General features: G+C 63.0%; 57 protein-coding genes and 2 pseudogenes (2 of these 59 cut by a window edge). 19 read left to right on the top strand and 40 right to left on the bottom strand.

All coding sequences use genetic code 11. From position 1 onward, the window contains the following. The 24 genes from trbK-alt to RLCC275e_RS08585 all read right to left on the bottom strand — a co-directional run. Window positions 1-7 carry the start of a putative entry exclusion protein TrbK-alt gene (gene trbK-alt / locus RLCC275e_RS08475; protein ID WP_033182466.1) on the bottom strand. The gene continues 383 nt to the left of window position 1, outside the view, so the window shows 7 of its 390 coding nt (coding positions 1-7); the start codon lies at window positions 5-7; its stop codon lies beyond the left edge, outside the window. Between the two features lie 10 nt (window positions 8-17). Beyond that, window positions 18-785, bottom strand: coding sequence for a P-type conjugative transfer protein TrbJ (gene trbJ, locus RLCC275e_RS08480; RefSeq protein ID WP_033182467.1), 768 nt, complete (start codon window positions 783-785; stop codon window positions 18-20). Then, window positions 782-3,238 (bottom strand): conjugal transfer protein TrbE, encoded by a 2,457-nt coding sequence (gene trbE, locus RLCC275e_RS08485; protein WP_033182468.1) that lies wholly within the window; start codon window positions 3,236-3,238, stop codon window positions 782-784. The genes trbJ and trbE overlap by 4 nt, the downstream gene beginning before the upstream one ends. A gap of 12 nt (window positions 3,239-3,250) precedes the next feature. Continuing rightward, complete coding sequence (locus RLCC275e_RS08490; protein WP_033182469.1) at window positions 3,251-3,532, bottom strand: VirB3 family type IV secretion system protein; 282 nt, start codon at window positions 3,530-3,532, stop codon at window positions 3,251-3,253. After that, window positions 3,532-3,864 carry a TrbC/VirB2 family type IV secretion system protein gene (locus tag RLCC275e_RS08495; protein ID WP_033182470.1) on the bottom strand — a complete coding sequence of 111 codons (333 nt, stop codon included), beginning with the start codon at window positions 3,862-3,864 and terminating at the stop codon, window positions 3,532-3,534. Before RLCC275e_RS08495 ends, RLCC275e_RS08490 begins: the two co-directional genes overlap by 1 nt. Beyond that, window positions 3,861-4,844 carry a P-type conjugative transfer ATPase TrbB gene (gene trbB, locus RLCC275e_RS08500; protein WP_033182471.1) on the bottom strand — a complete coding sequence of 328 codons (984 nt, stop codon included), beginning with the start codon at window positions 4,842-4,844 and terminating at the stop codon, window positions 3,861-3,863. The genes RLCC275e_RS08495 and trbB overlap by 4 nt, the downstream gene beginning before the upstream one ends. Before the next feature lie 169 nt (window positions 4,845-5,013). Next, entirely contained in the window at window positions 5,014-5,448 is a 435-nt protein-coding gene (locus RLCC275e_RS08505; RefSeq protein WP_033182472.1) for a hypothetical protein, read from the bottom strand. Window positions 5,449-5,456: 8 nt separating this feature from the next. After that, on the bottom strand, window positions 5,457-7,442 hold the full coding sequence (locus tag RLCC275e_RS08510) for a conjugal transfer protein TraG (protein WP_033182473.1): 1,986 nt from the start codon (window positions 7,440-7,442) through the stop codon (window positions 5,457-5,459). Between the two features lie 25 nt (window positions 7,443-7,467). Continuing rightward, a complete protein-coding gene (locus RLCC275e_RS08515; protein WP_033182474.1) occupies window positions 7,468-9,204 on the bottom strand; it encodes a relaxase/mobilization nuclease domain-containing protein in 1,737 nt (578 codons plus the stop codon). Between the two features lie 244 nt (window positions 9,205-9,448). Then, window positions 9,449-10,213: a lytic transglycosylase domain-containing protein gene (locus tag RLCC275e_RS08520; protein WP_033182475.1), complete on the bottom strand. Its 765-nt coding sequence runs from the start codon at window positions 10,211-10,213 to the stop codon at window positions 9,449-9,451. A gap of 3 nt (window positions 10,214-10,216) precedes the next feature. Beyond that, the gene (locus RLCC275e_RS08525) at window positions 10,217-10,555 is read right to left on the bottom strand and encodes a DUF736 domain-containing protein (RefSeq protein WP_033182476.1); all 339 of its coding nucleotides are present in this window, start codon (window positions 10,553-10,555) and stop codon (window positions 10,217-10,219) included. Between the two features lie 45 nt (window positions 10,556-10,600). Then, the gene (locus RLCC275e_RS08530; RefSeq protein ID WP_033182477.1) at window positions 10,601-11,146 is read right to left on the bottom strand and encodes a S26 family signal peptidase; all 546 of its coding nucleotides are present in this window, start codon (window positions 11,144-11,146) and stop codon (window positions 10,601-10,603) included. Next, window positions 11,143-11,661, bottom strand: coding sequence for a DUF2840 domain-containing protein (locus RLCC275e_RS08535; RefSeq protein WP_033182478.1), 519 nt, complete (start codon window positions 11,659-11,661; stop codon window positions 11,143-11,145). The genes RLCC275e_RS08530 and RLCC275e_RS08535 overlap by 4 nt, the downstream gene beginning before the upstream one ends. Then, on the bottom strand, window positions 11,661-11,912 hold the full coding sequence (locus RLCC275e_RS08540; protein ID WP_033182479.1) for a hypothetical protein: 252 nt from the start codon (window positions 11,910-11,912) through the stop codon (window positions 11,661-11,663). Before RLCC275e_RS08540 ends, RLCC275e_RS08535 begins: the two co-directional genes overlap by 1 nt. Then, the gene (gene parA / locus RLCC275e_RS08545) at window positions 11,909-12,547 is read right to left on the bottom strand and encodes a ParA family partition ATPase (protein WP_033182480.1); all 639 of its coding nucleotides are present in this window, start codon (window positions 12,545-12,547) and stop codon (window positions 11,909-11,911) included. Before parA ends, RLCC275e_RS08540 begins: the two co-directional genes overlap by 4 nt. Before the next feature lie 208 nt (window positions 12,548-12,755). Then, complete coding sequence (locus RLCC275e_RS08550) at window positions 12,756-13,643, bottom strand: replication initiator protein A (RefSeq protein WP_033182481.1); 888 nt, start codon at window positions 13,641-13,643, stop codon at window positions 12,756-12,758. Window positions 13,644-13,654: 11 nt separating this feature from the next. Continuing rightward, the gene (locus RLCC275e_RS08555) at window positions 13,655-13,939 is read right to left on the bottom strand and encodes a helix-turn-helix transcriptional regulator (RefSeq protein WP_033182482.1); all 285 of its coding nucleotides are present in this window, start codon (window positions 13,937-13,939) and stop codon (window positions 13,655-13,657) included. A gap of 125 nt (window positions 13,940-14,064) precedes the next feature. Next, the gene (locus RLCC275e_RS08560; protein WP_246723433.1) at window positions 14,065-14,622 is read right to left on the bottom strand and encodes a DUF2285 domain-containing protein; all 558 of its coding nucleotides are present in this window, start codon (window positions 14,620-14,622) and stop codon (window positions 14,065-14,067) included. After that, window positions 14,516-14,944, bottom strand: a complete 429-nt coding sequence (locus RLCC275e_RS34220) for a transcriptional regulator domain-containing protein (RefSeq protein WP_368389619.1) — start codon at window positions 14,942-14,944, stop codon at window positions 14,516-14,518. Before RLCC275e_RS34220 ends, RLCC275e_RS08560 begins: the two co-directional genes overlap by 107 nt. Before the next feature lie 4 nt (window positions 14,945-14,948). Further along, window positions 14,949-15,212, bottom strand: a complete 264-nt coding sequence (locus RLCC275e_RS08565; RefSeq protein WP_082229817.1) for a DNA -binding domain-containing protein — start codon at window positions 15,210-15,212, stop codon at window positions 14,949-14,951. A 120-nt stretch (window positions 15,213-15,332) separates the two neighbouring features. Continuing rightward, window positions 15,333-15,575: a helix-turn-helix domain-containing protein gene (locus tag RLCC275e_RS08570; protein ID WP_033182483.1), complete on the bottom strand. Its 243-nt coding sequence runs from the start codon at window positions 15,573-15,575 to the stop codon at window positions 15,333-15,335. Between the two features lie 184 nt (window positions 15,576-15,759). Beyond that, window positions 15,760-16,083, bottom strand: a complete 324-nt coding sequence (locus tag RLCC275e_RS08575) for a DUF736 domain-containing protein (RefSeq protein ID WP_033182484.1) — start codon at window positions 16,081-16,083, stop codon at window positions 15,760-15,762. 558 nt (window positions 16,084-16,641) lie between these two features. Continuing rightward, the gene (locus RLCC275e_RS08580) at window positions 16,642-17,085 is read right to left on the bottom strand and encodes a hypothetical protein (protein ID WP_033182485.1); all 444 of its coding nucleotides are present in this window, start codon (window positions 17,083-17,085) and stop codon (window positions 16,642-16,644) included. A gap of 139 nt (window positions 17,086-17,224) precedes the next feature. Then, window positions 17,225-17,392, bottom strand: a complete 168-nt coding sequence (locus RLCC275e_RS08585) for a hypothetical protein (protein ID WP_008125146.1) — start codon at window positions 17,390-17,392, stop codon at window positions 17,225-17,227. A gap of 296 nt (window positions 17,393-17,688) precedes the next feature. Between RLCC275e_RS08585 and RLCC275e_RS08590 the strand changes: the two genes are divergently transcribed. Next, window positions 17,689-18,441, top strand: coding sequence for a hypothetical protein (locus RLCC275e_RS08590; RefSeq protein WP_033182486.1), 753 nt, complete (start codon window positions 17,689-17,691; stop codon window positions 18,439-18,441). A 7-nt stretch (window positions 18,442-18,448) separates the two neighbouring features. Here the strand turns inward: RLCC275e_RS08590 and RLCC275e_RS08595 are convergent, their stop codons facing one another. Beyond that, the gene (locus tag RLCC275e_RS08595; RefSeq protein WP_033182487.1) at window positions 18,449-19,372 is read right to left on the bottom strand and encodes a DUF2493 domain-containing protein; all 924 of its coding nucleotides are present in this window, start codon (window positions 19,370-19,372) and stop codon (window positions 18,449-18,451) included. Window positions 19,373-19,722: 350 nt separating this feature from the next. Then, a pseudogene (locus tag RLCC275e_RS08600) lies at window positions 19,723-20,196 on the bottom strand (toprim domain-containing protein); the annotation flags it as partial. 78 nt (window positions 20,197-20,274) lie between these two features. Here RLCC275e_RS08600 and RLCC275e_RS08605 point away from each other — a divergent pair. Next, window positions 20,275-21,306, top strand: a complete 1,032-nt coding sequence (locus RLCC275e_RS08605) for an IS110 family RNA-guided transposase (protein WP_033182488.1) — start codon at window positions 20,275-20,277, stop codon at window positions 21,304-21,306. On the opposite strand, the gene RLCC275e_RS08610 is transcribed toward RLCC275e_RS08605, so the two are convergent. Next, window positions 21,276-22,121, bottom strand: coding sequence for a DUF7146 domain-containing protein (locus tag RLCC275e_RS08610; RefSeq protein ID WP_246723430.1), 846 nt, complete (start codon window positions 22,119-22,121; stop codon window positions 21,276-21,278). The two genes, RLCC275e_RS08605 and RLCC275e_RS08610, sit on opposite strands and share 31 nt — an antisense overlap. Further along, window positions 22,121-26,449, bottom strand: coding sequence for a strawberry notch family protein (locus RLCC275e_RS08615; RefSeq protein WP_033182489.1), 4,329 nt, complete (start codon window positions 26,447-26,449; stop codon window positions 22,121-22,123). Before RLCC275e_RS08615 ends, RLCC275e_RS08610 begins: the two co-directional genes overlap by 1 nt. Before the next feature lie 228 nt (window positions 26,450-26,677). Here RLCC275e_RS08615 and RLCC275e_RS08620 point away from each other — a divergent pair, with 228 nt between their 5' ends. Together RLCC275e_RS08620 and RLCC275e_RS08625 are read left to right on the top strand one after the other, a co-directional pair. Then, window positions 26,678-27,034, top strand: coding sequence for a hypothetical protein (locus tag RLCC275e_RS08620; protein WP_033182491.1), 357 nt, complete (start codon window positions 26,678-26,680; stop codon window positions 27,032-27,034). Window positions 27,035-27,300: 266 nt separating this feature from the next. Then, window positions 27,301-27,639: a hypothetical protein gene (locus RLCC275e_RS08625; RefSeq protein ID WP_033182492.1), complete on the top strand. Its 339-nt coding sequence runs from the start codon at window positions 27,301-27,303 to the stop codon at window positions 27,637-27,639. Between the two features lie 39 nt (window positions 27,640-27,678). On the opposite strand, the gene RLCC275e_RS08630 is transcribed toward RLCC275e_RS08625, so the two are convergent. Both RLCC275e_RS08630 and RLCC275e_RS08635 read right to left on the bottom strand, forming a co-directional pair. Further along, entirely contained in the window at window positions 27,679-29,826 is a 2,148-nt protein-coding gene (locus RLCC275e_RS08630) for a ParB/RepB/Spo0J family partition protein (protein ID WP_033182493.1), read from the bottom strand. 173 nt (window positions 29,827-29,999) lie between these two features. Further along, a complete protein-coding gene (locus RLCC275e_RS08635; RefSeq protein ID WP_033182494.1) occupies window positions 30,000-31,193 on the bottom strand; it encodes a hypothetical protein in 1,194 nt (397 codons plus the stop codon). Between the two features lie 303 nt (window positions 31,194-31,496). Between RLCC275e_RS08635 and RLCC275e_RS08640 the strand changes: the two genes are divergently transcribed. From RLCC275e_RS08640 to RLCC275e_RS08660, 5 genes are read left to right on the top strand one after another with little or no spacing between them, the layout of a single operon-like run. Then, entirely contained in the window at window positions 31,497-31,745 is a 249-nt protein-coding gene (locus tag RLCC275e_RS08640) for a HigA family addiction module antitoxin (RefSeq protein WP_246723431.1), read from the top strand. Further along, window positions 31,732-34,485: a class I SAM-dependent DNA methyltransferase gene (locus RLCC275e_RS08645; protein WP_033182496.1), complete on the top strand. Its 2,754-nt coding sequence runs from the start codon at window positions 31,732-31,734 to the stop codon at window positions 34,483-34,485. The genes RLCC275e_RS08640 and RLCC275e_RS08645 overlap by 14 nt, the downstream gene beginning before the upstream one ends. Beyond that, window positions 34,482-35,258 carry a hypothetical protein gene (locus RLCC275e_RS08650; RefSeq protein WP_033182497.1) on the top strand — a complete coding sequence of 259 codons (777 nt, stop codon included), beginning with the start codon at window positions 34,482-34,484 and terminating at the stop codon, window positions 35,256-35,258. The genes RLCC275e_RS08645 and RLCC275e_RS08650 overlap by 4 nt, the downstream gene beginning before the upstream one ends. After that, window positions 35,255-37,315 carry a DEAD/DEAH box helicase gene (locus tag RLCC275e_RS08655; RefSeq protein ID WP_033182498.1) on the top strand — a complete coding sequence of 687 codons (2,061 nt, stop codon included), beginning with the start codon at window positions 35,255-35,257 and terminating at the stop codon, window positions 37,313-37,315. Before RLCC275e_RS08650 ends, RLCC275e_RS08655 begins: the two co-directional genes overlap by 4 nt. Further along, complete coding sequence (locus RLCC275e_RS08660) at window positions 37,308-38,507, top strand: GIY-YIG nuclease family protein (RefSeq protein ID WP_033182499.1); 1,200 nt, start codon at window positions 37,308-37,310, stop codon at window positions 38,505-38,507. Before RLCC275e_RS08655 ends, RLCC275e_RS08660 begins: the two co-directional genes overlap by 8 nt. Here RLCC275e_RS08660 and RLCC275e_RS08665 read toward each other — a convergent pair. The 7 genes and pseudogenes from RLCC275e_RS08665 to map all read right to left on the bottom strand — a co-directional run bounded on the left by RLCC275e_RS08665 (window position 38,465) and on the right by map (window position 46,277). After that, a complete protein-coding gene (locus RLCC275e_RS08665) occupies window positions 38,465-39,301 on the bottom strand; it encodes a hypothetical protein (protein ID WP_210271249.1) in 837 nt (278 codons plus the stop codon). The genes RLCC275e_RS08660 and RLCC275e_RS08665 overlap by 43 nt on opposite strands. Further along, window positions 39,298-42,336 (bottom strand): HsdM family class I SAM-dependent methyltransferase, encoded by a 3,039-nt coding sequence (locus RLCC275e_RS08670; RefSeq protein ID WP_033182501.1) that lies wholly within the window; start codon window positions 42,334-42,336, stop codon window positions 39,298-39,300. Before RLCC275e_RS08670 ends, RLCC275e_RS08665 begins: the two co-directional genes overlap by 4 nt. A gap of 20 nt (window positions 42,337-42,356) precedes the next feature. Beyond that, window positions 42,357-42,755 carry an XRE family transcriptional regulator gene (locus RLCC275e_RS08675; RefSeq protein WP_050516828.1) on the bottom strand — a complete coding sequence of 133 codons (399 nt, stop codon included), beginning with the start codon at window positions 42,753-42,755 and terminating at the stop codon, window positions 42,357-42,359. 1 nt (window position 42,756) lies between these two features. Further along, the gene (locus tag RLCC275e_RS08680) at window positions 42,757-43,122 is read right to left on the bottom strand and encodes a type II toxin-antitoxin system RelE/ParE family toxin (RefSeq protein ID WP_033182502.1); all 366 of its coding nucleotides are present in this window, start codon (window positions 43,120-43,122) and stop codon (window positions 42,757-42,759) included. A gap of 185 nt (window positions 43,123-43,307) precedes the next feature. Then, window positions 43,308-44,561, bottom strand: coding sequence for a tyrosine-type recombinase/integrase (locus RLCC275e_RS08685; protein WP_033182503.1), 1,254 nt, complete (start codon window positions 44,559-44,561; stop codon window positions 43,308-43,310). 188 nt (window positions 44,562-44,749) lie between these two features. Then, window positions 44,750-45,433 (bottom strand): annotated as a pseudogene (locus tag RLCC275e_RS08690) (JAB domain-containing protein); the annotation flags it as partial. A gap of 7 nt (window positions 45,434-45,440) precedes the next feature. Beyond that, window positions 45,441-46,277 (bottom strand): type I methionyl aminopeptidase, encoded by an 837-nt coding sequence (gene map / locus RLCC275e_RS08695; RefSeq protein WP_012757260.1) that lies wholly within the window; start codon window positions 46,275-46,277, stop codon window positions 45,441-45,443. Window positions 46,278-46,525: 248 nt separating this feature from the next. On the opposite strand from map, the gene RLCC275e_RS08700 reads away from it, so the two are divergent. The 3 genes from RLCC275e_RS08700 (at window position 46,526) to RLCC275e_RS08710 (ending at window position 47,817) form a co-directional block, all read left to right on the top strand. Beyond that, a complete protein-coding gene (locus RLCC275e_RS08700; protein WP_033182504.1) occupies window positions 46,526-47,185 on the top strand; it encodes a TetR/AcrR family transcriptional regulator in 660 nt (219 codons plus the stop codon). Between the two features lie 129 nt (window positions 47,186-47,314). Then, entirely contained in the window at window positions 47,315-47,488 is a 174-nt protein-coding gene (locus RLCC275e_RS08705) for a hypothetical protein (RefSeq protein WP_012757262.1), read from the top strand. After that, complete coding sequence (locus RLCC275e_RS08710; protein ID WP_003558937.1) at window positions 47,485-47,817, top strand: DUF6105 family protein; 333 nt, start codon at window positions 47,485-47,487, stop codon at window positions 47,815-47,817. Before RLCC275e_RS08705 ends, RLCC275e_RS08710 begins: the two co-directional genes overlap by 4 nt. Here the strand turns inward: RLCC275e_RS08710 and ruvX are convergent. Next, on the bottom strand, window positions 47,754-48,248 hold the full coding sequence (gene ruvX / locus RLCC275e_RS08715) for a Holliday junction resolvase RuvX (protein ID WP_033182505.1): 495 nt from the start codon (window positions 48,246-48,248) through the stop codon (window positions 47,754-47,756). The genes RLCC275e_RS08710 and ruvX overlap by 64 nt on opposite strands. A gap of 281 nt (window positions 48,249-48,529) precedes the next feature. On the opposite strand from ruvX, the gene RLCC275e_RS08720 reads away from it, so the two are divergent. The 4 genes from RLCC275e_RS08720 (at window position 48,530) to RLCC275e_RS08735 (ending at window position 51,513) form a co-directional block, all read left to right on the top strand. Continuing rightward, entirely contained in the window at window positions 48,530-49,234 is a 705-nt protein-coding gene (locus RLCC275e_RS08720) for a metal-dependent hydrolase (protein ID WP_003558941.1), read from the top strand. A 69-nt stretch (window positions 49,235-49,303) separates the two neighbouring features. Then, the gene (gatC, locus tag RLCC275e_RS08725; protein ID WP_033182506.1) at window positions 49,304-49,591 is read left to right on the top strand and encodes an Asp-tRNA(Asn)/Glu-tRNA(Gln) amidotransferase subunit GatC; all 288 of its coding nucleotides are present in this window, start codon (window positions 49,304-49,306) and stop codon (window positions 49,589-49,591) included. A 57-nt stretch (window positions 49,592-49,648) separates the two neighbouring features. Then, the gene (gene gatA / locus RLCC275e_RS08730; protein ID WP_033182507.1) at window positions 49,649-51,130 is read left to right on the top strand and encodes an Asp-tRNA(Asn)/Glu-tRNA(Gln) amidotransferase subunit GatA; all 1,482 of its coding nucleotides are present in this window, start codon (window positions 49,649-49,651) and stop codon (window positions 51,128-51,130) included. A 107-nt stretch (window positions 51,131-51,237) separates the two neighbouring features. Next, on the top strand, window positions 51,238-51,513 hold the full coding sequence (locus tag RLCC275e_RS08735; protein WP_033182508.1) for a hypothetical protein: 276 nt from the start codon (window positions 51,238-51,240) through the stop codon (window positions 51,511-51,513). Between the two features lie 54 nt (window positions 51,514-51,567). Here the strand turns inward: RLCC275e_RS08735 and RLCC275e_RS08740 are convergent, their stop codons facing one another. Continuing rightward, entirely contained in the window at window positions 51,568-51,825 is a 258-nt protein-coding gene (locus RLCC275e_RS08740; RefSeq protein WP_012757267.1) for a YjhX family toxin, read from the bottom strand. Window positions 51,826-52,135: 310 nt separating this feature from the next. Here RLCC275e_RS08740 and RLCC275e_RS08745 point away from each other — a divergent pair, with 310 nt between their 5' ends. Further along, complete coding sequence (locus RLCC275e_RS08745; RefSeq protein WP_003558950.1) at window positions 52,136-52,645, top strand: GNAT family N-acetyltransferase; 510 nt, start codon at window positions 52,136-52,138, stop codon at window positions 52,643-52,645. 13 nt (window positions 52,646-52,658) lie between these two features. Here RLCC275e_RS08745 and RLCC275e_RS08750 read toward each other — a convergent pair whose 3' ends face one another. Then, complete coding sequence (locus RLCC275e_RS08750; RefSeq protein WP_033182509.1) at window positions 52,659-52,955, bottom strand: DUF1294 domain-containing protein; 297 nt, start codon at window positions 52,953-52,955, stop codon at window positions 52,659-52,661. 135 nt (window positions 52,956-53,090) lie between these two features. Here RLCC275e_RS08750 and gatB point away from each other — a divergent pair, with 135 nt between their 5' ends. Together gatB and RLCC275e_RS08760 are read left to right on the top strand one after the other, a co-directional pair. Beyond that, window positions 53,091-54,593, top strand: coding sequence for an Asp-tRNA(Asn)/Glu-tRNA(Gln) amidotransferase subunit GatB (gene gatB / locus RLCC275e_RS08755; protein WP_033182510.1), 1,503 nt, complete (start codon window positions 53,091-53,093; stop codon window positions 54,591-54,593). 4 nt (window positions 54,594-54,597) lie between these two features. Further along, window positions 54,598-55,025: the 5' portion of a GNAT family N-acetyltransferase gene (locus tag RLCC275e_RS08760; protein WP_033182511.1), read on the top strand. Its footprint extends 76 nt past the window's final position; the window shows 428 of its 504 coding nt (coding positions 1-428); its start codon is at window positions 54,598-54,600; its stop codon lies beyond the right edge, outside the window.

Raw genomic sequence — 55,025 nt, forward strand, 5'->3', positions numbered from 1 at the left:
CGTCCATGGCCGCGCCCTCAGTTGCCGTTCGGGAACATGCGGGCGTTGCCCGGCTGGTAGCCGCTGCCCGGCGTCAGGAAGCGACGGCGCTGCTCGCGACCTTGCTCGGCCGCGGCTGAGCGCTCCGCTTCGGACAGGCTCTGCGCGCGACCGTTTGCGGCGACCACAGCCGTTAGGTCGGCGAGCTGCTGCGCTTGCAGGGCGAGAAGCTGGTTGCCCGCCTGTGTCGCCTGCAGCGCGCCGGTAGCGCCCTGGCTCTGGCCCACCAGCGCCGACATCTGGGTCCGGTTCGTGTCGATGTTGCCGACGACGCCGGCCTGGACGCGCATCGCATCCTGCAAGCCGCCGACCGTGTTCTGCCAGCGCTCCCGCGCGCCGGCGACGAGCTGCTGGTCCGAGGCGGTCATCGACGCGTTGCCGTAGGTCGTGCGGAACGCCTGGTCGATGTTCTGCACATTGTAGGCGATGTTCTGCGCTTGGGTGAGGAGCTGTTGCGTCCGCTGCACGGACTGCTGAAGCTGCTGCAGTGACGAGTATGGCAAGCTCGCGAGGTTGCGCGCCTGATTGATCAGTGACTGTGCCTGGTTCTGCAGCGAGGTGATCTGGTTGTTGATCTGCTCGAGCGCGCGGGCGGCCTGAAGAACGTTCTGCGCGTAATTGGTGGGATCGTAGACGATGATGGCGTGCGCCGGCGCGGTGAGCAGCGGTGACAGCGCCAAAGGCGCCGCCAGAATGGAGAAGGCGAGCCGAGCGGCGCGTGAGCGGGAACGAACGGAACGAGTCATGGGCGTACCTCCGGATCGGTTTGGGGGATGACGTTGGTGAGGTCGGCGATGAGGTCGGCGGCCCAGGCAAGCCGGTTTTCGGCGAGCCACTCCGCGAGGAATCCGTCCGTGCCGCTGCGGGCGTGAACGTCCGCAATCAGCGCCTGATGTTGCTTCGATGATGCGGCGCAAAGCGCGAGCGCCACGTCCGACAGGCCCAGTTCGAACAGCCGGTTGCCGCGCCGGGATTGGCAGTAATAGTCGCGCTTGGGCATCGCCCGCGCGAGGATCTCGATCTGGCGATCGTTGAGCCCGAAGCGGCGATAGATAGCCGTGATCTGCGGCTCGATCGCGCGCTCGTTCGGGAGCAAGATGCGGGTCTGGCAGCTTTCGATGATGGCCGGCGCGATCGCCGAGCCGTCAATATCCGAGAGCGACTGGGTGGCGAAGATGACGCTGGCGTTCTTCTTGCGGAGCGTCTTCAGCCATTCGCGGAGTTGCCCGGCGAAACCCTCGTCGTCCAGCGCGAGCCAGCCTTCGTCGACGATCAGCAGTGTCGGGCGACCGTCTAGGCGATCCTCGATACGGTGGAAGAGATAGGCGAGCACAGCGGCAGCCGCGCCAGTGCCGATCAGTCCTTCGGTCTCGAAGACCTGAACATTGGCCTCACCCAGATGCTCGGCCTCGGCGTCGAGCAGCCGTCCATAGGGACCGCCAACGCAATAGGGCCGCAGCGCTTGCTTCAGGTCGTTTGACTGAAGCAGGACAGACAGACCCGTCAACGTCCGCTCGGCGATTGGTGCGGAGGCCAGCGAGGAGAGCGCCGACCATAGATGTTCCTTCACCTCGGGCGTGACGGGCACACTCTCGCGTATCAGGATCGCGACTAGCCAATCGGAGGCCCAGGCGCGCTCGGCGACATCCTCGATGCGTGCGAGCGGTTGAAGCGACACGCTGTCGTCCGAGCCTTCGGTGAGGCCACCGCCGAGATCGTGCCAGTCGCCACGCATGGCGAGCGCCGCGGCGCGGATTGATCCGCCGAAGTCGAAGGCGAAGACTTGGCTTTGGGGATAGCGTCGGAATTGCAGCGCCATCAGCGCCAGCAGCACCGACTTGCCGGCGCCGGTCGGACCAACGATCAGAGTATGGCCGACGTCGCCCACATGGATGGAAAGCCGGAATGGGGTCGAGCCTTCGGTCTTGCCGAACAGCAGTGGGGGTGCTGCGAAGTGCTCGTCCCGTTCCGGTCCCGCCCACACCGCCGACAGCGGGATCATGTGGGCGAGATTCAATGTGTTGATCGGGGGTTGGCGGACATTGGCGTAGACATGGCCGGGCAGCGAGCCGAGCCAGGCTTCCACAGCGTTGATCGTCTCGGGCATTGCGGTGAAGTCGCGGCCCTGGATGACTTTCTCGACCATCCGCAACTTCTCGGCGGCGATGCGCGGATCATCGTCCCAGACCGTGATCGTCGCGGTCACATAGGCTTGGCCGGCGTAGTCCGCGCCCAGCTCCTGCAACGCCATGTCAGCATCGGCCGCCTTGTTAGAAGCATCGGTGTCCACGAGGGCGGAGGCCTCGTTCGTCATCACCTCTTTCAAGATGGCGGCGATCGATTTGCGCTTGGCGAACCATTGCCGCCGGATCTTGGTCAGCAGCTTGGTCGCGTCGGTCTTGTCGAGCAGAATGGCGCGCGTCGACCAGCGATAGGGAAAGGCCAGCTGGTTCAGCTCGTCGAGGATGCCGGGCGTGGTCGCGGTCGGGAAGCCGACAATGGTGAGGATGCGGACATGCGCATCGCCCAGGCGCGGCTCTAGCCCGCCGGTGAGTGGTTGATCGGCGAGCAGTGCATCGAGATACATCGGCGTTTCGGGGACGCGGACGCGATGCCGCTTCGTTGAGACCGTCGAATGCAAATAGGTCAGCGTCTCGCCGTCATCGAGCCAGGCGCATTCCGGCATGAAGGCGTCGATGAGCTGGAGGATGCGATCGGTGCGGTCGGCGAAGCCGCGCAGGATCTCGTGCGCGTCGACGCCGGCGTGATCGCGGCCCTCGTAGAGCCAGGTTTCGGCCCGCGCCGCGTCCTCGACCGGCGGCAGATAGAGGAAAGTCAGGAAGTAGCTGGACTCGAAATGCGCGCCGGCTTCCTCGAAATCGGCCTTGCGTTCGGCGTCGACCAAGGCGGAGGCGCTGTCGGCGAACATACTGACGGGATAGGTCGCGGCGCCATGGCGCTGCGCCTCGACGAAGATCGCCCAGCCGGAACCCAGGCGACGGAAGGCGTTGTTGAGACGGCCTGCGACCGCGACCAGCTCGGCCGGCACCGCACTGTCAAGGTCGGGGCCGCGGAAGCGCGCGGTGCGCTGCAGGCTGCCGTCCTTGTTCAGCACGATGCCTTCGCCGACCAGAGCGACCCAGGGCAGGAAGTCCGCGAGTCGGGTGTTGCGGTTGCGATATTCGGCGAGGTTCATCATCGTCGTTCCTCCTCAGACCGACAGGTGGCCGGGGATGCGCAGATGCTTGCGCACGACGTCGACGAATTGCGGATCGCGCTTGGCGGCCCAGACAGCCGCGAAGTGGCCGAGAGCCCAGAGCCCGAGACCGACCAGCCAGAGGCGAAGGCCGAGGCCAAGCGCGGCGGCGAGCGTACCGTTGAGGATGGCGATCGAGCGCGGAGCGCCGCCGAGCAGGATATGCTCGGTCAGCGCCCGATGGACCGGGACCGAGAGGCCCGGCAGCTCACCGCCATTGTCGGCGCCGTCGGCCATCAGACGAGCGCCCCGCCGCCGAAAGAGAAGAACGACAGGAAGAAACTGGACGCGGCGAAGGCAATCGACAGACCGAAGACGATCTGGATCAGTTTGCGTGCGCCGCCCGACGTGTCGCCAAAAGCGAGTGTCAGGCCGGTAATGATAATGATCATGACCGCGATGATCTTGGAGACCGGACCCTCGATCGAATCGAGAATTTTCTGCAGTGGTGCTTCCCACGGCATCGAGGATCCCGTGGCGTGGGCGGCGGGGGCGAGCGCCAGCGTGAGAAAGGTGACTGACACCGCCGTGGCGATGTGGCGGCGGATGCGCAGGGTATGCTGGATCATGACGGGTCTCCTGTGAGGGGCTGGCGTGCGGGGGTGACGCGGTAGTCGCCGTCGGGGCCAAGACCCTCGATACGGGCGAGTTCGGTGAGGCGGCGCGACGCGCCGCGACCGGACAGCACGGCGACCAGGTCAATCGTCTCGGCGATCAGAGCGCGCGGGACGGTGACCACGGCTTCCTGGATCAGCTGCTCCATGCGGCGCAGCGCGCCGATGGCCGTGCCGGCGTGGATCGTTCCGACGCCGCCGGGATGTCCGGTGCCCCAGGCCTTCAGCAGATCGAGTGCCTCAGCGCCGCGCACCTCGCCGATCGGGATGCGATCGGGGCGCAGGCGAAGCGAGGAGCGGACGAGATCGGAGAGCGAGGCGACGCCGTCCTTTGTCCGCATCGCGACCAGATTGGGCGCGGCGCATTGCAGCTCGCGAATGTCCTCGATCAGGACGACCCGGTCCGAGGTCTTCGAGACCTCGGCGAGCAGTGCGTTGGTGAGGGTCGTTTTGCCGGTGGATGTGCCTCCGGCAACGAGGATGTTGCGCCGTCCGGCGACGGCTTGGCGCAGCGTCTCGGCCTGATCCGCCACCATGATCCCGGCGGCGACATAATCGTCGAGCGTAAACACGGCGACGGCAGGCTTGCGAATCGCGAAGGCCGGCGCGGATACCACCGGCGGCAACAATCCCTCGAACCGCTCCCCCGTTTCGGGCAGCTCGGCCGAGACACGCGGGGCGCCGGGATGAACCTCCGCGCCGACATGGTGGGCGACGAGACGGATGATCCGCTCGCCGTCCGAAGGCGATAGCACTTCGCCTGTGTCGGAAAGCCCTTCGGAAAGACGGTCGACCCAGAGCCGCCCATCGGGGTTGAGCATCACCTCGACGATCGCGGGGTCTTCCAGAAACCGGGCGATCGCCGGCCCGAGGGCGGTGCGCAGCATGCGCGCGCCGCGAAGGATCGCCTGCGATTTCTGGTGATTGGCCGCCACGTCGTCCCCGTCCTTTTGCGGGTCCGCGAAGCGCGGCCCTGGATCGGGGATGAGTAGGAGAGGCAGAAATCATGGCTTGACAACAACCATGATGTGGTCGTCGTACTGTGGCGTACAAAGACAAGGAAACGGCGGAATGGCGGAATACTTGCGGCAGACGCAGCCGTGATTATTCCGCGTCATGCGCGGGCGCGATGTCTTCCGAAATCTCTTGCCGAAGCTTCGGCCCGTGAGCGAGTCGGCGGCCGAGCGCGGTGACGAACGCCTCGTAGCGCTCGCCGGCTTTGGCGCGCGCCGCAGTCTGGGCAGGCTCCGGTAGCGGCGGGTTCGTCGTCAGCCAGAAGCGGATGAAGACGGCCAGCGTTTCGACGGCGATGCCAAGGTCGCGCTCCATGCGTGCCATCCGCCGGTCGAGCTGATCGAGCCGCTTCGTCGTCGCCGCCTCCTGCCGTTCGGAGGCGTCAGGCGAGAGGAAAGAGGCGATGCCGGCTTCCGCGATCAGGGAGAGGGATTGATCGCGCCGGGCGGCGTGCGCGGCGAGCGCTTTCATGACGTCCGGTTCGAGATACACGGATAGCCGCTGCTTTTTGGGAGGCTTTGCCATGGTGCCTCCTAAAGCTCGATGCCGTCGTTGGGATCGAGCGAGGCTTGGCGTGCCACCTGGCGCATGGTCTGGCTCATGCGCGAGAGACGTGCGGCATCCTCGTCGGCGTCGTCGCGGGGGTCGATCTCGAATTCGTTTTCGATGGGTTGCTTAGTCTCGACGGGTTTTGAGCGGCTCAGTTCCGGCTGGTGCCGGCGCTCGGAGTCGGTCGTGTCCTCATCTTCCGATCCGCCGCCGCCGGTAGCCGTCGCCACCGCCGGCTTCACCGGAAGGGGCAGCGTGCTCCAGTCGTCCGGTCGGGCGGCTGTTGGCTTCAAAAGGTTTGGCGGCGGCAAGATGCGCTCCTGAAACCGGCGATCCTCATAATATCGCGCCTTCTTCGCGCGGATCGGCGGGGTGCCGGCGACCATGACGATTTCGTCGGATGGCGGAAGCTGCATGATTTCGCCGGGCGTCATCAGTTGCCGGGCCGTTTCCGAGCGCGAGACCATCAAGTGGCCGAGCCAGGGCGACAGGCGATGACCGGCATAGTTCTTCATCGCGCGCATCTCAGTCGCGGTGCCAAGCGCATCCGAGACACGTTTGGCGGTCCGCTCATCGTTGGTCGCGAAGCTGACGCGCACATGGCAGTTGTCGAGGATCGAGTTGTTCGGCCCGTAGGCCTTCTCGATCTGGTTCAGCGACTGGGCGATGAGGAAGGCTTTGAGGCCGTATCCCGCCATGAAGGCGAGCGCACTCTCGAAAAAGTCGAGGCGGCCGAGGGCCGGAAATTCGTCGAGCATCAGGAGAAGACGATGGCGGTTGCCGTTCGCCTTCAGATCCTCCGTGAGCCGCCGGCCGATCTGATTGAGGATCAGGCGGATCAGCGGCTTAGTCCGATTGATGTCCGATGGTGGCACGACGAGGTAGAGCGTCGTTGGATGCTTGCCGCCCACGATATCGACGATGCGCCAGTCGCAGCGGCGTGTGACCTCTGCCACTACGGGATCGCGGTATAGGCCGAGGAACGACATCGCGGTGGACAGCACGCCCGACCGCTCATTGTCTGATTTGTTCAGCAGCTCGCGTGCGGCGCTGGCGATCACCGGATGCGGTCCGGCCTCGCCGAGATGCGCCGTCTTCATCATGGCGGCGAGGGTCGAATCGATCGGCCGCTTTGGATCGGAGAGGAAGGCGGCCACGCCCGCGAGGGTCTTGTCGGCCTCGGCGTAGAGGACGTGCAGAATGGCGCCGACCAGCAACGCGTGGCTAGTCTTCTCCCAATGATTCCGTTTCTCGAGCGAGCCTTCCGGGTCGACCAGGATGTCGGCGATGTTCTGGACGTCGCGGACCTCCCATTCACCGCGGCGCACCTCGAGCAGCGGATTGTAGGCGGCCGACTTTGCGTTGGTCGGATCAAATAGCAGGACGCGGCCGTGCCGGGACCGGAAGCCGGCCGTCAGCGTCCAGTTCTCGCCCTTGATGTCATGGACAATCGCCGAGCCGGGCCAGGTGAGTAGCGAGGGCACGACCAGGCCGACGCCCTTGCCGGATCGCGTGGGCGCAAAGCACAGCACATGCTCGGGACCATCGTGGCGGAGATAGCCGCGCTCGAACTTCCCCAGGATGACGCCATCCGGGCCCAGCAGGCCGGCGGCGCTCACTTCGGGTGCAGCGGCCCATCGGGCGGAGCCGAACGTCTCGGCATTCTTGGCTTCACGTGCTCGCCAGACGGACATGCCGATCGCGACCGCGATCGAGATGAAGCCGCCTGACGCGGCGATGTAGGCGCCCTCGATGAAGATCGGCGGGGCATAGGCATCGTAAAAGTACCACCACCAGAAGAAGGCGGGCGGATAGTAGATCGGCCAGCCGGCCAACTCGAACCACGGGAGTCCGAGCTGCGGCTGGAAGCCGAGTCGGTAGGCCGTCCACTGCGTCGCCGCCCAGGTCGTCATGAGCACGATCAGAAAGACGGTGAGGATCTGGCCCCAGAGGATTTTGGTCGCCGACATGGCGGGCACTCCTTTCTTGATTGGGCTACATGCCGAGACCGCGATTGCGGCCGAAGCTCCAGTCGACGCCACCGGCGCCGCGCGACACGCCGGAGACGTGCTGACCGATCTGGCGTTCGAGGGACGGCGACCAGGGCACGAGCTGGAAGCCGAGGCCGTCGTCGATCATGGCGAAGCGGCCGGAAGCGAGCGTGAAGCGCTGGCGATAGGTGCCCGCCACATACTCGCCCGGTGCGGCCTTGGAGAACTGGCGCCCGGTCTCGTTCGCGAGCTTCTCGCCAAGGGCTTCCACCTCGCGCTGCCGCAACGTGTCGATCAGCCCCGGGGAGAAACTGACGCCGCGCGCTTGCCGCTCGGCGAGGCCCTGACCGACGAGATGATCGGCCCGCCGGACCATCGCCTGGCGAACCTCCGCGCCGAAGCCGCCGCCGAGTGCGACGGGATCGCGGGCGATGGCCTGTCGGTCGAGCCAGGTCGCGCCGGTCGCGTTGACCTGGGCGGAGATGTCGAGATCGGAGCGGACGGCGAGTGCGACTCGCCTACGTCCCTGCGCGTCGTCGAATTTGCGCAGCTCCACGATCGAACCCGGCGCGCTGTCGCCGGCGGCGTCGAGGTCGGGCAGCTTGATGTGATGGGTTCGCCCGTCCGTGCCGTCGACCACGGCATAGGCCGTGCCCTTCAGCTCATCGTCGAGACCGCGATCGACCAGTCGGCCGACGACGGGATCGTTGATGCTCTCGCCGGCGAGGACATATCTCGCCGCGCCGCGTTCGATGCCGCGTTCGGTCAGGCCGCGGTGGATGCGTTTGATGATGTCGCCGCGTTCGCCCAGCTCGCGCAGGGTCGCCTCGGCATTCTCGGACACGGCCCATTGGCCGGGGCCAACCTGATCCGCGAGGCCGAGCGTCTCGAGCTTGCGCAGCCGCCCAACCTTCATCGCGTGGAATTCGTCCGGCTGGCGATCGGGGTGCGGGGCGAGATCGACGACGCCGGTACGGTAGCTGTCCCTGGCAAGCTGCCGGTCGAGATTGGTCCAGCGCTCCGCCTCGATCTGCCGCTCCAGATTGCGGCGGATTTCGTGATCGGTGCGCCGCCCCAACTCCTGGGTGACGAGATCCTGCGCGCGGGCGCGCATGCCTTCCTTGATGTAGTCGCGCGAGATGACGAGGTCCTGGCCGTCATCGGTGCGCCCGCGCAGGATGATATGGACGTGCGGATTGTCCGTATTCCAGTGATCGACGCCGACCCAGTCGAGCTTGGTGCCGAGGTCCTTCTCCATCTGCCCCATCAGGTCGCGGGCATATGTCTTGAGGTCGGACATCTCGGTCGCGTCCTCGGGCGAGACGATGAAGCGGAAATGATGGCGGTCGTCCTGGGTCCGCTCGGCGAAGGCCTTGGGATCGGCGTCCTCGGTCTCCGGACCGAACAGCCGCGCCTTCTCCCCATCGCGGGTGACGCCCTCGCGCCGGAGATAGCTGAGGTGGGCGGAGAGCGGCGCGGCGCGAGCGGTGTGCCGGACGACGCGCGTCTTGATCACCGTATTGCGCGATCGGCTGGTGAGCAGACGATTGGCCTGCACCGTCGCGCGCTGACCGCGACCGAAACGCGAGCGGTTGCCCGAGCTGATCTTGCCGGACCGCGAGACGCTGCCGCCGGCGCGCTGGGCGGCCGCCAGCGCCTGGGCGATGAAGGGCCGCGCCTGCTGTGCGCGGGTCGAGCGAATGCGGCCCGGCCGGATGCGGAAATCGTCCTCGCCGCTCATGGCCGAGGCCCCGCACATCGTGCAAAGCCAAGGAAATCCTTGCAGAAATCGCGATAGCGCAGGCTGCGCCGATCAGGCGCACCTCGCGCAAATGCGCCATAAGTCTCTGAAAACACACGACCGCACCAAGCCGCACATCGCGCGCTTTTATCTCGCCATCGTTCGGTTGTGCTGCCTGCTTTTCCCGCCTCTGACGCCAACTCCACGCCAGAACCCGACAATGCCGCATGGAGTGCGAAGCCACTCATCGCGGCCCCGCAGTATCAGTCCGCGCCACGAATAGGCCGTCCGATCGCGGTGCAGGCAGGTCCGGATCGCGAGCAGACTCCCGCGCAGAGGGTGCGGCCGGATCGCCGTCCCGCTGCCGCTGGACTGCACCCGCGCTGCTGTCGACCTGCACGATGAAGAGTGGCGCACGGGTCCAGGCGAGCGGATCGGCGGTCGCCACCGTGACGGGGGCAGCGAGATCGCCGCCGCCGATGATCGGTGCGAGGGCGGCGACATAGGCGCGTGTTTCGGCTGGCAACGGGCGGCCGGTCGCCCGATATTCCTCGTAGCGGCCGGGACCAGCGTTATAGGCCGCCAGAAAGCCGGGCGAGCCGTAGCGATCGTGCATCTCGCGCAGATACGCCGCGCCCGCCATGATGTTATCGCGCGGGTTGTAGGGGTCGTCGCCGAGACCATGTCGAGCGCGCAAATTCGCCCAGGTCGCGGGCATGATCTGCATCAGGCCCATCGCGCCGGCCGATGAGATGGCGCGCATGTCGCCGGCGCTTTCGACGCGCATGACCGCACGAATCCAATGTTCGGGAACGCCAAATCGTCGCGCAGCCTCGGCGATCAAGACGGCGTAGGGATCGACGCGAGAGAGGCGTTCGCCCGACACGGTCTGTGCATTCGCGTCGGCGCAAAGCGGCGCGGCGGTCAGCAGGCCGGAAAGGAGAAGGAAGGCTGTGCGCCGGACGGTGGAATGCCGGCCGGCGACAGCGGGATGGCGGCGGGCCGACATCGCTCAGTCCCGCTCGCTGCGCCGAGGCGGGCGGTTCCAGTGCAGACCCCAGTCGGACTTGTCGTCGGCCGACTGGAACAGGTTAGCGCGGACAGGCTGGCTGAAGGTCGGATCGTCTATCTGCAACGAAACGTACTCGCCGGCCTTCTCACCGGTGCGCTTCCAGCCCGCTCCAACTTCGGGACCGTCCTCATCCGATCCGAGATGGACGCGGTAGTCGGGCGCGTTCTCCGTGTCGGATTGCTCTACCGGCACGAGCACCAACTCGGCGTCGAGCGTGAGCGTTCTGAGCCGCCCGGCATAGCCCGATTTGGTGCGGCTGAATTGACCGATTAGGGACATGATTGTCTCCATTGATGTGCGGTGAGATTGGGAATGGGCATGTCGTCACCGCGTCGGCGCGCCCCAGACGAAGCGGCCATCGCCGTCCTCGTCGGTGTAGAGAGGGATGGCCCGGCCGATCACGGCGGAGGCGGGAAGCGGGCCGAAGTAGCGGCCGTCGAGGCTGTCGCTGACCTGCCAGTTCATCAGGAACAGCTCGCCCTCGGCGACGACGCGGCAGCCTTGCCAGACGGGCAGCAGATTGCCGCGACGATCGCGATCAAGCGCGTCGCCCATCGGCACGGCGTCGACGGTGATGGCGAGGCCGGTCCTGCAAACGCGTTCACCGGGAAGCGCTACGACGCGCTTCATCAGCGGCACGCCGCGCGGCAGATAGCCGCCCTCGGCGAGGAAGCTCGCGAGCGGCTCGGGCGCACGCACGGCGACCAGATCGGTGACCTCGGGGGACGGGTCTGGCGCGATGGCATAGAGGCCGATCGGCGTGCTGGCCGACGCATTCCAGATCAGCTTCGGCGCGAAGGAAACGATCGATAGGATGCCGAGCAACGACACGGCGCCCGTCGTGGTGACGGCGTAGCCGAGCCGGGTCATGCGCCGATCCTCCGCGCCAGGAGGAAGGCGCGATGGCGCTGCGTCGTGTAGGCGCGCGGCGTCTCGCCGACGGCCAGGCGATTGTGAACGTGCCGCCAGTAATCGGGCGCGACCTCGGCCGGATCGATGCCGATGGCCTCGATCGCGTCGATGAGCTGGAGCATGCGCTCCACCCTCGGCCAGCCGTCGACGCGCAGCAGAATGTCGCCGCCGGGCGTCACGGTCGGGATTGTCTGGCAGGGTTCGCCAGGACCCACCGCGCGCAGAATGTCGAGGCGGGAGAGCATGGTGCCGTGCTCGTTCGCGGCCCAGCGCACCAGCGCGAAGACCGCGCCGGAAGGGAAGAAGAGGATACGTCGGCGACGGTCGAGGACCTGTTCGCGGACCTCGCGGCCGAAACGAATCCAGTGCTCGATTTGCTTCTCGATCCAGACGAGTTCGACTTTGGTGAGATCCGCAGGCGGCGTGGGAGGTGCGCGACCGGCGCGCGCGGATACGGCAGCAAGGCCGGACATCAGTCGTCTCCTTGGGATTGTGGGAATTCGCGTTCGAGCAGCGTGCGGAGCATGTCGGCGACAGTCTGGCCGCGCTGGAAGGCCGCAATCTTGATGCGGCCGCGCATATCGGCGGTGACGTCGATGGTCAGCCGAGCCGAGAAGTCGTCGGCGGATTGCGGTCGCTGTGTCTGGCGATCGGGCGCCTTGATCCAGTTTTCTGGATCGCCTGGCCGAGATGCGAACCCACGCCTGGGAGATCGTTCGCTCATGCGCCGATCCTCAAGATTTCGGCCGCGAGCGCGGTGATCTCGCGCGCGCCCGGACAATCCTGGTCCTGCTCCGCGGCGATCCGGCCGGTCTGCACGACATCGGCGAAGACGATGCGCTGACCGATGGTCGTCGCGAGCAATGGCGGGTCGTGGTCGGCGAGCGTCTCGACGGTTTCGCGGGCGAGCACGGTGCGCGCCGCGCAGCGGTTCAGCACGAAGCGAGCGGCAAGCTCTGGGCGGTAGATACGTGCTTCATTGAGCAGCGCGAGCATCTCGGCCGACGCCCAGCCGTCGAGCGGCGACGGCTGCACTGGGATCAGCACGAGGTCGGCGGCGAGCAGCGCCGAGCGCATCAAACTGGCGACGCGCGGCGGTCCGTCGATGACGACATGGTCAGCGTCACGCGCCAGCTCCGGCGCTTCGCGGTGGAGCGTGTCCCGGGCCAGACCGACAACACCGAACAGCCGCTGCAATCCCTCCCGGCTGCGTTGCTGCGACCAATCCAGCGCAGACCCTTGAGGATCGGCGTCGATTAGCGTGACGCGCTTACCGCTCCGAGCCCATTCACCGGCGAGATGGAGGGCGAGCGTCGTCTTGCCGACGCCGCCCTTCTGGTTGAGGAGCGCGACGATCATGACGGTCTCCCGGCGATCGGGGACTCGTCCACACCGCACGAAAAAGCGGGTTGCGTTAGAAAGATTCCGTAGGAATCTAGGTTAGATAAGTTACGGGGCTCGCAAGCTGCTGATTCAGCGCAATGAATCGGCGATTTAGGTCCCCGATAGCACGAGGGTCCGGTCCCCAATGGCACGATAGCCCCGGTCCCTGATAGCACGAGATGATTCACAGCTTATCCCCAGGTCGAGTTATCGAGCGGCGACGGCGGCGCGGAATGCCGAGTGCGTCGGGATCGGTGGGTACAAAAGACAGGATTTCGGGGCCGCCGAAGCATTGCTCGATGGTCAGGCGATAGCCGGGCAGCGGCTGGCGGCGGACGATCTCGCGCAGGTCGTAGGCGAAGTGTTTGAGCGGCGAGAGGCTGCCGGATTTCGCGTGGAGGTGCGGGAAATCGAAGCTCCAGCCGTGTTCCTGCTTGCCGCCGTGCTTGCGCACCAGGCGATAAAGCCAGCGCTCCAGCCCGCCTGTGAGATCGAAGTATTTGCGGTCGATCGTCAGCACGAGCGCATCGTCAAGGACGGCGCCGTAAAACCAGTCGGGAACGATCAGCTCGAGGCCGAGCGGACGGCCGCGGTGATCGGCGCGCTCCTTCCATTCGTTGATCCAAGAGAAGCGGTGCATCCGCCGCTCGGTCGGCTGGCGGATCGAGGTCGCGACCGTGGTCGACTGCAGCCGGTCGAGCGCGGCCTTCAGGCGGTCGTAGTCGCGTAGCGACACGCCGCGGCCGATGAAGTTCAGAATTTCATAGGGGGTGGTCGCCATCAGGCGCGACGGACGCAAGCCGACATCGCGCGCTTCGACAATCTGGGAGGCTGCCCAGATGAGGACATCGGCGTCCCAAATCGTGGCCATGCCATGTTCGGGGACGGCTTCGACGCGGATCTTCACCGAACCCGCCTTGAAGTCGATCGGTGCCAGGCGCTTCGACTTGGCGAGCGAGAAGAACGGATAAGCCATGAGGTCCTGGGCATCGCGGGGTGCGAGATCGCCGGGCAGCGCCCGGAACAGATCGAGCTGCGCGCGCTCCTCGCGATTGTGGGGGTGGAACGACATGGCCGGTCGTCTCAGCGGGGGAACCGAGCGCCGGCCGTGGCGGGCACGGCGGTCTGGCGTTTGGCTGGCAGCACCGTGCCGCCGCGCGGGTCGGAGGTGGAGGTGACGAGACCGCGATCCGCCCAAGCCTGGAGGTCATCGACGGAATAGACGACGCGGCCGCCGAGCTTGCGATAGGTCGGACCCGTGCCGTAGGTGCGGTGCTTTTCGAGGGTGCGTTCGGACAGGCCGAGGAAGCGCGCCGCCTCCTGCGTTCGCAGGTAGCGTGGCGGTAAATTGGCGGCTTTTTCGGCCATGATCGAACCTCCGTGGTCTCGCGGGTGGCCGCTGCGAATGAGCGGCGGGTTGCGAGCACGGTGGCGCGAAGACGGCGCCCCGGACGATGTCGAAGTAATCCGCTAAAATCGACACCCAAACGGTATCAGCGATCCCGGCGTGGGCGGCGCAGCAATGTCCGGTAGCCGCCGCGAACCAGCTTCATGCCGTCGCGGGCGAGACGGATGGTGATTTCCCGGATCGGGTCGCCGACCCAGGATGCTGCGTCGATTTTGTGTTGGGGGAAGAGCTGCTCGGCAACGACACGGTAGATGGCGCCGGCGTGTCGCGCGTCTATAGCGCGCAGCATCTGCCGGGCCCGCTGGTGTCGTTGCGGCGTCATGCGCGGATCGGCGGACACTGGCCGACCTGTTGCCGCCGCCCAGAATCGTCCCAGCGCGGTCAGGCGGTCGGGTGTGAGTTCGTCGAGAGGGATCACGGCGGCGAGTGCCTTGTCCTCCATCGGGCCCGCAAGCGTGAGGTCGAAGCGCGCGCCGATCATATCCAGCCGAAGTTGCGCGGCCTCTCGCTGAAGGACGGCGTGAATCCGAAGATCGTCAACGGTAAGGTGCGATCCTTCGGCCGGAGCCGGGCCGGTTTGGAGGATGATCGCCGCCGGATCGGTTTGCGGTGTCCAGAAGATCGGCTGGGCGAGAGCCGTGATGCGTGGGTCGGCTGCGAAAACACAACCCCCATTGCTCGGCGAACGATGTCGCCGTTTCATCGCTCAATCGTCCGGAGGACAGTAGTTCTTGAAAGGCGACCCTATAATCCGGGTTGCGCCGCAGGAATTCCCAGGCGAGGTCACTCGTCGTAAGCTGGTCAATATAGTCATAGGCGGCTTCGGACCGCCAACTCTCTTCTTCGGACATCTCCAACGCCTCCGCGAACTTGTTGCTCAACGCGAGTTTTGTGGTCGTCACGATTCCAAGTTGAGTCGGTGCTGGGAAGAACGAAGTCGGGTCAACGTGATGCAGATTCTGCATCACCTCAATGTAGACGGGGGCCGAGAAGCTCGCAGTAGCCGCTTGTCGTCATCCATTTTGCACGGGCGAGATGGGCGGTGTGGACGCGCGCGGCGCGCTCTGGTTCGGATTCGGGACAGATTCCGAACAACGCTTCGACGACCGCTTTCCAGTCCGCACCTTCGGCATCTGCATCAAGAAGGCGCAGGTATAGCTTCAGGTGAGCACGGTCATAGGCCGTGAGTGCTGCGCCGCCAGGCGGCTGGTCCAGAAAGTCTTCTATGGTCACCGCATCCCCCGACAACAGATGTATCCATTTTGAAGGGGATTGTTAACGATGTTTTGAATGAATTGCATCCCGGCAGCGCCGTCGCGTGAAGGCCGAGCGGTGTGGGCATGCGCCCCTATGTCAGGCATCTCTCTTTGCATCGACCAGCATTAACCCCACGCCTTGGTCGGAGTTGAGGAAAACAATCCCGCCACGTTCGAAGGCGCGCCTGACCTCATCCCGCGTGCTCTCATACACCTCAAGCCCGCTTGCGGATTCGAGGCGCTTGAGCGCGGTCAATGATACTCGGGCCTTGTCAGCGAGCGTCTCCTGCGTCCAACCCAGCAACGCGCGTGCGGCCCGCGATTGTCGGGCGGTGATCATGCATGATCACCTCCCACTCAGACCTACGCGCACGCCAGAACTACGACTATTATAGTCGTTCTTGTTTCGTCTGACCACTCAAAAGCTGCTGCTGGGGCATCGCCGGGGCATCTTCGGCAAGAACTGATTCGGTCGCCTCGCGTGCCGAAGGCCCCGGCCTTCCGGCCGGGGCCTTGCGCGGGCCTCAGTCGCCGCGCCGCCCGGTGGGGCGGGACCAGATCAGCGAGAAGCTCTCGTCCTCGTCCTCGAAGAGGTTGGCGTAGATGGGGGCGTTGAAGCTCGGATCGTCCAGTTTGAGGCCCAGGTAGTCGCGGCCTTCGTTGGAGCGCTTCGACCAGGCAGCGCCGATTTCCGCGCGGCCGACCAGGACCCGGTGGCTGGGGGCGTTCTCGCCAGTGGCACGCTGGTCGGGGACGATGCGCACGCCCTTGGCCTGCACGCTGAGGGTGACGATTTCGCCGGTGAATTCGTTCGCGCCGGTCTTCTTGAAGGTGCCGATGGTCGCCATTGTAAGTCTCCGTTTTCCGTTCCCGAGCCCGCACCATTGCGGTCTCGATGGCGATCGGCAGGCCGGAGGCGATCGACGGCGCACCCCGAAGGGGCCTGACAGCTAAGGAGGGCTTTCTTGTCTCGCGAGGAATGGCGGCGCAGCCGGCAGGGGAAGAAAGCTTGACGCGGCTGTTGCGTCATAGGCGATCGAGGCGCAGCCGGCCTTCGGCCAGATCACGCCATTGAAGAGGCCGTTTGGAGCGGTTGAGGCACTGTCAGATAACGGAGAAAATGGTGGCCGTCCCGCACCGGCAGTCGGCGTCGGCAACACTCCCCGGCTTCGTCTCCTCCCGGCGGGCATCGGCGCTGCATCCTGACCCGCACCGCTAATTGAGATCGCCGCGCCGGATCTCCGGTGTGTCGCCGAGACATAGTCTTGCCACGACAGCCGCTCCAACGAAGGCCGCTTCCCGGGCCCAGCGTCTATTCGCAGTGCAAGCTTCAATCCCAACAGCCTCAGACGAGGTGCGGTTGCCGCCTATCGCTGGTCTTGCCCTCGCAACGACGACAATAGCGATCAGGTTCGCGCGAGGTCCCGCCCGGACGGACCCGGGGCCGCTGCCGTTCCTGCGACCCGTATGAAGGCGGTTATGCCGACCGCGATCGCGCCAATGACGGAGAAGGTGATCTGCCATCCCTCGGAAGGCATGAGGTGTCTCGCAATGCCATGCGCGGCGTGGAAACCTGCGATCGCCGCCGGCGCGACGAAGACGATGGCCACGATCAGCTTCAGCCACATCGGCCGGACGAAGGTGATCAGCAGGTGACCGGCCGCCAGTGTGAGGGCGGCGGCGACGGCCCCGACGAGGATCGCACCGGGAATGCCGGCGCCGGTGCCGTGCGCCCAGGCCCCTGCGGTCACGCCGACGAAAGCCGGCAATGCGAAGACGGCCAGCGTGAACAGCAGCCAGCAAAGCAGGCCGATGGCTGCGAGGGATGTAAGTATTGCGAGGATGATCATGGTGGTGTCCTCCGAGAGAAAAGGTCTGACGGTCGCGCCTCCACCACCACCGCGGCGCGCTCTAACTATAGTTGAAAATAGACCGCGCCGGGAGCGGAAATCGCGGGCGACTTCCGCGCGGCGACGCCAATTCGCCCGGTTATGGGGCGAAGGGATCGATCTCATGGACGATCGCGGCCGTGTCGCCGTCGTACTCACTGGCGGGCGTTACCGAGAGGGTGCCGTCACCGGCCTGGAAGATGATGATGGCGGCCATCAGGGTGGTGGCGAGGCTGAAGGCGAAGGCGTGCGCGTCGTTGAGGGACATCGATCCGGCTCCTGTTTGAGCGGAGGACCATCCCCCGCTGACAGGCGCCCGAAGTGTCGGGCTGAACGCTGCAATCACCGCGCAGGCGTAGCCGAAGCGGCGGCATGCTCGCATAGCCGACCCTTTACGGGTTGATGGCGTCAGGCGGTCAGTCTGACCAAGGATCAGCGCAGATAAGCGGGGGTGCGTCTGCCGACTGGAAATGGTAGTCGTGATGCTCTCAACAACAGCCTTGCCGCCAAGACCTCAGCCGGACGTCTCGCGCATACGAGGCGACAACTTCGTCTGGGAGGACCATGGCAAGCGGATTCCATGTGCCGGATGGCAACGAGGCCCTGCGGTCGGATATTCCTGCCATCGTCGAACTAATCGAGCGGACGGCACGTTGGGTACACCCTGACACGTTTCGCGCGCTGCCTGTGTGGGCACCGCATACAGCGCGCGGTCGTCCACTCTTTGATGCCGGATGGACGCGGCGTTACACGAACACGCGGAAGTTGACCGGCGTAACGGCAGAGAAGTTCGAAGGAAATGTGGCCGCGCTCAACGCCCTTATCGCCGCGCTCGACGTAGCGTCCCCAAAGCCGAAAAACTGGACCGTCTGTCACATCTGGGGTTACGACGATCCATCGTTCGCGCAGGGCAGCAGCGTGGTGCAGGATTCGCGCTACTTCTCCTGTGTCGCAAACATGGTGTGGCTGCCCACCTCGTTGAAGGGTTTCACGGACACCCTCCCAGAGATCAAAGCCATGCTGCGGGTATGCTCCTTCCATCTGTACGGATGGGCATGTGAGCACGAGGCGGTCGCTGCCCAGGCTGAGCAGGTGCGGTCCGGATGGACACCGACCGACTATCCGAAGAGTTGGCCCAAGTCGGATCGGCTTGGCGTCCTGCCGCCGGGAACAGCGCCGTTCACGCCGCGTATCGAACGTGAAATCGCAAAGCGGAAGGCGAAAATCCGGTCCAATCTCGCCAACGCCGATTTTCTTCACTATCCGAGGACCGAGGTCGAGGATGTGCTGAAGTTCTGGAAAGTCGATCTGGGATAGGCGGCGCTCACGCGCCGCCGAATTTCCAGACGGAAATGCCGAGCTTCTTGGCTTTGTCGGCGAGGTTGTCGTTGATGCCGGTGCCGGGGAAGTGCATCACGCCCTTGGGCAGGATTTCCAGCATCTCGTCGTTGCGCTTGAAGGGCGCTGCGCGGCCGTGCTTCGTCCAGTCCGGTGCAAAGCCAATCTGCGGCACATTCCGGTTCGTCGCCCAAAGGGATGCGATCTTCTCGGCGCCCTTCGGTGACTTGCCGTGCATCAGCACCATGTCCGGGTGCTTTTCGTGCACCTGGTCGAGCTTGGCCCAGATCAGCCGGTGATCGTTGAAGTCTAGCCCGCCGGTGACGAGGATTTTCGGACCAGGGGGAAGAAGAATCGTCTGCTCGGCACGCCGCTTCGCTGCCAGGAAGTCGCGGCTGTCGATCATCGCCGAGGTGAGATTGCGGTGGTTGACCCTTGACCCGCTGCGCGGAAGCCAAGTCTTGCCGACGTGGCGCTCATAATGTTCGGCCGCCTGGTCGCGCATTAGCTCGAAGGCGTTCTGGCGTTCGATCAGGGTTTGGCCTTCGGCGATGTGGCGCTCGAGTTCGACCGACTTCACCTCGCTGCCGTCCTGTTCACGCTGCCCGCGGCGTTGCGCCTGCTCGTTGTCGTCCAGTTCGCGCGCGATCCGGTCGGTGGCGCGGTGAAAGACGTTGACCGTCGACCACAGGAGATCGTCGAGGTCGGGTTCGAGGCGAGTGTCCTCCAACGTTCCGATCAGAGCGTCGAAGATGTCGGAGATCGCGCCTGCGACAGCATTGCCGTCTGGGAGGAGCCGCTGGTCGGGTTCATCCTCAAAGGGACGATAGCCGTGAAGCTGGAGTTCATTGAGGACATGGTCGGTGGGTGATGAGGCGTGATGCGGTTCGAAGTCGTCGTGCTCGCTCATAGGATGCTCCGTCGGTTGGACCGCGACCGTCGCGGCCTTCATGGCGACGAAAGCCGGCGGGCGGGCCGGCCCTGCACCCGGAGCGAAGCGCAGGGCCGAAGCGTCAGCGGAGGATGGCGGAGGCCGGCGATTTTGCCTCGCGATGGAAAGGCGCGGATCCGGGGTCCCCACGCGGCCTGCCGCGTGGGGTGGTGAGGCGCCGCCGGAAAATCGTCGGCCGCAGCCATTGCTGGGCGGGCCCGTTTGCTGGCCGATCGCCCTCTCGAAGGCTGAGGCGCGGTCCCCCTCCGACGTTGGGGCATCTGCGAGCACGACGACGCACCGTCTCAATGCCGCTCTCGCGTGCCGGTCTATGCCGCCAGCGCCATGAACTTTCCGACGTCCTGGGGTGCGATCTGCATCCGCGACTGCTGTCGGAGATGCTCGATGCCCAAGGTGCGGAGATCTTCGTTGAAGTCGCCGAGCGCTGGCGAGATGACAATCGCCTCGATCCCGACGACGTTCGCCCGTTCGATCAGGCTGTCACGCGCACCGTCACCGGCCGGATCATTGTCGCGCACGATGTAGAGCCGTCGCAGCGCATCGGGGAACAGGATGGCGGCGAGATGTGCTGCGGAGAGCGCCGCCAGCATCGGCATGTCGGGAAGCACCTGTCGGAGCGACAGGACGGTCTCGATGCCTTCGCCGGCCGCCATGACCTCACCGCCGATGCCGAAGCGCACTGCGTTGCCGAGAAGGTCACCCATTGCTCGCCTCGGCGTGTCGATCGGCGCCTTGTCACGCGATCGGGGATCGAGCCAGGTTCGGTGCGCGCCCGTGATCTTGTCGTGATGGGGTGGACGCCCCCCGACGGCATCGATGTGCCATAGTGGAGGTGTTGAACACCACTTGAGGAGGCGTCCGTGTCGGAAGTTACCACAATCGGTTTGGATATCGCCAAGAATGTTTTCCATGCGCATGGCGCGGATGCGAGTGGGCGAGCGCTGTTCAGTCGCAAGATCAGTCGCGCCAAGCTGCTGGAATTCTTTGCGCAGCAGCCGCGGTGCACGGTAGCGCTGGAGGCCTGCGGAGGCGCGCACCACTGGGGCCGCGAGCTCACGCACCTGGGTCATGACGTGAAGCTGATCCCGCCAGCTTACGTGAAGCCGTTCGTGAAGCGGCATAAGAACGATGCGGTGGATGCCGAGGCGATCTGCGAGGCAGCGCAGCGTCCCAACATGCGGTTCGTGGCGATCAAGAGCGAGGAGCAGCAGGCATCCGCCCTGGTGTTCCGCACCCGCGATTTGCTGGTGCGTCAGCGCACCCAGTTGATCAACGCGATCCGCGGTCATCTCACCGAGTATGGCTGGGTAGCACCAAAAGGCCCGTCGCATGTGGCGATGCTCGGCGACCTGCTTGAGGACGAGATCGGCTCGTCGCTTCCTGAGGCAGCCCGGGCAATGTTTCGCACGATGCTCGCCTTGCTGGAGGAGCTGAACGACAGGATTGGAGATCTCGACAAGGAGATCGCACGGCGAGCACGCGAGGATGCGATCGCAAGACGGCTCATGACGATCCCTGGCGTTGGACCGATCACGGCCACCGCGATCGCCGCGCTGGCTCCAGCGGCCGAGACTTTCGCCAAGGGTCGCGACTTTGCGGCCTGGCTCGGCTTGGCACCTCGGCAGCTGTCGACAGGAGGCAAACAGAAGCTGGGCTCGATCACGAAGATGGGCGAGCGAACGCTCAGGCGTTTGCTCATCATTGGCAGTAGCGCGGTCGTGCTGCAGGCGAGCAAACGAGGCGCGCCCGCAGGATCATGGCTCGAGCAAATGCTGGCCCGGAAGCCGCGAATGCTGGTGACCGTCGCGCTTGCCAACAAGACGGCGCGGATCATCTGGGCGCTGCTTACAAAGAACGAGGATTACAAAGCTCCGGTCGCAGCTGCGGCGTAAGCCAAGGCGGACCAGGGGTCGTCGGAAGACGTAGTCGGTCGAAGGAGGGTATGGCACAACAGTCGGCGAGACGGGGCCGGAAGAACCAGGGCTTTCCACCGTGCCGTGAGCACGCTGTCGTGAAGTGGTTCCGGTCCGCGAACTCCCATACGGGCCCGCAGCCTCCGGTGCTGCATCAGAGGCCGGACAGATGGCAGCATCCGACTACGTGCCAATCCCCCAAATACCACTTGCGTCTTTTGGGGCGTCCACAGATGGAGATCGGTGACAGCGGCGATCATCGCCGGCCAGGTCTCGGTCGGCGCGTGCTCGTCGGGCCGATAATAGCAGCGTGGATGGAAGCGAAGGTTTCCGGTTCCGCGTAAATCCGTAATGCCGCGTTCTCGTAAATACGCTTGCACGATTGTGCCCGTTATCGGCTGCGACATGCCGATGAGACGGCGCGCTGCTTCCGGCGAGCCGCTTGGTGCTGGCCGCTGGCGCTCCTGAAATCGTGGCCCCGGCTCGGGCGGCGGCATGCTGAGGAAGGTCCGAGCCTCGTCGGCCACGTCCTTGAAGTCGACCAGGCCGCAGCTTTCCCGGATGACGTCGAGGAGATCGCCGTGTTCGCCGGTGGCGGCGTCGGTCCATTTGCCCGCGACACCTTTGGGCGAATCCTTGAGCCGGACATACATCGAGCGGCCGGGCGTGTTGCGCACGTCGCCGATCAGCCAGTAGCGGCCCTCGCGACGTCCGCTCGACAGGTAGTGGCGGCACACCGCCTCGGCCTGCCGGCCGAGACTGCGCGCGAGATCGGAGGCGTCCTGCCGGGCCATCACGCAGCCTCCCGCTCGGAGATGCGCGCGACGGGGAAGGTGTCGAGCAGCTTGGCGAGAATGGCAGGTCCCGACGTATCGACCGGCACGAAGAAGCGCAGCTTCCACGAGATGATCTCGCTGAACAGGCCATAGGCTCGCAGCCGATCGCGCATCGCGTCGGTGAAGCCCGACAGTTCGATGCGGTTGGTTCCCATCAAACGGGCCCGGCGCAGCTGCATGCCCTCAGTGAGATCGAGGATGGTGGCGCCGTCGATCAGCGCTGTGAACGCGCCTTCCGGCGTCAGGGTGCTAGCTCCCATGGCGCCGGCGTTCGCGGCCCAGGCGGGGGAGACGCGGCGACCGATGATGCGCTCGCCCGCGTCGGTCTGGAGCCGGTAGACCCGCGTCGACTCGTTGGGCAGCCGCTTCCAAATCGGCAGCAGCAGGCCCGCGACGATGTGAATGGTGCTGTCGGAAAACTCCGGCACCTCGGCCAGCTCAGCGTCCCAGGCGGCCCCAAAACTGTCGCGATCGACTTCCTCCCAATGGCTCTCGCCCATCATGCGCAGCGGCGCGTAGTGCTGCTCCATCGGCCGGATCAGGCAGACGCGCCGTTCGATCTCGCCATCGTCGAGCATCATGGATGGTGCCGGGATCTGCACGGCGGCCCGGCCGGATCGGCCGTTGACGACGAGCCGCGCGCGGGGATCGGCGAGATGGTCGATCGCCATGTCCAGCGTGGTCGGCCGGTTGCGCTCGCGCCGCGTGATGTTGAGCAACCGCGTCTCCGCAGCCGTGCCCGGATGGGTATGGATCACTTGGCTGTCGGTGATGATGAAGCTTTCGGCCTGCAGCGTCTCCAACCCGAGATCATAGACACCGCTGCGGATCGCGCCCTCGACCTTGGCGGTCAGCAGCTGTTCGAACGCCGTGAACAGGATGCCCTGCAACTCGATCGTCAGCGCCAGGAGCCTGTTGAGGAAGGTGGTGATCGGCGGCAGCTCGTCCTTGATGCCGGTGTCGTCCATCAGCTTCAGGCCGGTCGCCGACTCGAAGCGGTCGAGCGAGCAGCCGTCGACCTTGCCGCGCACTAGCAGAAGATAGAGCTGCCGGAGCGCATCGCGCCCATAGTGCGATTCCAGATTGTCCTCGGGCCGGAAGAGGCCCTGGCCGCCGGTCTGGCGTTGGCCGCGTGTGATCGCGCCGAGCGTGTCGAGCCGGCGCGCGATCGTCGAGAGGAAGCGCTTCTCGGCCTTCACGTCGGTGGCGATCGGCCGAAACCGGGGCGGCTGTGCCTGGTTCGTCCGGTTGGTGCGACCCAGGCCCTGGATGGCGGCGTCGGCCTTCCAGCCCGGTTCGAGCAGATAGTGGACGCGCAGGCGCTGGTTCCGCGCCGCGAGATCGGCGTGGTAGCTGCGGCCGGTGCCGCCGGCGTCCGAGAAGACGAGCACGCGCTTCTGGTCATCCATGAACGCGGCGGCTTCGGCGAGATTGGCGGAGGCGGCTCGGTTCTCCACGGCAAGGCGGTCGCCCTTGCGCACCACGCGGCGCGAGCGGCCGGTCACCTCGGCCACCGTGTCGGAGCCGAAGCGCTGAACGATCTGGTCGAGCGCGCCGGGTACGGGCGTCATCGACGCGAGCCGCTCGATCAGCTCATCGCGCCGGGCGGCGGCCTCGCGGCTTTCGACGGGCTGGCCGTCGCGAAAGACGGGGCGCGATGACAGATTGCCCTCGTTGTCGGTGAACGGCTCGTAGAGCTGCACCGGGAAGGAATGCGCGAGGTAATCTAGGACATATTCGCGAGGAGTGATGTCCACCCGGACGTCGTTCCACTCCTCGGTCGGGATCTCGGCGAGGCGTCGTTCCATCAGCGCTTCGCCGGTCGAGACGATCTGGATCACAGCCGAATGGCCCTCGGCGAGGTCCTGCTCGATCGAGCGAACCAGCGTCGGCGTCTTCATGCTGGTCAGCAAATGCCCGAAGAAGCGCTGCTTGGCGCTTTCGAACGCCGAGCGTGCGGCCGATTTCGCCTGCCGGTTCAGCGTGCCGCTGTCGCCGGTGATGTTGGCGGCCTGCATCGCCGCGTCGAGATGGTTGTGAATGACGGCGAAGGCGCCGGCATAGGCGTCGTAGATGCGGGTCTGCTCAGGCGTAAGCTGGTGTTCGAGCAATTCATATTCGACGCCGTCGTAGGACAGCGATCGTGATGTGTAGAGGCCGAGGGAGCGCAGATCGCGCGCCAGCACTTCCATGGCCGCGACCCCGCCATTCTCGACCGCCTCGACAAATTCCGCACGGTTCGCGAACGGGAAATCCTCGCCACCCCACAGGCCGAGCCGCTGGGCATAGGCGAGATTGTGGACGGTCGTGGCGCCGGTTGCAGAGACGTACACGACGCGCGCGTTCGGCAGGGCGTGCTGGAGGCGCAAGCCCGCACGGCCCTGCTGCGAGGGGGCGACATCGCCCCGTTCCCCCTTGCCGCCACCGGCGTTCTGCATGGCGTGGCTTTCGTCGAAAATGACCACTCCGTCGAAATCGGAGCCCAACCATTCGACGATCTGCTTGACCCGCGAAAGCTTCTCGCCGCGGTCGTCGGACCGTAGCGTGGCGTAGGTGGTGAAAAGGACGCCTTCGCCGAGACGGATCGGGGTGCCTTGCGGGAAGCGCGACAGCGGCGTGACCAGCAGCCGCTCCATGCCGAGCGCCGACCAGTCGCGCTGGGCGTCCTCGAGCAGCTTGTCGGACTTGGAGATCCAGACCGCCTTGCGCCGGCCCTGGAGCCAGTTGTCGAGGATGATCCCGGCCGACTGGCGGCCTTTGCCGGCGCCGGTGCCGTCGCCGAGCATGAAGCCCTTGCGGAAGCGGACGGCGTTTTTCGCATCGTCGGGCGCGGACGAGACGAGATCGCAGGTCTCGTCCACGGTCCAGGCGCCCGCGAGATATTCGGCATGGGACTCACCGGCATAGATCACCGTCTCGAGCTGAGCGTCGGAGAGCACGCCATCGCTGACGATGTGGGCGGGGAGCAGCGGCCGATAGCTGGGCTTCGGCGGTGCGACCGACGCCATCGCGGCCGATTGCACCAGCTTGGTGGGATGCGGCTGAGCGTCGGGGACGCGGATCGACTGGAGCGCATAGGTCTCGTAGATCGAGTCCGACAGGCGACCACCCTCCGGCGGCTTCCAGTCGATCGTCTCATAATGGAGGAGCACGCCTTCGGGCTGGGCGATTCGGCGCGCGGGCGCTGCGGACGCGGCTTGGGCGAGATAGCCGCGCACGGTGCGGGGAGCGACCGCCGCGTCGGCGTGCGTTGTCGGTAGCAATACCGGCAACCTGGCCGGAACCTGCTGGTCGATCCATGCGAGCAACGTCGCAACATCTGGCGCGAGGCCGGCAGATTCCGGAAAGCATGCGGGATCGTCGGCCGGGGCCTTGTCGATGACGGTCAGGCGCGTCTCGATCGTCGTGCCATGCTTGGCATAGACGGAGCCCGCAACGGCGGCTGTGAACACGACACGCCCGCGCTCCTGCAGGCGGATGAAGCCGTCGCGCCAGGCAGGCGCATCGGGTGAGAGGTTCGCGCCGGTGATCGCGACCAGGCGGCCGCCATCGGCGAGACGTGCCAGCGCCGAGGCGACATGGCGATAGGCGGCGTCAGCGACCCGCCCGGTGACGTTCGCCATCACGGAGAAGGGCGGGTTCATGAGGATGACGCTGGGAACGGCCGTCCGATCGAGATGATCGTCGATCTGGGCGCCATCGAAGCGCGTGACGGGGATGGCCGGAAAGAGGGAGGTGAGGAGATCGGCGCGGGTTTCGGCAAGCTCGTTGAGGATGAGCGCGGAGCCCGTGATCTCAGCCAGGATCGCAAGCAGGCCGGTGCCGGTCGAAGGCTCCAGCACGCGGTCGGCCGGGGTCAGCGATGCTGCGGTCAGGGCGGCTAAACCGAGCGGGACCGGGGTCGAGAATTGCTGGAAAGCCTGCGCTTCCTCGGAGCGACGGGTGTGCGTCGGCAAAAGGCTGACGATCTTGGTCAGCGCGGAAAGGCGTGAAGCCGGCGAAGCGGCTTTGCGGAAAAGCGCCTTCCCGTATTTGCGCAGGAACAGGACGGTCGCGACCTCGCAGGCGTCATAGGCCGTCTTCCAGTCCCATGCGCCGGCAGCGTCGGACGCGCCGAAGGCCGCTTCCATGGCGGTGCGCAGTGACCCTGCGTCGACCGCTCGGCCCTGTTCAAGATGAGGGAGGAGATGCTCGGCGGCGGCCAGCACGGCGGAGGCCGGCGGCGGCGCTGGCGCGAGCGGGAGCGAGACTGCCGGGGCGGCAGCCGGAAGCGGAGCGTGGAGCATGATAGAGACCTCGGAGAGCGGAGACGGGACGAGCCGGCCCGGCGCTCTCTCTCGACCGGACGGGCTCAAACCCGTCCCGGCCATCCTCTCACTCTGGCGCGGGCTGGGCCCGGCTCATCGCGCCGCCTTTCGGCGGCGGCGATCTGACGCTAAACTCTCCCGGGAAAAGAAGCCGCGGCGCCTCAGCTCGCTGGAGTTCGCCGTGCCGGTAAGGAAGAGGCAGGCGAGATGAAGGGAAGCGCGATCGGCATTATTGCGGCGGGTTGCCTGGCGGTCGGGTTTGGCACGGGGTTTGTCCTGCGGCCTGTGATTGCGCCGGTGTCCGCGTCGCCGGCTGTCGCGGCCGGGGTCGCGCTGCCGACGGAGGGTGAGGCGACGGCGGCGGTCCGGCGTCACCGCCTGTTCACGGGACCGCTGACCAATGCGACGCTGAAGCTCGGCGACTGTTCGCCGGGAGGCGTCGGCCCGGGCGTGACCTGCATGACGCAGATCGTGATGGATTCGACGAAGCCAAAAGCGACGCCGCAGAACCGGCCGATCGGCTTCGCCCGCGTCAATGGTCAGTGGGAGGTCGCGGTTTGGTAGACTGCAGAGATGATCTCTAAATCAGACTCGCATGACGCCGAAGCTTGAAACGTCTGCGCGCGAACTCCATATCCCAAGACATTCAGGGTCGCCGCAAATAACGCGGCATTGAGAAGAACCGCCTGCAGCAAGAGCTGTAGTAGCTGAACTGCCCGGTCAACGGGCCGCCGCTGATCTGTCCCGCACTTGCGCGGGCGGGTCTCGGCTGTGCGGTTCACCGATCCCGTAAACACCATTGAACCGCTTCACTAGCGAAGGAGGTTCTGATGGCTCAGATCCTAAAATTTCCATCTAAGAAGATTGAACCGGTCACAATCAGGTCCCGGCTAAAGCATCGCGTCGCTGTCGAAATTCTCGACGACGTGCGGCCAAGGCGCACGCGCTGGATCGTGCAATTCGAGATCCAGGAGGCTGCGGGTTACGACGCCTTGAAGGGGTTCAAGGATGCTGCGGTTGCCGTCGGATATCGTCACCGCTTTTGGGTGAGCGGGACGCATCCCCTGCGGCAGTTCGTGGCGGAGACGGCTGGACTTGTCGCAACTGGGAAGGTCGCCCTCTGGGTGGACGGTGTGCGAGTGCAGCCGCGCATTAAGCGCAGCGCATAAAAAAGGGGCTGGAGCGCGCTCGTCGCTCCAGCCCCTAGCTCACTCGGCCGCTACGAGGTGGTGTTCATCGTCTTCGCCATCGGCTGTGATTTCCTCGTCGTCGTCGGCGAGGAAGTCGGGCAGCTCAGCTCCTTCGTCCTTGCCGCTGGCGTCGGTGTCCGGTGTGGCCGCCTCGGGCTCAGCGACCAGGCGCAACGGCTCCGGCAACCAGCCGGTGTCCGCCAGCAGGCGTTCTGCCTCCTTGGCCATATCACCCTTCTTCATATGGTCGATGAGCTGCGCGGCCTGGTCGCCGGCGCCTTCGCGGACTGCCTGAAGGATGCGGGGCTTGGTGACGCGGCCCAGATAGTTGCCAACCGTCGGACGCCAGCCGACGTCCACCATGTCAAGGCCGGTGGCGCGCGCCAGTCGGTCCGCCTGGCCGAGCCGCATGTCGAGGCCATGCTGCGAGACGCCGTTGCCGCCGTAAGGGTTCGGCTTTTCGTAGAGCGCGTTGACGCCGTAGCTGACGCAATGGGCCAGGAGCGCTATGCGGCTGGCGTCATCGAGCGCCGTCAGCCAGTCCCAGAGCGCGCCGTCCTCTGCGGGAATGTCGCCCGCCCAGGCTTCGTGACGACCGTGCACTGCGCGAGCAGACGGGCTGTCCTTCAACCCATCGTCCTGCACCGGGAAGAAGACGTGGCTGACGGAGGCCTCCATCGCGCCCTTGTACATGCGGTGCTGGAAGGCGTCGGAGACCAGCTTGTGCAGGAGCGCGGTCATGGCGACGTGCGGATTGTCGGCCAGCGCATTGCGCAGCGCCAGCGTGCGATGGGCCGTCAGCTCGGTGACGAGGCGATCGGGCAGCGGCTTGATCGCATCGTCCTCGTCGTCCTCCGGCTCGGCGGGCTGGCCGCCGATCATGATGACGGCCCGCTGCACGGCCGGTTCGGCCGGATCGCCGCCGACTTCCACATCGCCGCCGGCTTCCACGCCAATCTCGCCCTCGGGGAGGATCGGTGCTTCATCCTCGGAACGGACATAGCCGCGATCGATGTCGAGACTGCCGTCATGGGCGATGCTGATGAAGACGCCCGCGCGAGCGATATCATCGGTCTCGTAACGGACCGGTCGCGACTCGAGGGCGACGAGCGCCGTCTCGATCTCACCGAGCCGCTGGTCGACCTCGTCCGGCAGCTCGTCGGCGTCCTGATATTCGGCCTCGAGCTTCTGCTGCTCCCCGGTTAGGGCGTCGATCGTCGCCTGTTCCTCGGTCGTAAGGTCGAGGGCCTCGCCCTGCAGTTCACGCAGGCCGCGGGTCGCGTCATAAGGGAAGCTGACAGCGACCTCGATCCACTTCCAGCCTTCGGCGGCGACCTCGTCGGCGGTGGCCTTCAGCTTCTCAGCGGCCAAGCGGTCGAGCAGCGCCGGATCCTGCAGCCAGCCGCCATCGTCGGACTGGAAGAGATCGCGCATGGTGACACCGCCGGCGGCCTCATAGGCGTCGAGGCCGACAAAGACGGCGCGCTTGTCGGAGGCGCGCACCGTGGTCTCGGTGAGCATGCGACGGATCTGATAGGGCTCCTTCGACCAGGCGTCCTTAATCGCGTCCCAGACCTGTTCCTGGCGGGCGTGGTCGTTCGACACGGTGAAGGCCATGAGCTGCTCCAGCGTCATGCCGTCCTCGGCATAGACGTCGAGCAGCGCGGGCGATGCCGATGCCAGACGCAGCCGCTGTTTCACGACGGCGACCTGCACGAAGAATGCGGCCGCGATTTCCTCCTCGGTCATGCCCTTGTCACGCATGTCTTGGAAGGCGCGGAACTGATCCAGCGGATGCAGTGGGGCGCGCTCGATATTCTCGGCCAGCGACACCTCCTCGGGGAGGATGGCGCCATCGCGCTCCCGGACAATGCAGGGCACGGGCGCGACCTTGGCGAGGCGCTTCTGCTTCACCAGCATCTCAAGCGCACGGAAGCGCCGGCCGCCGGCCGGAACCTCGAACATGCCGGTCTCAGCGCCCACGGCGTCGATCACCGGGAAGACGCTGAGGCTCTGGATCAGGCCGCGTCGGGCGATCGAGGCCGCAAGATCCTCGATCGAGACGCCGGCCTTCACGCGCCGGACGTTGGACTGGCTGAGCACCAGCTTGGTGAAGGGGATGTCGCGCGAGGACGACAGGATGATCTTCTGAACAGCAGTAGCCATCGGGATTTACTCCGCGACGGGCGCCGAGAGCCTCTCTCTCAACCTCCAACCCGTCACAAAGCGAAGCGCCGCCCTCTTCCTCTAAAGGGGGCGGCGCCACGGACCGTGGACCAGAGAAACACGGAAGCGCAAAGCCGGAGGCACGGAAAACCGCTTTCCCGGCTTCGCGGAAATCAGGCGGCTCGATCGAGCAGCTTCTTGGCCTTGGCTTCCATGTCGAGGCGGGCGTCCTGATGCGGCTTGTCGCGGGCGACGGCGGTGATGCCCTGAACGAAGTCGAAGATGCTCTCGGGCGGGCGGCATTCCTCGGCCAGCACCGTGTCGATGATCTTCCCTGCCTCGGCCTTGGAGAAACCGCGACGGCGCAGGAAGTCGGTGCGGTCTTCGTCCGTTTTCGCCACGATCCGCTCGCGCGCCGCCTTGATGCCGTTGACGAAGGGCAGAGGCGAGGAGTTCGCGAAGTTCAACAGTGCCGGGGCCGCCTCATGCGCAAACCGGTTGGCGGCGTATTTGCTGTGGCGGATGGTGATTTCCTCGAAATCCTCCACGCCCCACAAATTCCGATTTTGGCAGACCGCGCGGAGATAGAAGCTCGCCATGCCGAGGGTCTTGGCGCCGACCTCGGAATTCCAGCAATAGAAGCCCCGGAAATAGAGGTCGGGCGATCCGTCAGGTAGGCGACCAGCCTCGATCGGATTCAGGTCGTCGACCAGGAACAGGAAGACGTCGCGATCGGAGGCATAGAGGGTGGTCGTATCCTTGGTGATGTCGACGCGGGGGTTGTAGATCCCGGTCGACCAGTCGAGCACACCCGGCACCTTCCAGCGGGTGTCGCCCGTGCCGTTGCCGGCGATGCGCTGCACGGCTTCCACCAGTTCTGCGTCGAATATCCTCCCATAATCCGGCCCGGTGACGGCGCGCAGTTCCATCCGGCCGTCGTCGGTTTCCAGCGTCTTGATCTGCTCGGCGCGATTGGAAGTCAGGCCATATTGCAGATTGATGGCGGCGAGCGCGGCCGGGAGCTGGCGTAGATAAGCGGCGGGTGCGCCGACCAGGCCGGCGAGTTGGCCGAAGGACCAGTGTGTGGGCGCGATTGCAGCATCCGTGCCCGGCAGGATCAGGGCCAGCCGCTCTGCATCGTTGCGGTTTGCCTCCACATGGATGAGCGCGCTTTCCACCACGCGCGTCTTGCTGCGATCGGCGCGGTCGCGCACCGATCGCGCCAGTTCGGTGAGCGATAGGTAACGTTCGTCAGCCGGACGCGAGAACCACTCAGACGAGACGCGGCCGACCCGCTCGCCGCGCCTGACATCCACCTTGTAACCGCCGGGCGCGGCACGGCGCGTATCGAGAACTTGCATGTTCATGGAACCAATCTCCACGACGGGCGCGGGAGCCTCTCTCCCAGCTACTCACCCGTCACGGAAACCGGTCCGCACTCTCACTCTGAGGGGGCGTTGCGGGTCTCCCGCAGAAGGGGTCGGTCGAGACCGCAGGGCTCGGACGCAGGGGAAGGCTTTCCCCAAAAAGCTGTGGGCTCAATTCTGCGGCAATTGTCGAGTGTCGATTATCACTATAGGGTTCCGCTATAGGGTTTAAAGCGAGTCGATTGGGCGATGCATCCAGGATCAGTGGTTCGGCAGGAATGCCTCGAAAAGCACGGGCTGAGCGTGACCGACGCAGCACGCGTTCTTGGCGTGGATCGGCAGACCCTCAGCAACTTGCTGAACGCGCGATCGGGCATCTCGCCTGAAATGGCGATCCGGCTTGAGAAGGCGTTCGGGTTGCCGGCCCGCGAGTGGTTGATGCGTCAACTCGATCACGAACTGGCCGAGGCGATGCACAAGGCCGACGGCATTGACGTCCAACCGTTCGCTGGCACCCCGCACGACAGACAGGGCGCTCATGAACGCGGTTGAAATCGAAGAAGCCATCTCGGCGCTCGCGGAGCGGCCGTTCGACGCCGACGAGTTTCCCTACGCGTTTCTCGAGGCCTTCGGGAACAAGGAGACCACCCTTAAGCGCCTGCGCAAAGGCGAATCAAACAAGTCCGATCTGGGCGGCGTGCTTCAGACCAACAACATTCACATCGCTACCTGCAAGCCAGGTGAGGTGACGCGCACGCTCATAGCGTTGAAGACCAGCCCGGCTACGGCGCGGGCGAAGGCGCGCTTCGTGTTGGCGACCGACGGCGAGCTGTTCGAAGCCGAAGACCTAACGATCGACGATGCGCCGGTCTCGTGCACCTATGCGGATTTCCCCAACCACTTCGGCTTCTTTCTACCGCTGGCTGGCATCACCACGGTCAAGCAGGTCCGCGAAAGCTCGTTCGACATTCGAGCGACCAGCCGCCTCAACCGGCTCTATGTCGAGCTGCTGAGGGACAACCCCGAATGGGGCACCGCGCAGCGCCGCCACGACATGAACCACTTTATGGCGCGATTGATCTTCTGCTTCTTCGCGGAGGATACCGACATCTTTAACGGCATCGGCGTTTTCACGTCGGCCATCGAGAAGATGAGCGCGAAGGGTTCGTCCAACACCCATGAGGTGATCAGCGAACTGTTCCGCGCTATGAACACGAAGGCAACGGAACGAGTTGCAGCGGGTATCCCGCGCTGGGCCGATGGCTTCCCCTATGTGAACGGCGGGCTGTTTTCCGGCAGCACGGATGTGCCGCGGTTCAGCCGCATCGCTCGGTCCTATCTGCTGCATATAGGCAGCCTGGATTGGAAGAAGATCAACCCGGATATTTTCGGTTCGATGATCCAGGCGGTGGCCGACGATGACGAGCGCGGCGCGCTTGGCATGCACTACACTAGCGTGCCGAACATCCTAAAGGTGCTGAACCCGCTATTCCTCGATGATCTGCGCGAGAAGCTGGCGGAAGCCGGCGACAATGCACGCATGTTGCTCAACCTGCGCAAACGCATGTCGAAGATCCGTGTGTTCGATCCCGCCTGTGGCTCGGGCAATTTCCTTGTCATCGCCTACAAGGAGATGCGGGCTATCGAGGCGGAAATCAACCGCCTCCGTGATGAAGCCGATCAACGCACGGAAATTCCTCTGACCAATTTTCGCGGGATTGAACTGCGCGATTTTCCGGCCGAGATCGCGCGCTTGGCGCTCATTATCGCCGAATACCAGTGCGATGTGCTCTATCGCGGCCAGAAAGAGGCCCTGCGAGATTTCCTGCCGCTTGATGCCCAGAACTGGATCACCTGCGGAAACGCCCTGCGGCTCGATTGGCTGAGCATCTGCCCGCCGACGGGAACGGGAGTGAGGCACCACGCCGACGATTTGTTTCATACGCCGCTCAATCAAGCGCAGATCGATTTCGAGAATGAGGGCGGCGAGACCTACATCTGCGGAAATCCGCCGTACATCGGCGGAAAGAAACAAAGTGCTGAACAGAAAAGCGACCTCGCTGCCATTTTTTCCGGGGGGCAGCATAAGAACTTAGATTACGTATGCGGGTTCGTTGTTAAAGCTTGCAGATTTATAGATTCATTTGACAAGGCTGCATTGGTTACTACTAATTCGATCAATCAGGGCACCCATGTCCCCGTGCTCTGGCCGGAGGTTTTCCGAGCCAATTGCGAGCTTGAGTTTGCATACGCACCGTTCAAATGGGCGAACAACGCAGCGAACAACGCCGGAGTTTCCTGCACAATTTTGGGTTTGAGAGTACGGAAGCCGGGCGCAAAATACATCTATAACGGAAATACGCGGCGCGAAGTGTCCAATATCAGTCCTTATCTCGTCGAGGGACCGGATCGGATCGTGCAGTCGGAAACGAAGCCGATTTCTGGTCTTTCCAAGATGATCACTGGCAATGCGGCATACGACGGCGGTCACCTTTTTCTGGATAGCCATGAGGCCCAAGCACTTAGAGGCAGCTTCCCAGAAATTAGCGGCAACATCCGGCCTGTCCTGGGCACGTCGGAGTTCATTGACGGCATTTTGCGGTTTTGCCTTTGGTTTAACGACGACGAACTCGACTTCGCTGCCTCGCATCCCGCCGTGGCCCCTCGCATTGCATCTGTGCGCTCCTATCGCGAGACCGGTGGCGATGTCGCCAGGACATTAATTTCCCGTCCTCACCAATTCAGGTATCGACACGAAGCAACGCGCTGCCAAATACTTGTGCCGCAGGTATCGTCGGAGCGCAGAGAGTACTTGCCAGTTGGGTATATGAGCGGTGACGCTATAATAACGCATCTCGGACACGCGATTTACGATCCAACGTTAGTCGATCTGTCGGTGCTGAGTTCAAAGCTCCATTTGACGTGGGTCTCGACGATATGTGGGAAGCTGGAAACGCGACTGCGCTACGCTAGCAACCTGGGCTGGAATACGTTTCCGGTACCGATATTGACTGACAAGAACAGAGTGGACCTCATTCGCTGCGCAGAAAATATCCTGCTGGCCCGGGAGGCCCATTTCCCAGCGACGATCGCCGAACTTTATGATCCAGCGACCATGCCCGACGACCTCCGTGCAGCTCACGACCGTAACGACGAGGTGCTCGAGCGCATCTATATCGGCCGTCGATTCAAGAACGACACCGAAAGGCTTGAAAAGTTATTCGACCTTTACATCAAAATGATGACAGGATCGAGCAACGCCACCAAGCGACGTATGGCGGCGACAGCATGAGCGACTATGTGTTGTTCCAGATGTGGGATCCATTTCGGCAGTCTCTGATTGCCGGCCACCTCTTCTATGTCGAGCAAGCGAGAAGGCGCTTGCTCTCGCAGTTTGAAGACATCGAGTCCGAAGCCGACAAGGCTGCCGAAGAATGGCTTCAGCGAAGTAGCGGAAGGTTTGATCCTGATCGGCATGATGCTGGCGACCTCTACGAAGCTGCCAACGACGCCGGTATTGAGTTCTATACTCTTCTCAGTGACATGCGAGACCAGACGCGCTTGAGCGTCGTCGCGGGTATGTTCCATGAATGGGACAAGCAACTGCGCGATTGGCTGGTACGAGAAATTCAGCATTGGCACCGAGGTGACGCCGCCGCGCTCAAAGTGTGGTCGGCTGACTTCGTGCAGATCGCCGAATTGTTGGAAAGCATTGGGTGGGAAGTGCGTAGCACGGACTACTTCAAAACGCTTGATGCGTGCCGTCTTGTTGTTAACGTCTATAAGCACGGTAAGGGGAAGTCACTTGAGGATCTCAAGCAAAAGTATCCTGAATATTTCGATGACCCGTTTCACGGCGCCGCGTTCTCAAGCGTGGAGTATCGCGACCACACGCATCTAAAGGCGAGCGACGAGCAGTTTCAAGCATTTTCAGATGCGATCGTCGCGTTCTGGCAAGCGGTGCCAGAGAACATATTCGATTCAAAGATCGATGACGTGCCCGACTGGTTCGGCAAGGCCATCCTGAAAGACCGCACCGGCCACAAACAGGCGAGCAAGCAATGATCGATAATACGCCAAAATCAGTCCCCTCCGTTTCGGTTAAGTATGCCAGCAACGGCAGCTCGACCAAGGCGAACGAGTTCGGCATGCGGCCTATGCAGGAGCGCGCCTTCGAGAAGCGGGGCGAGCAATATCTGCTGATCAAGTCACCGCCAGCCTCGGGCAAGAGCCGCGCATTGATGTTTATCGCGCTCGACAAGCTGACCAATCAGAGCGTCAAGCAAGCCATCGTCGTCGTGCCGGAAAGATCCATCGGCTCTAGCTTCCATGACGAGCCGCTGAGCAAGCATGGCTTCTGGGCGGACTGGCACGTCGAGCCGATGTGGAATCTCTGTGACGCGCCCGGTAACGACAATGGCGGCAAGGTCAATTCGCTCGGCGCGTTCCTTGAAAGCGACGACAAGGTGCTAGTCTGCACCCATGCGACATTCCGCTTCGCCGTCGACAAATTCGGGATCGGAGCTTTTGATGACCGGCTGATCGCGGTGGACGAATTCCACCACGTCTCGGCTAATCCCGAAAACAAGCTCGGCATCCATCTGGGCGATTTGATCACCCGCGACCGCGTGCATATCGTCGCGATGACCGGATCCTACTTCCGGGGCGACGCCGAGGCGGTGCTGGCGCCGCAGGACGAAGGCAGGTTTGAGAGCGTCACTTACACCTATTATGAGCAGCTCAACGGCTATCAGTATCTGAAGCAGCTCGACATCGGTTATTTCTTCTATTCGGATTCCTACGCCGACGACATTCTGAAGGTGTTGAATCCGACAGAGAAGACGATCATCCACATACCGAACGTGAACTCGCGCGAGAGCACGAAGGACAAGATCAAAGAAGTTGAGCACATCATCGAGGAGCTGGGCACGTGGCAGGGCACCGATCTCTCCACGGGGTTTCAACTGGTCAAGACGCCGGAAGGCCAGATACTGCGCATCGCTGATCTCGTCGATGACGATTCAGTCAAGCGGGATCGCGTGTCCGCCGCGCTGAAAGACCCTACGCAGAAGAACAACCGCGATCACGTCGACATCATCATTGCGCTCGGAATGGCAAAGGAAGGCTTCGACTGGATCTGGTGCGAACATGCGCTGACGGTTGGCTACCGCTCCAGCCTGACCGAGATCGTGCAGATCATTGGCCGCGCCACCCGTGATGCACCGGGCAAGACCCGCGCCCGCTTCTCAAACCTGATTGCCGAGCCTGCCGCCGCCGACGACATCGTGACCGAAGCGGTGAACGACACGTTGAAAGCGATCGCGGCAAGCCTACTGATGGAGCAGGTGTTGGCTCCTCGCTTCGAGTTCAAGCCGAAGAATCCGCAAAACGAGCCGACGCCTGGCTTCGACTATGGTGAGGGCGGCTACGATCCGAATAAGTGCAACGTCGGCTTCAACGAGGAATCCGGCAAGTTCCAGATCGAGATCAAAGGCCTTGCGACGCCCAAGAGCGAGGAAGCGACGCGGATCTGCCAAGAGGACCTGAACGAGGTGATCGCTGCCTTCGTGCAGGATAAGACGACGATCGAGCGCGGCCTCTTCGACGAGGAACTCGTCCCCGAGGAACTGACCCAGGTGCGCATGGGTAAGATCATCAAGGACAAGTTCCCGCATCTCGACGCGGAGGATCAGGAGGCCGTGCGTCAGCATGCTGTGGCGGCGTTGAATCTGACCCAGAAGGCCAAGGAAGTCGCGGCGGGCAGCTCGCTCGGCGAGGAGAGTGCGAATACCGCCTTTGTCGATGGTGTGCGCAAGTTCGCGATGGACGTGCGCGAGTTGGACATCGACCTGATCGACCGGATCAATCCGTTCGGGGAGGCCTATGCGATCCTCGCCAAGACGATGAGTGAGGAAAGCTTGAAGCAGGTCGCCGCGGCGATTGCCGCCAAGCGGACCAGCCTGACTCCCGAAGAGGCGAAGGTGATCGCCAAGCGCGCCGTTGAGTTCAAGCGGGAGCGGGGGCGGCTGCCATCGATCAGCTCGGCCGACGCTTGGGAGAAGCACCTAGCTGAAGGCGCTGCCGCGTTCGTCCGCTTCAAGGACGAGGGTCGCTATGAGTGATCTCGGCCTTGATGAACTGCGTGCGGAGCTCGACGATTTCGCGCAACCTGAAAAGAAGGGCGGCCGTTCGCCCCAGGAGGAGCGCATCATCGCGGGCTTTGAGGAGATTCAGCGCTTCGTCGAGAAAAACGGCCACGCTCCAAGCCACGGCGAGGATGGCGACATACTTGAACGGCTCTATGCCGTTCGGCTCGACCGACTGCGCGCTCTCGAAGAGTGCCGGTCCGTCCTTGCGCCCCTTGATAACCGGGGGCTGTTGACGGGCGCGCCGGTCACGTCTTCTGCGCCGCCGGACACAATGGACGACGATGAGCTGCTTGCCGAACTGGAAGGTGCTGCGGGTTCATCTGACATCACCAAGCTGCGCCACGTGCGCACCAGCGCCGAAAAGCGCGAGGCCGAAGAAATCGCGAGCCGGGAAAAGTGCCCCGATTTCGAAACGTTCAAACCGCTATTCGAACAGGTACAGAGTGACCTCGAAAGGGGGCTCCGCACCACAAGGCCGTTCGTCAAGGATGCCGGGTTCCTCAAGGCCGACGTTCAGGCGGGCCAGTTCTTCATCCTTGGCGGCCAGACCGCCTATGTCGCCGAGGTCGGAGAGACGATAAAGGCGCCGAACGGCGAAACCGACGCGCGGCTCAGGGTTATCTACTCCAATGGCACCGAAAGCGACCTGCTGCTGCGGTCGCTCCAGCGCGCACTTTATAAAGATGAGGCTGGCCGGCGGATCACCGAGCCGAGCGCCGGACCATTGTTCGACGACCAGACTGGCGATGGCGATCAAGCGAGCGGAACGATTTACGTGTTGCGCAGCAAAGCCGACCATCCGTTGGTCGCTGCGAACCGTGAAATCCTGCACAAGATCGGTGTGACGGGCGGCAGCGTGGAGCGGCGTATCGCCAACGCTCGCCTCGATCCAACCTACCTCATGGCCGATGTCGAGATCGTCGCTACTTACGAGCTTTACAACGTCAACCGCGGGAAGCTTGAAACCTTGATCCACAAGGTCTTTGGCGCGGCGCGGCTGGATGTCGAGATCAAGGATCGCTTCGGCCAGCCGATCGTGCCTAAGGAGTGGTTCTTGGTGCCACTATTTGCCGTCGATGAGGCGGTGAGCCGGATCAGAGACGGAACGATCACCGGACACGTTTATGATCCGAAAACTGCCCGTTTGGTCCGTTTAGAACGTTGACTTCCCGAACGTGATTGCCTGGGCCCTTCCTGACCTGCTCGGTCGAGGCTCGGAGATGATCTCGAACTTGCCGGGCTGATTGTTGGGAGCCAGAGGTGCCAGACGGCTATTGATCCTGGGTCGTCTCTCGGAGCGGTGCGCGTCGGATAACGAAATGCCCGTCCATGGCGCGATCTTGCCAAATCAAGTAAGGGAACCCCGCCCGAAGCGGGCAATTCCTCGATGGCATAGGGTTGCGGGCGCCGCTGTTGGCTTGCGATAAGGAAGGGCGAGAGTGCTGAAGTGATCGTCGAGTTGTCTCGGACATATCCAAGCATGAACGCTTCGCGCGTGGCCCAGGCGTACTCTCCGGTGAGAAAGCGCTTCAGGCCGTTGTCACAATACAGATCGTGACCCTTTCGAGTTGCGGCGTCGATAAGCTTGCATTCAACAACTAGCGGGAAAGCAGGTGTTCTGGCCGACAGGTGTATCGAAATATCGGGTCGCTTTTCCAGATGACTGCCGTCGTAGCTGAGGGTTTCCTTACCTCTCGTGACCGTGCGGACCAGTTGCTCCCAGATTGGATGCTCTTCAAGCATCTGCGTAAGTCGCGTTTCCATCAGCGCATTGACCTCGGCCTCGGACCCGGTCAGCAGCGTCGTTGCTTGAGTGCGACTGAGTTCTGCCCATGCTGCCGCGAGCACTTCGGCGATTACGGTAAGATGCTCGTCGTGGAGCGCCGCGAAGGGTAGTTCCAACCCTCGGGTCAATTCGTCAATCTGATTGAGGCGGGGCGACGAGGCTAAAGAGGTCACGCGGTCTCTCGCCCCTTCAAAATATCCATGTGTTCCCAGGCAACCCGCTGGGCGACTTGTCTCGCCTGGCTTTCCGACCAGTAGCGTGCTTGATCAAGGCGACCGAGGCATAGACAACCGGCTTCATCGACAAATGAGACCTCTGTCGCTGCGAAATGGTCAGCCAGCGGCAGGAATTTGTGCCAGTTTAGGCTCGTCCCATCAGCGGCGAGGCCGCTTCTACCGCTCGAGCTTATACACAAAGTTCGCCAGGGCGATGCGTCGAGGCGTCTGGCAGGCTTTGCCTCAATGGCTCGTCCGAAGCGCTTGGCCCATGGCTTAAGCTCGACATTAAGCACGGCGCAAAAATCTTGCACGGCTTGTTCGCTAGGTTGTGCCTGTGCTCGGTTCCTATTCTTAGCGAAGGGTAGATTGAATTCGAGAGTATCCAGGATAACTTGAAGGTCGCGTGAGCGCAGGCCGTAGAGAGTTGCGACCCACTCATCGATATTAGCCCAAGCGTCCTCTTCACCCGACTGAGCGCCCTCGAACAAGCGATCGAGGTCGATCCGATCACTGGCTGACAGGTCTTCGAGCGTCGGGATCAGCAAGCCATCGATTGTAGCTTTTTCAATAGTGTCACGTTCAAAACCGAACTCGCCGCTCGTGATCAGTACCTGCCAAAGAGCGACTTTGCTGCCGATGAGTAAGCTGAGATATCGGGCAAGTGTGCTGCCCTCCTGGTGATGACGCGCACTGTAGCCATAGAAGCTCGTGTTAAAGACTGCGTCACTCAACGTGACGGCGGTCTTTATTCTTCCGATTGCCGCCGGTGGGGCTTTTTGAACCACAAGGAGGGGGCCCTCGAACAAGGAACGCGGCCGCGGATCGTGGATTCGCTCGTGTTTGAACAGTGGAAGCTGACTGGCATCGACAAGGATGCTCGACATCGATTCGGATGAAATTTCGTGCAAATCATGAAGGTATTTGGCCGAGACACCGGGGAGACCGTCGCCGTTCTTGCGAACGCGGCTGCTCTTGCGCAGGTTTTGATATCCATTACCGGCATACTTCGCGCGACCCGCTTCAGACCCGAAGAGTTGGCGCCAATAGTCACCTAGTCTGAGCGGCGTCTGAACCCTTATGCGATCGTAGACTTGAAGATCTGCCCTAGTGCCGCGGAACAGGGTCTTCAAAATTTCCGGTCTCTCTGCGATCTCGTCGGAGGTGACCATCTCCGCGTTTGCAGCGTCGATACGCATGCTCCCCGCGCTATTTAGCGAGCCTTCGAGCCTGGGACTGACCAACCGAAATCCGGCCCCTTGGGGCGGAACCTGGTTTCTTGCGTAAAGAATGCAGAAGGGCGCGGCAATCTCTGGCCAGACGCGCGTCTGTCGCAGCTCGACGCCATTCACGATTGCGGTGACGTCGAGCGCGCGGAACAGAGCGCGGCGAGCATCCTGCATGCCGTCACCTTGCTGGAACAACACGCGGGCGTGCAGTGCAAACACGATCTGGCCCTGCGGTTTTGCCCACTCCATCGCTCTCCATACGAACGGTAGGTCGAGCACCTCATTGGGAATAGGTGGGGGAGGAACTTCCGCAGGGAGACGGGTTCGCGCTATTCGCTTGATGATCGATTGTACCTCGCCCCAATTTGGAAGTTGCGTTGCACTTGCCCAGGGCGGATTGCCGATCACCAAGTCGTACCGATTTACATGCTCATCGCCGACGTTCGGTCCGAGGCTTCCCAAGCTTCGCTCGGCGCTGGTTTCATCACCCACCTTCAGCAAGACGCGGTCACGCAGATTCTCAAACCTGAGTTTCCGAACAGGCTCGGGGTGGGGGTCCAGTTCGATTGAAATCAAATAGAGGCCCAGTGCTGCAAATCGAAGCGCAGCCTCGTTGATGTCGAAGCCGGTTATCTGGTCATAAAGGATCCGGCGAAGCACTTCAGTTTCAGGCCGAGCGCCATCGCGCCGCCAGCGTTCAGCGACAAGCTGACGGAAAGCGGTGAGGAGGAAGACGCCTGCTCCTGCAGCAGGGTCAAGAATGCGCGCGTCAGCGGCGTGTCCATCGCGCGCTAGTGCGCCAAGTGCCCCTCTGACCATCAGGTCGGCAATTGGCCGAGGGGTATAATAGCCGCCTTCGCGCCGTTGACGTTCTGGTGCATGCCGATGCAAATAATGCTCATAGGCTTGGCTGAGCACGCCTACCGGAATGTGCGCGAAATCTAAGTTGTCCCAGCGTTCCGCCCAACCGAGAAATAGTTGGCCGTCCGGTGCTCGGCGTAAAATATCTCCCAGAACCTTGAACGCCTCGGGAGGTAGCTGCTTGTAGATCCCCGAAGACATCGGCAAAAAATCACCGTTAAAGGTCGAGTCCAACCACTCGGACGTTGCTTCCGCTCGCCTTATGTCATCGAACAGTTCAGCTGCGCCGTGGGCGTCTACGCCGAGTGGCCCCAGCAAATGACGGTCGCCAAGGAAGCGCGTGAAGAGCGCACGTCCGACTAGCGAGATGGCGTCATCATCGCCGACGCTACAATTTTCCTTAAGAGTATCGATGGAGGAACTCAGAAGTTTAAGAACGACCTGCGAAATCCATTGCCGCTGGCCGGTTGGCAGCCCGGGGCGCGCGTTGGCCAAGTGGGCAAAGGTCGCGATCTCTTGCCCTTCGGGGATGCCGACAGTGACTTGCGCCTGCTCGGGTGAACAGGAATCTAAACCAACGTGATATACGTCCAAACGCCCTGGTCTGACGACGCCGAGATAGGGGGCATCGCCGCGCATAGCGATGAGGCGTCGGATCCTGTGCAATCGCTGATGGTCGTCCTGGAGCCGATCATCGGCCACCAAGAATATCAGCGGAGTGTTCTGCCACTCGTAGACTGCACCGATCGCTTGTAAATCTTCGTTCCCGCCCTCTCGGGCAGTGAGAAGGGTCGCGTAAGGCAGCAAATCGGGACCATCGACGTCCAGTAACCGCAACGCGGCCTCGTCTGCCCCATATCGCCTAAGCTCCTGACCGAGTCTGTTTTTCACTATTGTGGTCATGTTTTTACGTGCCGCACAGCTCAACCCGCCTTCGCGGCGAGCTTTCCAGCGGCTCCGCTCTTTGTGCGACTATGCGTTCTCGACTTGCCCGAAACAGGGGCGGATCCGATGTCGCCGAGGCTCTGAAGGCGGATCGCCGCCCGGGCGGGAAGCCTGACTACAAGTTCCAAATTGCCCCCGACGGCTTCGACATAGCTGCGTAGCGTCGAGAGATACATGTCGGCCTGCTTCTCTATCTTGGAGACCGACGGCTGCTTTATATTAAGCGCGGTGGCGATCTCGGCCTGCGCCTTGCCGGCGATCTGGCGCAACTCGCGCAGACCCTCAACCTCCTGCTTCAGGTCCCGATACCGCGCGTTGATCGCCGCCTGCTCTTCCGCAGGCAGCGCGGCGATTAACTCATCCAGGCTCCGGCCCATCTTACATTCCCTTCTTCGCGGCTTTCAGGCTTTCCAGATGCAGGGAAAACCGCAAATCCGCTTTCGCGATAAGCTGCTTGTAGAAGCGCTTCTGGCTACCGCCAGATTTATCACCCGCCACCAGCAGGATTGCCTTCCTCTCCGGGTCGAAGGCGAAGGCGGCACGCCATTCGCCATCAGAGGCCCCGAAGCGCATTTCTTTCATGTTGGCGTGCCTTGACCCTTTGAGCGTGTCGACGTGCGGGCGACCAAGCTGTGGGCCATAATCGGCAAGCAGCTTGGCGATCGCCAGCAATTCGGTTTGCACCCCTTGCTCGAAGGCCAGAAACTCCACCTCAAAGGCGTCATCAAGTCTAACTTCCCACATGTCGATATAGCCTTGGAGCTATGTTTGGTCAATAGGAATGACATGCGAAGCGGCCGCGGCGCCGTCATCGCGAAGCGGCACGGTGCAACAACGTGTTGCACAAATTCGCCGTTGGCCCATGGCCCCGCGCTCCGCCGCGATGCCATGGGCCGTCGCGGCGGCGGCAGTCACTAGAGTCCGCACGCTCAGGCCGCCTGTTTCAGCGTGCCGCTGCCTTTCTTCTTAGTCAGCAGCATCCGGGCGAACTTGTCCCACTTTGCCATCGCCGCGCGCTTCTCCGGCATGTAGTTCCATCGGTCATAGCTCTTGGAGCTGACGTCCTGCAGCGTGTGGTTCTGCAAGCGATCCCGGATCTCCTTGGACAGGCCGGCTTTGCCAGCGAGCGTTTTCCATGTCCGCCGCAGATCGCGGTTTGTCACGTATGGGATGACCTCGCGGTCCCGCTGGCGCCACATGAACGAATAGAGGGTTCCGTGGCTCACCGGCTTGGACGGATCGGTGGCCGAGGGGAAGAACCAGCCATGAGCGTTGGGTGTGATTGACTCGATGAGTTCGGCGGCGATTTTCGGCACTGGGATCGCGTGGGGTTTCCCGTTTTTAGTCTTCGACCAGTCGATGATGCGTTCTCTCGCGTCCCATTGATCGACGTGCAGGCGTGCTATCTCCTCGACACGCTGTCCCGTCAGCATCAGAATTCTGACCGCGCGGGTGTATGGCGGATGCACTGGGGCATCGGGGCATTCGAGCCAGCGGTAAAGACGAAGGAACTCATCCTCGTCCAGCCAGCGCGTTCCGACCTTCTTGGGTTCCGTCGGTATGCCCGCAGCAGGATTGTAGACCAGACGGAAGCGTCGCGCGGAGACCGAGCGGTAGTCGTGCTCAGATTTCAGGCCCCAGCTGAAAGCCGATCGGATGTAGCTTCGCACATGATCCGCCATCGATCGCTTGCCGCGTTCATAGATGGGGCGGAGGATGGCGGTGATCTCGTCCGGTTCGATGTCGCGGGCAGGGCGATTCCGCCCGAGCGTGTCGGCGATCTTGTTGAGCCCTTTCTCTGCCTCCTTCCAGGACGACTTCCCCGCGTCCTTTAGATAGGCGACGTACGCTTCGAAGAGATCAGCCACGGTGCCTGGCCGCGTGTCGCCGGCGATCTTGATGCTGCGGCCCTTCTGGATCATGTCCGCGAAGTCGCGGCTGAATACCTCTCGCGCCTTGCTGAGCGGCATCGAGGGATATGACCCGAGCTTCTTTTTGATGCGCTTTTGATCGCGCCACTGCTGGGCCATCCAGTCGGCAGTGATGCGGGTGGGCATCGGCTTCATCACAAGGATGAGGCGCCCGGTTCCATGTCCTTCGCCATCGACGAGGCTGAGCTGTTTTCCGGTCTGCTCGACCTCTTTCAGGGCGCGGCGAATTTCTCCATCGGTAAGGCTTGGCACTGGGGTTCTCCATCGGCTTCCTAGTGGGGTCGCCAGACGGATTTGTGGGGTCGGCGACTGGGGTCAAAAGAGGCTCTGATCCCCCTAAAACCGACCCCAATATGCCATGATATCCTATTGCACGACAACCCCAAAAATCCTTGTGAATCAGCGGTATCCAGCGTGATCCAGCGTGATCAACAGAGGTGAGTGGGATGGTTGTGGACGAGGATCATCGCCGTGGCCGAAAGCTCGAGCGCGCGTTTGACCACCTCGCGCGGATAGACCGGCGTATGGTCGACTGTGCCGCGGCCCTGCACCTCGTCGGCGATCAGCACATTGCGCTTGTCGAGGAAGAGGATGCGGAACTGTTCGCGTGTCTCATGCGCCATGGCGGCATGGCAATACTGGATGACAGAAGACCACGAGGACAGGACCTGTTTGGTCCTGAGCTCGCTCTTCAGGGTCCGATGGGCGACAGTCGAGATCAGCTTCAGGTCGAGCGCCACGGCCTCTCCGACGCCCTTGACTTCCATCAGCAGCGCCTGAGGCGCACCGAAAACGCCGGCGAGCGAGCCGAACCGTTCGATCAGCGCCTTGGCGATCGGCTTGGTGTCGCGCCGCGGGATCAGGCGGAAAAGCAGCAGTTCGAGGATTTCGTAGTCGGCAAGCGCGGTGTCGCCGAGCTCCCGGAAGCGGTCACGCAATCGCTCGCGATGGCCGTGATAATGCTCTTGGCCGGCAAGCGAGGCGGGCAGGGCGGCCCTGGCATTTGGTGCGGACGGTTTCTGCGGCTGTCCGCCAAAGAACGAACGTTCATCGGCGGCAATCGGTTCTTCTGTCTCGAAAGGCAGTTCGTCGTCGGAAGATGTCGAAACAGGCCCCTTTGCCATCAGACCGTCACCCGTTGTGCGACGGCAGGCCGGGGCGGTCGAGCCCGCCAGGCGACAGCGTGAAGATCTCGCAGCCATCGGAGGTGACGCCAACCGTATGTTCGTACTGCGCCGACAGCGAGCGGTCGCGGGTCACTGCCGTCCAGCCGTCGGCCAGCACCTTCACATGCGGCCGGCCGAGGTTGATCATCGGCTCGATGGTGAAGATCATGCCTTCGCGCAGCTCCGGCCCCTCATTGGCGCGGCCGTAATGCAGGATATTCGGCGAATCGTGGAACAGCCGGCCAACGCCGTGGCCGCAGAAATCGCGCACCACCGAACAGCGCTCTGCTTCGGCATAGGTCTGGATCGCCTCGCCGATCGCGCCGGTGCGGGCGCCGGGCCTGACGGCGGCAATGCCGCGCATCAGCGATTCATAGGTAACCTCGAGCAGCCGCTCGGCAGCACGCTTGACGACGCCGACGGGATACATCCGGCTGGAATCGCCGTGCCAGCCGTCGAGCACGAAGGTGACATCGATATTGACGATATCGCCGTCACGCAGCGGCTTGTCGTTCGGAATGCCATGGCAGACGACGTGGTTGATCGAGGTGCAGGTCGATTTGGTATAGCCGCGATAGTTCAGCGTCGCCGGATAGGCGCCGTGATCCATGCCGAAATCGAAGACGAACCTGTCGATCTCATCGGTCAACAGGCCGGGCTTGACGATGTCGGCAAGCGCATCGAGGCAGCGCGCGGTCAGCTGACATGCCCTGCGCATACCCTCGAATGCTTCAGCATCATAAAGCCGGATGGCGCCCGTATTCTTCGGGGGCGCGGTAGAGGCTTCGATATAGTTCACCATTGCAGGGCCTTAGCGGAGATTGTTAGATTTGTTCATAATGCAGCTATGCCGGGTTCGTCCATCACGATCAACCGCCAGGACGAGATTTCTGAGCGGATCCGATCCGCCCAGCGTGCAGCTTTCCAGATCCGTTCGACGTGCAATCAACCGTCCGGCTCGAATATCCACAATCTTCCCAAAGGGATAGGATTGATTGCATGAAGTCTCCCCGCTACTCACCGATTGGTGACAGCGGGGAAGGGTCGATCATGCTGAATGAAGCCGTAAATCTTGAGAACTCACCCGGGGCCGTCGCAGAGCCGGAACGGCGGGTGCGTGATCGCGGCGCCACCGAGCGCGCCATCCTTGCCGCGGCCAAGGGGCTGCTCGCCGAGGAAGGCTTCCAGAATTTCGGCATCAACGCGGTCGCCCGCCGCGCCGGTTGCGACAAGCAACTGATCTATCGTTACTATGGCGGCCTCGACGGCTTGATCGAGGCGATCGGCACCGATCTCGGCACATGGGTGAAGGATCGCATTCCGGAAGACGCCGGCGGCATGTTCCTGCTCACCTATGGCGACCTGATGGAGCGGCTGTCGCTTCTCCTCCTCGACGCTTTGAGAAACGATCCGCTGATGCGCCGCATCCTCGCCTGGGAGATATCGGAAAACACCGAGCAGGTGAGGCGGTTGTCCGAGGCGCGTTCGAAGGCGCTTGCGCTCTGGCTCGAGCGTATGCGTGGCTCGCTGGCGCCGCCGAAGGGCGTAGATGCAACAGCCGTCAACGCTATCGTCATCGCCGCGATCCAGCACCTTGTGCTCGCCGCCGCGGCCGGCGGCCAATGCGCCGGCCTGTCGCTGAAAACGCCCAAGGACTGGGAGAAGGCGGCGACCGCGCTGAAGCGCATCGTGCGCGGCGTCTATGGCTGATACCTGCCTCATCCACAGGGGCGGGGCCTGCGTTAACCTTAACAAATGGTTTACGTTGCGTGGGGGTGGTTAACCCGACAGTGTGGCGGTGAGCAGATATGGTATGAGTAGAAGCCCCGAGTGACGCCCATGGGAACCAAGATCGCTAAAGTCGCGTTTCTGGTGACGGCGATGATGTTTTTCGCAGTCCTGGCGCTGGATATCGCAATTCCCGCGCTGGTGCTTTGCATCATGGCATTGTCGGTCTGGTTGGTCTCCCTCGATCTGCCCGTGGCGCGCAAGCATGGAGGAGAGGCCGCATGAAGTGGTTTCTGATCTTCTGGGCCGGCCCCATCGTCTTTCTGGGCGGATGGTACTGGCTCTCCTATTACGACATGAGTTTCGGCATCTTCATGCTGAGCCGGCAGGTCCATGACCTGACCTTTGAGCTTTATGGCAAGGCGCTCGGCATTCCGCCGGAGACCATCCCGCCGCTGGTTGCCCGCGCGATCGCCGTCGACAGCCTCGTCGTTTTCGCCATTATCGGTCTGCGGAAGCGCAAGTCGATCATCGCCTGGTGGAAGGCGCGTCAGGCGCTGAATTCGTCTCCATCAGACCTTGCCAGCAAGGAAAGCCTGTCGAGCGCGCCCTGAAGGATGAAGCTTGCCGCGGCCGAATCGATCCGTTCGGCCCGCTTGGCGCGCGAAACGTCCATTTCGAGCAGCGTCCGTTCAGCCGCAACCGTCGAAAGCCGCTCATCCCAATAGACGAAGGGCAGCGCCGTCTTCTGCTCCATGTTGCGCACGAAGGCGCGCGTCGCCTGTACGCGCGGACCCGCAGATCCGTCCATGTTCATCGGCAGGCCGATAACGAAGCCTGCGACCTTTTCCGATTGTGCGAAGTCCAATAGCGCCCGCGCATCGATGGTGAACTTGACGCGGCGGATCACGGTGCGCGGCGTGGCGAAGCGCCGCCCGAGATCGGACATCGAAAGACCGATCGTCTTGGTGCCGAGATCGAGGCCGGCAATTGCCTGTCGCGGGACAAGCGTCTCAGCCATTTCCTCGATCGTCAACACCGTCATCGCCGTTTCATCCCGTCAAAAGAAATTGAAGTCGCCGCTGCTTTTCTTTGCGGCCGCATAAGATATGTCCTTAAAGCATGTCGCGCAAAAGTGTGCCGCGGTTTTGCGATGACGACATGCGTAAAAACAAAGATCTAAAATGCTGGAGCGAATCTGAAAGATTGCGACGCGTTTTAGGGCATGACGCCGAAAAATGTGAGCGGTTTCGGATGACATCACGCTCTCATTCTTTGATGTGGCATCGAAACCGGCTTTGCATCCCATAAAGAAGGAGACATTTCATGAAGATCACCTGGCTCGGCCATTCCGCCTTCCGCATCGAGACAGCAAAGGCGAAGATCCTGCTCGACCCATTCCTCAGCTATAACGCCTCCTTTTCCGGCCAGGATATCAAGGATGTGTCCGCAGGCATTACCCACATCCTGCTGACGCATGGCCATGGCGATCATGTCGGCGATACCGTCGCACTCGCCAAGGAAACCGGCGCCGTCGTTCTCGCCAATGCCGATCTCGCCGCTTGGCTCGGCTCCAAGGGCGTCGACAAGATCGAGATGGGCAATACCGGCGGCACGATCGCGCTCGGCAGCTTCTCGGCGACCTTTACCAATGCGCTGCACTCCTCCGCCCAGATCACCGAGGACGGTGTCTCGCACGCGCTCGGCAACGCCAACGGCCTGATGCTGCATTTCGACGACGAAGCCTCGATCCTTGCCATGGGCGATACCGACATCTTCTCCGACATGGCGCTGATCAATGAATTGCACCAGCCTGATATCGGCTTCGTGCCAATCGGCGACCGCTTCACCATGGGCGGCGCGGTGGCAGCCCTTGCCTGCCGGCGCTACTTCAACTTCAAGACCGCAATCCCCTGCCACTATGGCACCTTTCCGATCATCGACCAGACGGCCGAAAAATTCGTTGCCGGCATGGACGGATCGAAGACGGATGTGAAGGCGATCAGGCCTTCCGAGAGCCTGTCGATCTGACGAAACCCCGTTGCGTCAGGCGGACATGGCCTTTATAGCGGGTAGGAAAAATCCTATCCGGAGAATGTCATGTCCGTCGATCTTGCCACCGTGAAGCGCGTCGCCCGCCTTGCCCGTATTGCCGTCTCCGAGGACGAGGCAAATCGCATGGTCGGCGAGCTGAACGGCATCCTTGGCTTCGTCGAGCAACTCTCCGAAGTGAATGTCGACGGCGTCGAGGCGATGACCTCGGTAACTCCGATGGCGATGAAGAAGCGGACCGATGAGGTGACCGACGGCAGCAAGGCAGCCGATATCGTCGCCAATGCGCCCGTCACCGAGCACAATTTTTTCCTGGTGCCGAAAGTCGTCGAATAAGGCTTCGAAGCCTCTTTCCGACCCTGTTGCCATTTCCAGATCTGAAGCGAAAACACGATGAGCGAACTCACCAGCCTGACCATTGCCGAAGCCCGCCAGAAGCTGCGCGCCAAGGAAATCACCGCGATCGAACTGACCGAAGCCTATATCTCGGCGATCGATGCGGCCAATGGCCGGCTGAACGCCTATATCAAGGTCACGCCGGATCTCGCCCGCGTCATGGCGAAGAACTCCGACGAGCGTATCGCCACCGGCAAGGCCGGTGACCTCGAAGGCATTCCACTCGGCATCAAGGATCTCTTTGCCACCGTCGGCGTTCACACCCAGGCCTGCAGTCACATTCTCGATGGTTTCGAGCCGCGTTATGAATCGACCGTGACGCAGAACCTCTGGGATGACGGCGCCGTCATGCTCGGCAAGCTGAACATGGACGAATTCGCCATGGGCTCCTCCAACGAGACCTCGCATTACGGCCCGGTGATCAATCCCTGGCGTGCCACAGGTTCCAACCAGCAGCTCGTTCCGGGCGGCTCGTCGGGTGGTTCGGCTTCAGCCGTCGCCGCGCATCTTTGCGCCGGTGCGACCGCGACCGATACCGGCGGCTCGATCCGCCAGCCGGCCGCTTTCACCGGCACCGTCGGCATCAAGCCGACCTATGGCCGCTGCTCGCGCTGGGGCACCGTTGCCTTTGCCTCTTCGCTCGACCAGGCAGGCCCGATCGCCCGTGACGTCCGCGATGCCGCCATCCTCTTGAAGTCGATGGCAAGCGTCGACGCCAAGGACACGACATCTGTCGATCTGCCGGTGCCGGATTACGAAGCAGCCCTCGGCCAGTCGCTGAAGGGCATGAAGATCGGCATTCCGAACGAATACCGTGTCGACGGCATGCCGGATGAGATCGAAACCCTCTGGCGCCAGGGCATCGCCTGGCTGAAGGATGCCGGCGCCGAGATCGTCGACATCTCGCTGCCGCACACCAAATACGCCCTTCCGGCCTATTACATCGTCGCTCCCGCCGAAGCATCCTCGAACCTCGCGCGCTACGACGGCGTGCGCTACGGCCTGCGCGTCGACGGCAAGGATATCGTCGACATGTATGAGAAGACGCGTGCCGCGGGCTTCGGCAAGGAAGTCAAGCGCCGCATCATGATCGGCACCTATGTGCTGTCGGCCGGCTATTACGATGCCTATTACATCCGCGCCCAGAAGGTCCGCACGCTGATCAAGCGCGATTTCGAACTCGCCTTCGACGCCGGCGTCGATGCCATCCTGACGCCGGCAACGCCGTCGTCCGCCTTTGGCGTTGCCGATGAGAACCTCGCCGCCGATCCGGTGAAGATGTATCTGAACGACATCTTCACGGTGACGGTCAACATGGCGGGCCTGCCCGGCATTGCCGTGCCGGCCGGCCTCGACCATAAGGGCCTGCCGCTCGGTCTGCAGCTGATTGGCAAACCCTTCGATGAAGAAACCCTCTTCAAGACCGCCCATGTCATCGAGCAGGCGGCCGGCCGGTTTGCGCCCGCCAAGTGGTGGTAACGGACCTAACGATCCGAAGAATAGCGGCCGCCGACCATGAAGCGGTCGGCGCCGTCGGCTTTGCCGCATGGTTGACTGATTGATAGCCGGAACCAGGAGAAGGTTTTATGGCCAGCAATGATCTTGCGCAATTGATCGAGGCCGTTGATCGCCTTGCTGCCGGTGGTTTCACCATGGGCGCGGATTGGCAGGCGGTCCACGACATCTGCCAGGGCCACGAAGGCGAACAACCGTTCGACTGGGGCCACGCGCTTTGCCATCGCATCGAGGGCGATGACTGGAACGCCGATTATTGGTATCGCCGCGCCGGAAAGGCGCGCGGCACTGGCACGATGGTCGACGAGTGGTCGGCGATGCGGACGGAACTCTCGGCAAAGGCTTGAGGCGGTACCCCCCGATCGCGCCCGTTCGAGACGCGATCGGGGGGGTACCGCTATTTACCTGTTGTTCAACTGCGACCTGACCAAGCTCAGCCCTCTTTCGGTGATCCGGTAGGGGTGGCCGCCTGAGGATTTGATTGCCCTCAGCCGCTTCAGCCTGCGGAAGAGATCGAGGTCGACGCCGGGATAGAGCCAGCCGTCGCGAGTGAAGCAACTGACCGCCTCGATCTTCCTGTCGTCGTCGCGGGTAATTTCAATGCGGCCGCCTTGGGCCATGAGATGCAGGATGCGCTGCTCCGTGCGAGAAATGTCCATGTGTTGAGATCCGGTATCGCGCCCGGCAGGGCGCACAAAAACGATCTGGCGCTCATTCGAACGTCAGGGCTTCGTTTTTTCGGGCCCATGCGCGCAAGCGGACTTGCGGGCAGGGCCTTTACCGGGTCTCAGGCAGGCTCAACATAAAACACCTCGATAAGACCTATTATTCAGCCTGGAAAATTCGGTCAAGAGCGTGGTCTCAGGTCAAAACCAGTCGAAAACCTTGTTTTTGGCCGATCATCCCTTTGGAGGTACTGGTAAATTCCGCGACTCAATGGTCTAGTTGAGGGGTAACGCGGAGGTGTCGTTGATCCACATTCGCAATGCCCGCGACGGTGAAGCGGAGCTATTGAGCGAGATCGGGCTGAGGGCCTGGCAAAATGCGATGGCGTCGATCGGCGAATCGGACGCGATGATCGACGCAGCGCGCAACGCCTTCAGGAACTTCGTGGAAAACGACTGGCTGACCATTACCGTCGTCGAGCAGAACGGTCAGGTCGCAGGCTGGGCGGCGCGCGAGGGATTGGACGAAACCATCTCGGATTTCTGGATCGATCCCGCCTTCACCCGCCAGGGCCTCGGTTCGGCCCTTCTCGTCCGCATCGAAAAGGAGATCGCCGATCAGGGCCTCGAGAAGGCGGCGATGCAGACCCATTCCGGCAATAGCGAGGCGATCGGCTTCTTCCAGAAGCACGGCTACAGCATTCACTGGCTCTCGGTTGCCTACAATCCGAAGCTCGATCGCGACGTGCCCTCCGTTGGACTGACGAAACAGCTCGTTTCGGATGGCCAAGGTGGCTATGGGCTGGAATTCTGATGCTTCAAGAATCTTAAAGAAGGAGAGGGCTCCATTGCGGCAAGAAGGCCAGCACAGCAATCAGTGCGCCGTGCAGGATCAGGATTGCCGCCAGGATTGACCGGAACGGCTCCTTTCTCGTCTTGTGCCGCAGCAGCTGCTGTGCAGCCAGCGCGCCCAGGCTGCCGCCGATCAGCGCAACGAGGAGAAGCGTGCGTTCGCTGATACGTCGCCTGCCGTGGCGCGCCGCCTGCTTGTCGAAGAAATAGATCGAGAACACCAAGAGGTTCAGCGCCAGAAACAGCAAGGCCCATTTGATAATATCGGTCATCGTCGTCGGGGAACCCTACCGTGGCTCCGTTAACGGACGGCAAAACCGCGATGCAGCCGATGGCGAAAGCCTTGCACCGGCACGCCATTTCCTTTACCTCACCAGTGGAAAAGAACAGCCTGCAAAGAGCATCAGATGACCCTTGTCGACGTCCGCACGCCTGATCCGAAACGCTTCATCCCCGGCGCCACCGGCGACTGGGAAGTCATCGTCGGCATGGAAGTGCATGCCCAGGTGCTGTCCAATTCGAAGCTCTTCTCCGGCGCCTCGACGGAATTCGGCAAGCCGCAGAATTCGAACGTCTCGCTGGTCGACGCCGCCATGCCCGGCATGCTGCCCGTCATCAACGAGGAATGCGTCAGGCAGGCGGTGCGCACCGGCCTCGGCCTGAAAGCCCAGATCAACAAGCGCTCGCTCTTTGATCGCAAGAACTATTTCTATCCCGACCTGCCGCAGGGCTATCAGATCTCGCAGTTCAAGGATCCGATCGTCGGCGAGGGCAAGATCGTCATTTCACTCGGGCCGGACCGCCAGGGCCAGTTCGAGGATATCGAGATCGGCATCGAGCGCCTGCACCTGGAGCAGGATGCCGGCAAATCGATGCATGACCAGCACGCGACCATGTCCTATGTCGATCTCAACCGTTCCGGCGTTGCGCTGATGGAGATCGTCTCCAAGCCCGACATGCGCTCGTCCGACGAGGCCAAGGCCTATATGACCAAGCTGCGCTCGATCGTGCGTTATCTCGGCACCTGCGACGGCAACATGGACGAAGGCTCGATGCGCGCCGACGTCAACGTCTCCGTCCGCCGTCCGGGCGAGAATTTCGGCACCCGTTGCGAGATCAAGAACGTCAACTCCATCCGGTTCATCGGCCAGGCGATTGAATATGAAGCCCGTCGCCAGATCGGCATTCTGGAGGACGGTGGCAAGATCGATCAGGAGACTCGCCTCTTCGACCCGAACAAGGGCGAGACGCGCTCGATGCGCTCCAAGGAGGATGCGCACGACTATCGTTATTTCCCCGATCCTGATCTGCTGCCGCTCGAATTCGACGACGCCTTCATCAAGGCGCTCGCAGCCGATCTGCCGGAACTGCCTGACGACAAGAAGGAGCGCTTCGTGCGCGAGCTCGGCCTGTCGATCTACGACGCCTCGGTGCTCGTTTCCGAAAAGGCGATCGCCGATTATTATGAAGCCGTCGCCGCAGGCCGTGACGGCAAGATGGCCGCCAACTGGGTGATCAACGATCTGCTCGGCGCGCTGAACCGCACCGGCAAGGACATAGAGCAGACGCCGGTTTCACCGGCCCAGCTCGGCGCCATCATTGATCTGATCAAGGCCGAAACCATCTCTGGCAAGATCGCCAAGGATCTTTTCGAGATCGTGCTCACCGAAGGTGGCGATCCTGCCGAGATCGTCGAAGCGCGTGGCATGAAGCAGGTGACGGATACCGGTGCGATCGAAAAGGCCGTGGACGAGATCATCGCCGCCAATCCCGATCAGGTCGAAAAGGTCAAGGCGAAGCCGACCATGGCAGCATGGTTCGTCGGCCAGGTGATGAAGGCGACCGGCGGCAAGGCCAATCCACAGGCTGTCCAGGCCCTCGTCAAGGCAAAGCTCGGCATCGAGGAATAAGCGGGTGTATTTCGTCCGCACCGCCGGCGAGCGCGACCTGGAGAAGGTGCGCGCCCTCTTGGTGGAGAGCTTTCATGCCACCTATGACAGCCTGCATGGCAGAGCCAAGGTGGAGGATCTGATCACCCATCTCTTTTCGCCGGCGGCGCTGAAGACGCGCCTCGTGCGAAAGGATGCCGAATTCCTCGTTGCCGATGACGGCCGCAATATCGGCGGCATGGGTTATGCGGCAATGTCGCAGCAATTGACGAAGACGGTCATGCTGCATCTCCTCTATGTCAGGCCGACTTTGCAGCGCCAGGGTATTGGCCGCGACATCTTCGCCGAACTCGAAACCTGCTTCCCCGATGCGGAGATCATGCGTCTCGAAGTCGAGCCGCAGAATGCGGCGGCGATCGCTTTCTATCTCTCGCACGGCTTCACCGAGATCGG

The sequence above is a fragment of the Rhizobium brockwellii genome (genome assembly GCF_000769405.2).
Taxonomy (GTDB): Bacteria; Pseudomonadota; Alphaproteobacteria; order Rhizobiales; family Rhizobiaceae; genus Rhizobium; species Rhizobium brockwellii.

Coding starts and splice junctions, on each gene's coding strand:
- trbJ (WP_033182467.1), bottom strand. CDS start 785: ATGACTCGTTCCGTTCGTTCCCGCTCACGCGCCGCTCGGCTCGCCTTC.
- trbE (WP_033182468.1), bottom strand. CDS start 3,238: ATGATGAACCTCGCCGAATATCGCAACCGCAACACCCGACTCGCGGAC.
- RLCC275e_RS08490 (WP_033182469.1), bottom strand. CDS start 3,532: ATGGCCGACGGCGCCGACAATGGCGGTGAGCTGCCGGGCCTCTCGGTC.
- RLCC275e_RS08495 (WP_033182470.1), bottom strand. CDS start 3,864: ATGATCCAGCATACCCTGCGCATCCGCCGCCACATCGCCACGGCGGTG.
- RLCC275e_RS08505 (WP_033182472.1), bottom strand. CDS start 5,448: ATGGCAAAGCCTCCCAAAAAGCAGCGGCTATCCGTGTATCTCGAACCG.
- RLCC275e_RS08510 (WP_033182473.1), bottom strand. CDS start 7,442: ATGTCGGCGACCAAAATCCTCTGGGGCCAGATCCTCACCGTCTTTCTG.
- RLCC275e_RS08515 (WP_033182474.1), bottom strand. CDS start 9,204: ATGAGCGGCGAGGACGATTTCCGCATCCGGCCGGGCCGCATTCGCTCG.
- RLCC275e_RS08520 (WP_033182475.1), bottom strand. CDS start 10,213: ATGTCGGCCCGCCGCCATCCCGCTGTCGCCGGCCGGCATTCCACCGTC.
- RLCC275e_RS08525 (WP_033182476.1), bottom strand. CDS start 10,555: ATGTCCCTAATCGGTCAATTCAGCCGCACCAAATCGGGCTATGCCGGG.
- RLCC275e_RS08530 (WP_033182477.1), bottom strand. CDS start 11,146: ATGACCCGGCTCGGCTACGCCGTCACCACGACGGGCGCCGTGTCGTTG.
- RLCC275e_RS08535 (WP_033182478.1), bottom strand. CDS start 11,661: ATGTCCGGCCTTGCTGCCGTATCCGCGCGCGCCGGTCGCGCACCTCCC.
- RLCC275e_RS08540 (WP_033182479.1), bottom strand. CDS start 11,912: ATGAGCGAACGATCTCCCAGGCGTGGGTTCGCATCTCGGCCAGGCGAT.
- parA (WP_033182480.1), bottom strand. CDS start 12,547: ATGATCGTCGCGCTCCTCAACCAGAAGGGCGGCGTCGGCAAGACGACG.
- RLCC275e_RS08550 (WP_033182481.1), bottom strand. CDS start 13,643: ATGTCGTTCCACCCCCACAATCGCGAGGAGCGCGCGCAGCTCGATCTG.
- RLCC275e_RS08555 (WP_033182482.1), bottom strand. CDS start 13,939: ATGGCCGAAAAAGCCGCCAATTTACCGCCACGCTACCTGCGAACGCAG.
- RLCC275e_RS34220 (WP_368389619.1), bottom strand. CDS start 14,944: ATGCAGAATCTGCATCACGTTGACCCGACTTCGTTCTTCCCAGCACCG.
- RLCC275e_RS08570 (WP_033182483.1), bottom strand. CDS start 15,575: ATGATCACCGCCCGACAATCGCGGGCCGCACGCGCGTTGCTGGGTTGG.
- RLCC275e_RS08575 (WP_033182484.1), bottom strand. CDS start 16,083: ATGGCGACCATCGGCACCTTCAAGAAGACCGGCGCGAACGAATTCACC.
- RLCC275e_RS08580 (WP_033182485.1), bottom strand. CDS start 17,085: ATGATCATCCTCGCAATACTTACATCCCTCGCAGCCATCGGCCTGCTT.
- RLCC275e_RS08585 (WP_008125146.1), bottom strand. CDS start 17,392: ATGTCCCTCAACGACGCGCACGCCTTCGCCTTCAGCCTCGCCACCACC.
- RLCC275e_RS08590 (WP_033182486.1), top strand. CDS start 17,689: ATGGCAAGCGGATTCCATGTGCCGGATGGCAACGAGGCCCTGCGGTCG.
- RLCC275e_RS08595 (WP_033182487.1), bottom strand. CDS start 19,372: ATGAGCGAGCACGACGACTTCGAACCGCATCACGCCTCATCACCCACC.
- RLCC275e_RS08610 (WP_246723430.1), bottom strand. CDS start 22,121: ATGGCCCGGCAGGACGCCTCCGATCTCGCGCGCAGTCTCGGCCGGCAG.
- RLCC275e_RS08615 (WP_033182489.1), bottom strand. CDS start 26,449: ATGCTCCACGCTCCGCTTCCGGCTGCCGCCCCGGCAGTCTCGCTCCCG.
- RLCC275e_RS08620 (WP_033182491.1), top strand. CDS start 26,678: ATGAAGGGAAGCGCGATCGGCATTATTGCGGCGGGTTGCCTGGCGGTC.
- RLCC275e_RS08625 (WP_033182492.1), top strand. CDS start 27,301: ATGGCTCAGATCCTAAAATTTCCATCTAAGAAGATTGAACCGGTCACA.
- RLCC275e_RS08630 (WP_033182493.1), bottom strand. CDS start 29,826: ATGGCTACTGCTGTTCAGAAGATCATCCTGTCGTCCTCGCGCGACATC.
- RLCC275e_RS08635 (WP_033182494.1), bottom strand. CDS start 31,193: ATGAACATGCAAGTTCTCGATACGCGCCGTGCCGCGCCCGGCGGTTAC.
- RLCC275e_RS08645 (WP_033182496.1), top strand. CDS start 31,732: ATGAACGCGGTTGAAATCGAAGAAGCCATCTCGGCGCTCGCGGAGCGG.
- RLCC275e_RS08650 (WP_033182497.1), top strand. CDS start 34,482: ATGAGCGACTATGTGTTGTTCCAGATGTGGGATCCATTTCGGCAGTCT.
- RLCC275e_RS08655 (WP_033182498.1), top strand. CDS start 35,255: ATGATCGATAATACGCCAAAATCAGTCCCCTCCGTTTCGGTTAAGTAT.
- RLCC275e_RS08660 (WP_033182499.1), top strand. CDS start 37,308: ATGAGTGATCTCGGCCTTGATGAACTGCGTGCGGAGCTCGACGATTTC.
- RLCC275e_RS08670 (WP_033182501.1), bottom strand. CDS start 42,336: ATGACCACAATAGTGAAAAACAGACTCGGTCAGGAGCTTAGGCGATAT.
- RLCC275e_RS08675 (WP_050516828.1), bottom strand. CDS start 42,755: ATGGGCCGGAGCCTGGATGAGTTAATCGCCGCGCTGCCTGCGGAAGAG.
- RLCC275e_RS08680 (WP_033182502.1), bottom strand. CDS start 43,122: ATGTGGGAAGTTAGACTTGATGACGCCTTTGAGGTGGAGTTTCTGGCC.
- map (WP_012757260.1), bottom strand. CDS start 46,277: ATGGTGAACTATATCGAAGCCTCTACCGCGCCCCCGAAGAATACGGGC.
- RLCC275e_RS08700 (WP_033182504.1), top strand. CDS start 46,526: ATGCTGAATGAAGCCGTAAATCTTGAGAACTCACCCGGGGCCGTCGCA.
- RLCC275e_RS08705 (WP_012757262.1), top strand. CDS start 47,315: ATGGGAACCAAGATCGCTAAAGTCGCGTTTCTGGTGACGGCGATGATG.
- RLCC275e_RS08710 (WP_003558937.1), top strand. CDS start 47,485: ATGAAGTGGTTTCTGATCTTCTGGGCCGGCCCCATCGTCTTTCTGGGC.
- ruvX (WP_033182505.1), bottom strand. CDS start 48,248: ATGACGGTGTTGACGATCGAGGAAATGGCTGAGACGCTTGTCCCGCGA.
- RLCC275e_RS08720 (WP_003558941.1), top strand. CDS start 48,530: ATGAAGATCACCTGGCTCGGCCATTCCGCCTTCCGCATCGAGACAGCA.
- gatC (WP_033182506.1), top strand. CDS start 49,304: ATGTCCGTCGATCTTGCCACCGTGAAGCGCGTCGCCCGCCTTGCCCGT.
- gatA (WP_033182507.1), top strand. CDS start 49,649: ATGAGCGAACTCACCAGCCTGACCATTGCCGAAGCCCGCCAGAAGCTG.
- RLCC275e_RS08735 (WP_033182508.1), top strand. CDS start 51,238: ATGGCCAGCAATGATCTTGCGCAATTGATCGAGGCCGTTGATCGCCTT.
- RLCC275e_RS08740 (WP_012757267.1), bottom strand. CDS start 51,825: ATGGACATTTCTCGCACGGAGCAGCGCATCCTGCATCTCATGGCCCAA.
- RLCC275e_RS08750 (WP_033182509.1), bottom strand. CDS start 52,955: ATGACCGATATTATCAAATGGGCCTTGCTGTTTCTGGCGCTGAACCTC.
- gatB (WP_033182510.1), top strand. CDS start 53,091: ATGACCCTTGTCGACGTCCGCACGCCTGATCCGAAACGCTTCATCCCC.